48 protein-coding genes, 2 tRNA genes and 5 pseudogenes (1 of these 55 running past the window's edge) are annotated in these 57671 nt (G+C 41.7%); 26 read left to right on the top strand and 29 right to left on the bottom strand.

Annotation, left to right across the window (positions count from 1 at the left end; all coding sequences use genetic code 11):
- Positions 1 to 623, bottom strand: the 5' portion of a protein-coding gene (locus tag EHV08_RS04525; protein ID WP_126678274.1) for a hypothetical protein. 454 nt of this gene lie to the left of the window's left edge; 623 of the gene's 1077 nt are visible here — the first part of the coding sequence; the start codon lies at positions 621 to 623; the stop codon falls past the left edge of the window.
- A gap of 248 nt (positions 624 to 871) precedes the next feature.
- A pseudogene (locus EHV08_RS11645) lies at positions 872 to 1108 on the bottom strand (glycoside hydrolase family protein); the annotation flags it as partial.
- Positions 1109 to 1346: 238 nt separating this feature from the next.
- Between EHV08_RS11645 and EHV08_RS04515 the strand changes: the two are divergent.
- Positions 1347 to 1991 (top strand): DUF6796 family protein, encoded by a 645-nt coding sequence (locus EHV08_RS04515; RefSeq protein WP_126678273.1) that lies wholly within the window; start codon positions 1347 to 1349, stop codon positions 1989 to 1991.
- Here EHV08_RS04515 and EHV08_RS04510 read toward each other — a convergent pair.
- Positions 1992 to 2288: pseudogene (locus EHV08_RS04510) on the bottom strand (hypothetical protein); the annotation flags it as partial.
- A gap of 152 nt (positions 2289 to 2440) precedes the next feature.
- On the opposite strand from EHV08_RS04510, the gene EHV08_RS04505 reads away from it, so the two are divergent.
- Together EHV08_RS04505 and EHV08_RS11795 are read left to right on the top strand one after the other, a co-directional pair.
- A complete protein-coding gene (locus EHV08_RS04505; protein ID WP_126678272.1) occupies positions 2441 to 3154 on the top strand; it encodes a class I SAM-dependent methyltransferase in 714 nt (237 codons plus the stop codon).
- Between the two features lie 17 nt (positions 3155 to 3171).
- Positions 3172 to 3303 carry a hypothetical protein gene (locus EHV08_RS11795; protein WP_262707381.1) on the top strand — a complete coding sequence of 44 codons (132 nt, stop codon included), beginning with the start codon at positions 3172 to 3174 and terminating at the stop codon, positions 3301 to 3303.
- 101 nt (positions 3304 to 3404) lie between these two features.
- Here EHV08_RS11795 and EHV08_RS04500 read toward each other — a convergent pair.
- From EHV08_RS04500 to rplU, 11 genes and pseudogenes are all read right to left on the bottom strand, one after another.
- Positions 3405 to 3913 (bottom strand): annotated as a pseudogene (locus tag EHV08_RS04500) (glycoside hydrolase family protein).
- 11 nt (positions 3914 to 3924) lie between these two features.
- Positions 3925 to 3993 (bottom strand): annotated as a pseudogene (locus EHV08_RS04495) (DUF3872 domain-containing protein); the annotation flags it as partial.
- 420 nt (positions 3994 to 4413) lie between these two features.
- Complete coding sequence (locus EHV08_RS04490; protein WP_126678271.1) at positions 4414 to 5937, bottom strand: DUF3843 family protein; 1524 nt, start codon at positions 5935 to 5937, stop codon at positions 4414 to 4416.
- Between the two features lie 459 nt (positions 5938 to 6396).
- Positions 6397 to 7770 carry a tRNA uridine-5-carboxymethylaminomethyl(34) synthesis GTPase MnmE gene (gene mnmE, locus EHV08_RS04485; RefSeq protein ID WP_126678270.1) on the bottom strand — a complete coding sequence of 458 codons (1374 nt, stop codon included), beginning with the start codon at positions 7768 to 7770 and terminating at the stop codon, positions 6397 to 6399.
- A 6-nt stretch (positions 7771 to 7776) separates the two neighbouring features.
- Positions 7777 to 8808, bottom strand: coding sequence for a threonine aldolase family protein (locus tag EHV08_RS04480; RefSeq protein WP_126678269.1), 1032 nt, complete (start codon positions 8806 to 8808; stop codon positions 7777 to 7779).
- A 24-nt stretch (positions 8809 to 8832) separates the two neighbouring features.
- On the bottom strand, positions 8833 to 9708 hold the full coding sequence (locus EHV08_RS04475) for a nucleoside phosphorylase (protein WP_126678268.1): 876 nt from the start codon (positions 9706 to 9708) through the stop codon (positions 8833 to 8835).
- A gap of 10 nt (positions 9709 to 9718) precedes the next feature.
- The gene (locus tag EHV08_RS04470; protein ID WP_126678267.1) at positions 9719 to 10834 is read right to left on the bottom strand and encodes a TolB-like translocation protein; all 1116 of its coding nucleotides are present in this window, start codon (positions 10832 to 10834) and stop codon (positions 9719 to 9721) included.
- An 18-nt stretch (positions 10835 to 10852) separates the two neighbouring features.
- Positions 10853 to 13210 carry a bifunctional dihydroorotate dehydrogenase B NAD binding subunit/NADPH-dependent glutamate synthase gene (locus EHV08_RS04465; protein WP_126678266.1) on the bottom strand — a complete coding sequence of 786 codons (2358 nt, stop codon included), beginning with the start codon at positions 13208 to 13210 and terminating at the stop codon, positions 10853 to 10855.
- A gap of 63 nt (positions 13211 to 13273) precedes the next feature.
- Positions 13274 to 14590: a serine--tRNA ligase gene (serS, locus tag EHV08_RS04460; protein WP_126678265.1), complete on the bottom strand. Its 1317-nt coding sequence runs from the start codon at positions 14588 to 14590 to the stop codon at positions 13274 to 13276.
- Between the two features lie 173 nt (positions 14591 to 14763).
- The gene (rpmA, locus tag EHV08_RS04455) at positions 14764 to 15027 is read right to left on the bottom strand and encodes a 50S ribosomal protein L27 (protein WP_126678264.1); all 264 of its coding nucleotides are present in this window, start codon (positions 15025 to 15027) and stop codon (positions 14764 to 14766) included.
- A 19-nt stretch (positions 15028 to 15046) separates the two neighbouring features.
- The gene (gene rplU / locus EHV08_RS04450; RefSeq protein ID WP_126678263.1) at positions 15047 to 15364 is read right to left on the bottom strand and encodes a 50S ribosomal protein L21; all 318 of its coding nucleotides are present in this window, start codon (positions 15362 to 15364) and stop codon (positions 15047 to 15049) included.
- Between the two features lie 275 nt (positions 15365 to 15639).
- Here rplU and EHV08_RS04445 point away from each other — a divergent pair, with 275 nt between their 5' ends.
- Together EHV08_RS04445 and EHV08_RS04440 are read left to right on the top strand one after the other, a co-directional pair.
- On the top strand, positions 15640 to 16398 hold the full coding sequence (locus EHV08_RS04445) for an exodeoxyribonuclease III (RefSeq protein ID WP_126678262.1): 759 nt from the start codon (positions 15640 to 15642) through the stop codon (positions 16396 to 16398).
- Positions 16399 to 16610: 212 nt separating this feature from the next.
- The gene (locus EHV08_RS04440) at positions 16611 to 16994 is read left to right on the top strand and encodes a hypothetical protein (RefSeq protein WP_126678261.1); all 384 of its coding nucleotides are present in this window, start codon (positions 16611 to 16613) and stop codon (positions 16992 to 16994) included.
- Here the strand turns inward: EHV08_RS04440 and EHV08_RS04435 are convergent.
- Positions 16991 to 17575 (bottom strand): DUF4738 domain-containing protein, encoded by a 585-nt coding sequence (locus tag EHV08_RS04435; protein ID WP_126678260.1) that lies wholly within the window; start codon positions 17573 to 17575, stop codon positions 16991 to 16993. The genes EHV08_RS04440 and EHV08_RS04435 overlap by 4 nt on opposite strands.
- A 120-nt stretch (positions 17576 to 17695) precedes the next feature.
- On the opposite strand from EHV08_RS04435, the gene EHV08_RS04430 reads away from it, so the two are divergent.
- The 3 genes from EHV08_RS04430 (at position 17696) to EHV08_RS04420 (ending at position 20901) form a co-directional block, all read left to right on the top strand.
- The gene (locus tag EHV08_RS04430) at positions 17696 to 18373 is read left to right on the top strand and encodes a DUF4230 domain-containing protein (protein WP_126678259.1); all 678 of its coding nucleotides are present in this window, start codon (positions 17696 to 17698) and stop codon (positions 18371 to 18373) included.
- Between the two features lie 15 nt (positions 18374 to 18388).
- Entirely contained in the window at positions 18389 to 18994 is a 606-nt protein-coding gene (locus EHV08_RS04425) for a DUF4230 domain-containing protein (RefSeq protein WP_238988007.1), read from the top strand.
- A gap of 416 nt (positions 18995 to 19410) precedes the next feature.
- Complete coding sequence (locus EHV08_RS04420) at positions 19411 to 20901, top strand: phosphohexomutase domain-containing protein (protein ID WP_126678258.1); 1491 nt, start codon at positions 19411 to 19413, stop codon at positions 20899 to 20901.
- A gap of 505 nt (positions 20902 to 21406) precedes the next feature.
- Here the strand turns inward: EHV08_RS04420 and EHV08_RS11925 are convergent.
- The 3 genes from EHV08_RS11925 to EHV08_RS04405 form a co-directional block, all read right to left on the bottom strand.
- A complete protein-coding gene (locus EHV08_RS11925) occupies positions 21407 to 22033 on the bottom strand; it encodes an IS256 family transposase, variant Zn-binding type (protein ID WP_455430452.1) in 627 nt (208 codons plus the stop codon).
- Positions 22034 to 22324: 291 nt separating this feature from the next.
- The gene (locus tag EHV08_RS04410; RefSeq protein WP_126678257.1) at positions 22325 to 24361 is read right to left on the bottom strand and encodes a M13 family metallopeptidase; all 2037 of its coding nucleotides are present in this window, start codon (positions 24359 to 24361) and stop codon (positions 22325 to 22327) included.
- 13 nt (positions 24362 to 24374) lie between these two features.
- Positions 24375 to 26327, bottom strand: a complete 1953-nt coding sequence (locus EHV08_RS04405; protein WP_126678256.1) for an ABC-F family ATP-binding cassette domain-containing protein — start codon at positions 26325 to 26327, stop codon at positions 24375 to 24377.
- 76 nt (positions 26328 to 26403) lie between these two features.
- Here EHV08_RS04405 and EHV08_RS04400 point away from each other — a divergent pair, with 76 nt between their 5' ends.
- Positions 26404 to 28620, top strand: a complete 2217-nt coding sequence (locus EHV08_RS04400) for a Tex family protein (RefSeq protein WP_126678255.1) — start codon at positions 26404 to 26406, stop codon at positions 28618 to 28620.
- Between the two features lie 345 nt (positions 28621 to 28965).
- Here the strand turns inward: EHV08_RS04400 and EHV08_RS04395 are convergent, their stop codons facing one another.
- From EHV08_RS04395 to infC, 4 genes are all read right to left on the bottom strand, one after another.
- Positions 28966 to 30171 (bottom strand): ATP-binding protein, encoded by a 1206-nt coding sequence (locus tag EHV08_RS04395; RefSeq protein ID WP_126678254.1) that lies wholly within the window; start codon positions 30169 to 30171, stop codon positions 28966 to 28968.
- 259 nt (positions 30172 to 30430) lie between these two features.
- Entirely contained in the window at positions 30431 to 30775 is a 345-nt protein-coding gene (rplT, locus tag EHV08_RS04390) for a 50S ribosomal protein L20 (RefSeq protein WP_126678253.1), read from the bottom strand.
- 26 nt (positions 30776 to 30801) lie between these two features.
- A complete protein-coding gene (gene rpmI / locus EHV08_RS04385; RefSeq protein ID WP_126678252.1) occupies positions 30802 to 30999 on the bottom strand; it encodes a 50S ribosomal protein L35 in 198 nt (65 codons plus the stop codon).
- Positions 31000 to 31073: 74 nt separating this feature from the next.
- Positions 31074 to 31769, bottom strand: coding sequence for a translation initiation factor IF-3 (gene infC, locus EHV08_RS04380; protein ID WP_126678251.1), 696 nt, complete (start codon positions 31767 to 31769; stop codon positions 31074 to 31076).
- A gap of 194 nt (positions 31770 to 31963) precedes the next feature.
- Here infC and EHV08_RS04375 point away from each other — a divergent pair, with 194 nt between their 5' ends.
- From EHV08_RS04375 to EHV08_RS04360, 4 genes are all read left to right on the top strand, one after another.
- The gene (locus EHV08_RS04375) at positions 31964 to 32722 is read left to right on the top strand and encodes an amidohydrolase (protein ID WP_126678250.1); all 759 of its coding nucleotides are present in this window, start codon (positions 31964 to 31966) and stop codon (positions 32720 to 32722) included.
- A gap of 25 nt (positions 32723 to 32747) precedes the next feature.
- Complete coding sequence (locus EHV08_RS04370; protein ID WP_126678249.1) at positions 32748 to 34370, top strand: thiamine pyrophosphate-dependent enzyme; 1623 nt, start codon at positions 32748 to 32750, stop codon at positions 34368 to 34370.
- 30 nt (positions 34371 to 34400) lie between these two features.
- Positions 34401 to 34973, top strand: coding sequence for an indolepyruvate oxidoreductase subunit beta (locus EHV08_RS04365; protein WP_126678248.1), 573 nt, complete (start codon positions 34401 to 34403; stop codon positions 34971 to 34973).
- A 103-nt stretch (positions 34974 to 35076) separates the two neighbouring features.
- Positions 35077 to 36387 carry an aminotransferase class I/II-fold pyridoxal phosphate-dependent enzyme gene (locus tag EHV08_RS04360; RefSeq protein WP_126678247.1) on the top strand — a complete coding sequence of 437 codons (1311 nt, stop codon included), beginning with the start codon at positions 35077 to 35079 and terminating at the stop codon, positions 36385 to 36387.
- Positions 36388 to 36476: 89 nt separating this feature from the next.
- On the opposite strand, the gene EHV08_RS04355 is transcribed toward EHV08_RS04360, so the two are convergent.
- From EHV08_RS04355 to EHV08_RS04345, 3 genes are read right to left on the bottom strand one after another with little or no spacing between them, the layout of a single operon-like run.
- Positions 36477 to 37100: an AbgT family transporter gene (locus EHV08_RS04355; protein WP_158676044.1), complete on the bottom strand. Its 624-nt coding sequence runs from the start codon at positions 37098 to 37100 to the stop codon at positions 36477 to 36479.
- An 11-nt stretch (positions 37101 to 37111) separates the two neighbouring features.
- Positions 37112 to 37837 (bottom strand): DUF5932 domain-containing protein, encoded by a 726-nt coding sequence (locus tag EHV08_RS04350; RefSeq protein WP_126678245.1) that lies wholly within the window; start codon positions 37835 to 37837, stop codon positions 37112 to 37114.
- Between the two features lie 12 nt (positions 37838 to 37849).
- Positions 37850 to 41365 (bottom strand): sensor histidine kinase, encoded by a 3516-nt coding sequence (locus EHV08_RS04345; RefSeq protein WP_238988005.1) that lies wholly within the window; start codon positions 41363 to 41365, stop codon positions 37850 to 37852.
- Positions 41366 to 41629: 264 nt separating this feature from the next.
- Between EHV08_RS04345 and EHV08_RS04340 the strand changes: the two genes are divergently transcribed.
- The 7 genes from EHV08_RS04340 (at position 41630) to EHV08_RS04310 (ending at position 48498) form a co-directional block, all read left to right on the top strand.
- Positions 41630 to 42694 carry a LacI family DNA-binding transcriptional regulator gene (locus EHV08_RS04340; protein WP_126678244.1) on the top strand — a complete coding sequence of 355 codons (1065 nt, stop codon included), beginning with the start codon at positions 41630 to 41632 and terminating at the stop codon, positions 42692 to 42694.
- A 129-nt stretch (positions 42695 to 42823) separates the two neighbouring features.
- Positions 42824 to 43540, top strand: coding sequence for a glycoside hydrolase family 25 protein (locus EHV08_RS04335; protein WP_126678243.1), 717 nt, complete (start codon positions 42824 to 42826; stop codon positions 43538 to 43540).
- A 56-nt stretch (positions 43541 to 43596) separates the two neighbouring features.
- A complete protein-coding gene (locus EHV08_RS04330) occupies positions 43597 to 44808 on the top strand; it encodes a zinc ribbon domain-containing protein (RefSeq protein WP_126678242.1) in 1212 nt (403 codons plus the stop codon).
- A 249-nt stretch (positions 44809 to 45057) separates the two neighbouring features.
- Positions 45058 to 45261 (top strand): FeoB-associated Cys-rich membrane protein, encoded by a 204-nt coding sequence (locus EHV08_RS04325; protein WP_126678241.1) that lies wholly within the window; start codon positions 45058 to 45060, stop codon positions 45259 to 45261.
- A 36-nt stretch (positions 45262 to 45297) separates the two neighbouring features.
- A tRNA-Cys gene (locus EHV08_RS04320) sits at positions 45298 to 45371 on the top strand.
- Between the two features lie 87 nt (positions 45372 to 45458).
- Positions 45459 to 46247, top strand: coding sequence for an EFR1 family ferrodoxin (locus tag EHV08_RS04315; RefSeq protein ID WP_126678240.1), 789 nt, complete (start codon positions 45459 to 45461; stop codon positions 46245 to 46247).
- 13 nt (positions 46248 to 46260) lie between these two features.
- Positions 46261 to 48498, top strand: coding sequence for a M6 family metalloprotease domain-containing protein (locus tag EHV08_RS04310; protein ID WP_126678239.1), 2238 nt, complete (start codon positions 46261 to 46263; stop codon positions 48496 to 48498).
- A 128-nt stretch (positions 48499 to 48626) separates the two neighbouring features.
- On the opposite strand, the gene EHV08_RS04305 is transcribed toward EHV08_RS04310, so the two are convergent.
- Positions 48627 to 49355: an aromatic aminobenezylarsenical efflux permease ArsG family transporter gene (locus EHV08_RS04305; protein WP_126678238.1), complete on the bottom strand. Its 729-nt coding sequence runs from the start codon at positions 49353 to 49355 to the stop codon at positions 48627 to 48629.
- A 75-nt stretch (positions 49356 to 49430) separates the two neighbouring features.
- Here EHV08_RS04305 and EHV08_RS04300 point away from each other — a divergent pair, with 75 nt between their 5' ends.
- Positions 49431 to 50354: a DMT family transporter gene (locus EHV08_RS04300; RefSeq protein WP_126678237.1), complete on the top strand. Its 924-nt coding sequence runs from the start codon at positions 49431 to 49433 to the stop codon at positions 50352 to 50354.
- Positions 50355 to 50449: 95 nt separating this feature from the next.
- Here the strand turns inward: EHV08_RS04300 and EHV08_RS04295 are convergent, their stop codons facing one another.
- The gene (locus tag EHV08_RS04295) at positions 50450 to 51301 is read right to left on the bottom strand and encodes an ATPase (protein ID WP_126678236.1); all 852 of its coding nucleotides are present in this window, start codon (positions 51299 to 51301) and stop codon (positions 50450 to 50452) included.
- Positions 51302 to 51512: 211 nt separating this feature from the next.
- Positions 51513 to 51587 (bottom strand) — tRNA-Arg (locus tag EHV08_RS04290).
- A 102-nt stretch (positions 51588 to 51689) separates the two neighbouring features.
- Between EHV08_RS04290 and EHV08_RS04285 the strand changes: the two genes are divergently transcribed.
- From EHV08_RS04285 to EHV08_RS04270, 4 genes are all read left to right on the top strand, one after another.
- The gene (locus EHV08_RS04285) at positions 51690 to 52673 is read left to right on the top strand and encodes a Gfo/Idh/MocA family protein (protein ID WP_126678235.1); all 984 of its coding nucleotides are present in this window, start codon (positions 51690 to 51692) and stop codon (positions 52671 to 52673) included.
- 114 nt (positions 52674 to 52787) lie between these two features.
- On the top strand, positions 52788 to 53807 hold the full coding sequence (locus EHV08_RS04280) for a DUF4421 domain-containing protein (protein ID WP_238988004.1): 1020 nt from the start codon (positions 52788 to 52790) through the stop codon (positions 53805 to 53807).
- Between the two features lie 8 nt (positions 53808 to 53815).
- Entirely contained in the window at positions 53816 to 54670 is an 855-nt protein-coding gene (locus tag EHV08_RS04275) for an N-acetylmuramoyl-L-alanine amidase-like domain-containing protein (RefSeq protein ID WP_126678233.1), read from the top strand.
- A gap of 1029 nt (positions 54671 to 55699) precedes the next feature.
- A complete protein-coding gene (locus EHV08_RS04270) occupies positions 55700 to 56350 on the top strand; it encodes a DUF3256 family protein (RefSeq protein WP_126678232.1) in 651 nt (216 codons plus the stop codon).
- A 375-nt stretch (positions 56351 to 56725) separates the two neighbouring features.
- Here the strand turns inward: EHV08_RS04270 and EHV08_RS04265 are convergent, their stop codons facing one another.
- A complete protein-coding gene (locus EHV08_RS04265; RefSeq protein ID WP_126678231.1) occupies positions 56726 to 57160 on the bottom strand; it encodes a transposase in 435 nt (144 codons plus the stop codon).
- Between the two features lie 184 nt (positions 57161 to 57344).
- Between EHV08_RS04265 and EHV08_RS11630 the strand changes: the two are divergent.
- Positions 57345 to 57671, top strand: a pseudogene (locus tag EHV08_RS11630) (IS982 family transposase); the annotation flags it as partial.

Here is a 57671-nt window from a genome sequence, read left to right as displayed (position 1 = left end):
AATATGTCTATTGACAAATTCTCCAAGACCTTCGCCGATACAAATGCGCCCAAGAATGCCGTAATTAAGATATCATTGAGCAAATTGATGTCAGGATTCTTACCGTTAAGCGTTGCGAGTAGTTGTTTTAGCTTATTTACTACGTTCTTATAATGCTCTATAATGTCTTCATTGTCAGCCGTTCTCTTCCACCCCTCATGGCAGTCGCAAATCGTTTGTAAAGTTCTTTTAACCCCCTCCAAACATTGGTTGTGCGATAGAGCAAGAAAATGCTTTCTATCATCGAACACAAACGAGAAAATCAACACGTTTTCACTCTTCAAGTAAGACAGAAAGGTTTCATTCACCGTGTTCGTCTTTTTGATGTCTGATGGTTGCATGTCGTGAATCTTCTGCTGCATTTCAGAGTGCTTTGCTTCACTCTCGAATGGCATAAGCACAAAAGTCATCACATCATTAGATTTATTCTTGTCATCGAGACAATAGTCGCTGAACATCAACCGCTTGCTGATTTTTGAGTTCTTGTTCTGATATTCGGTTATCACATTGCGAATTTCTTCTTTTGCGAAGAATTCATCCAATAAAGTATGTATAGGATGCTTTGATACTGTACAATTTTTCATATTGACAAAATGAGTTTTTGCAAAAATACTATTATAAATCGAGAAATGTCTAATCCTTGAATACTTCTTCTAGTTTCAACTTCATTTTAAGGCATTAAAAGACTATACACCTTTGCGCTTGGGTTGGGTAATAATATTTCAGGACTAATAAAATAACTTAATCTAATACATTCAAGGGAAAGGAAAATAATCCAATAGGAAAAAGCCCTTTACGAAACATTAAATATAGCAAGAGGCGTATTTGATAATCAAGGTATATAGAACAAAGCAAACTCTACTCGCCTACGCTTAACCAATCCACGCAACATTTTGCCCTTGTACCTACAAAAGGAAACGTACTCCCGATAGATGTTCCTGTCTCCAGCCTCTATTTTTTGTAGCAGTCGACTCTTGGGTCGCTTGCCATAACCGAGCAATCGCCCTACACCCACATTGTAGGCAAACAAGGTCAGCAGGAGTGTATCCTTGCCATAACCTTTGAAGTTTTATACGAAACACATTCGCAGTATCTTCTATCTTATCCGCAATGATATTCTGTGATTCCCTATTCACATACATAGAGAATATCCGAAATAAAAATCATTATTATTGGCGATTGCAAACGATATTCTATTTGTGTATCTTTGTAAATCTCATTATTATATCATGATTTATGATTGCAGAAGTATTTTTCGGAATGAATATCTTAGAAAGATATCGTATTTCAAATAACAAGAAAAAGGTATGGATAAAAAACTCAGATTGACCGGATATGCAGGAATAACGGGTAGCCTGTTGATGTATATTGGCGACATGTTGCTGTATTTTACGACACAACCCATTCCCGATCGGGAAAAAGATCTGCTGCTTTCTATGGGCACGGTGCCCTTGGAGCGTCTCGTTGCCGGAGGGATAATAGGACCATTGGCGGCGGTTCTGTACATCATCGGATTCTATCATTTGTTTATCAGGGTTAAGAAAGAGCGACGAAAAACAGCCTGCTGCATGCTCGCTTCCCTATCCGTAAGTATAATAGTCGGAGGTGCTTATCATGCCTTCTTTCCGGCTTTCGGCATCGTATCGTCGCAGGGACATCCTGAAATCATAGACCATTTGCTCTCCTATACCGGCTGGTTGGGCGGCTTTTCTTTTTTCTTAATGGGAATCGGCTGGTTGCTCTTTTCTGTATTGGTGCTGCAAAAGCAGACTTCATTCCCTCACTGGACAGTGATAGTGACGCCGTTGATCACCCTCTGGCTCAATTTCCTTTGGAAAATGCTGCCGCAACCGTTTCTTCTGTTGATAGCGGGCGGATGGAACAATCTGGTGCATACCCTGATTTTTGCCGTATCGCTTCTGACATTGAACAAATGTATGAAAAGACAATAATCACGGAAACATTATGGAACATTCATTTTTTACCACATTGCAAGCCGGATGGTTGAACGCATGGATACCTTCGTTCGGCATGGTGCTGATACAGTTTAGCTTCACCAGTCCACGCAAAACCTTGCCCTTGTATCGGCATAATGAAACATACTCCCGATAGAAATTTCTCTCTCCGGCTTCTATCTTTTGCAGCAGTCGGCTCTTGGGTCGCTTTCCATAACCGAGCAAGCGACCTACACCCACATTATAGGCAAACAAGGTCAGCAGGAGTGTATCCTTGCCATCGCCTTTGAAGTTTTATACGAAACACATTCGCAGTATTTTCTACCTTATCCGCAATGATATTCTGTGATTCCCTATTCACATACATAGAGGATACCCGAAATAAAAATCATTATTATTGGCGATTGCAAGAACGAAGCAGATATCGTACTTTTGCAAAATAAGAAATGAACATTCTTGATAAGAAAATGATGGCAAACAGACAGAGCAATTCCTACCAAAGGATGATGGAACATTACGACGACCTATTGACCGGACGGAAGTGGTGGTCAAAGATATATATGCGATTTATTTGGAACGAAGACACTAATCTCTTGGCTCGGAAAGTGCTTGATCTCATACCGGACGATTTTCGGGGACGACTGCTTGACGTGCCTGTCGGCACTGCCATTTTCACCGCCGAGAAGTATCGCCGGATGAAAGATGCCGAGATCGTTGGTTTGGACTATTCGGAAGAAATGATAGCCATTGCGGCTTTGCGGAAAGAGACAGAGGAGATAGCCAACCTGTCTTTGGAGCAAGGAGATGTCGGAGAACTTCCCTATGCCAACGAGATCTTCGACTGCGTACTGTCGATGAACGGCTTTCAGGCTTTCCCTGAGAAAGAAAAAGCCTTTGCCGAGATTTTCCGCGTGCTGAAACCCGGCGGTTGCTTCTGCGGCTGCTTTTATGTCAAGGGCGAACGCCGATTGGCTGATTTATTTGTTAAGAAAGTAATGGAAAGAAAAGGATTTTTCCACCCTCCATACGACACCTTCGCTGAAGCCGAAAGCCGACTTCGGAGTATGTATGGCGATGACGTGCTGACAGAAAAAATGGCTTCCGTCTGCTTGTTCCGCTGCGTGAAACCACAAAGAGAAAGCACTGAAAACGAACAATAACCCCAAAACATAAGACTATGAGCGTAACAAAAATCATCGACGAAGAAAACATCACCATCGTACAAGGAGTCAACGGCATTCTTCTTTATAAGGAAGGGTGGATGAAAGAAAAGAAAGAACAAGAGGATAACCTATACAGCAACTCTTGATAAGGAATCTATCTTTGAAAGTATAGCGGTATTCTACAAAAAAAGCCTTCAAATTAGGGCTAAATTCTTACCAAGTCTGTTGCGTGGGACGGATTGATGTATCAAGGTACATAAAATAGGGCAAACTCCACGTGCCTCCGTTTGACTAATCCACGCAAAACCTTCCCCTTGTATCGGCAGAAAGAGATATACTCCCGATAAAAGTTCCTGTTTCCAGCCTCTACCTTTCGTAATAATTGGCTCTTGGGGTGCTTGCCATAACCGAGCAATCGTCCAACACCCACGTTATAGGCAAGCAAGGTTAGCAATAGTGCATCCTTACCATACCCCTTGAAGTGTTCAAAGCATTTCCAAAGGTCGGCACGGATAAGCGAGTCTGCCTGCCTTTCCGTCATATCTGCCGTGAAGTGCTCTCCTGGTTGCAGCTGATGCCTATACCCAACATACGGATAAAATCCTTCCAGCCGTTTAGTCCCTCAAAGTATTTTACGACAACTACCGCACGGTCATAAGGTGGCAAGTCTGCCAGCCACACCCTGCGCTGGGCAAAGGTCGGCTGACAGAACTGGCAGAATACACAAAGTAAAATGAAAGAATTTATCGTTCGCATCAATTACGGTCTTAGTGGCGAGAAGATGCTGGCTTGTCCTTACCCTCTTCCCGCTCGTTGTTGAAACTAAAAGTCATTTTTGACTATAATTCGCTTACATTGGGTAATATGGAATACCTTTCCCAATTATTTATGTACCATTTACGTATAATTTATGCTCATTCACGTTAAGTTATATCATTTCTTTAATAGTTTACGTGTCGTTCTGTTGCTCATACGCAGGATGTTCAGTCCTCGTTGCGGTTCAGGTATTTGGGATACTATTGTTTTTTATCCCGAACTCGCATAGACTATCAACGGACATGCGGCTTTTAATATCCGCATTGAGCAGGTATAAAATGTAAATTTTTACCTGCCTTGCCAACATCGACGGCAGTGAACGTAAGTTTGTCATTGGCAAGAATAAAGAAGGATTTGCATTTATAGAGAACACTGGTATTGCCAATCTGACAGATGAACGGGTCAGTGCAATTCGAAATCTACTTCAATGTGTGAACGTATCAATAATTCTCTCTTCTCATATATCTCAGTAGGAATCGTACATCTGCTTGTTTCTCTTCTGGAGAACTCTCCTGGCTGATTAGGGCATCATCATAAATATCTGGTATGTAGTTGTGTTCTAACAGATAGAGGATGGCTTCACTACTTATGCTCTTATCATTCCAAAGCATTTCTATGGAGTTCTTACGTTCAATCGTAGCGTCGTAGTAGGGATTGGTTGGGTCTGCTATGCATTGTGTAAAATCAAATGAGAAATGAAGCGCGTATTTCTTGGCGTTCTTGTCAATGAATAATAAGGGATGCTTTCCCGTCAGGTCTTGCTCTTTGAAGAAGTCGAAATGTTCTAACTGATAGGACATATTCTTCATCAGATAACTCTTCATATCATCGAGATCTTGAAAATAAATGATTTCCTTGCCACCAGACTGCTTCAATAGCATTTTACCTGTCACATCGCACGTTCCTTCTGCTTTATAATCGGGATCATTCTTTACAAAATCATTCCAGTGGCTAACCATATCTGTAATAGGAATCATGATGCCGTTCATGTGCCATTTTCCTAGATATTTCACGAAAATAGCACAGCATCCGTCATGTCGGCGCAAGTCGTAGTCATCAAGCGTTATCTCTTCACGGGCTACCCTTATTTTTTTACCATTGGTACGGAGCATCTGGAGCCATTGACCATTATCATCTATAGTGTACTGGTAGTAGCCCATGGGCAGTACCTCTATATCCATGATTTGCTGAGCCTCACGAAGCATCGACCTCGTGCGCATCAAGGCTGCTACATACTCTTTTGGTTCGAGAGCAAAAGGGGCAATTTTGTAAGTAAAGATGCTGTACATGATGGCATAGAACATACGCATGGACTCTGTTGGCATCAGGTTGTTTATGCCATCGGCCTCCTTTATGCGTGTCTCAATCAACTTTTCTGCTGTAAAACTTCTGGTCAGATAGCAGTCCTTGAATATCCAGATCAGTGCAGGTCTCATCTTCAGGAAATCCTCACCAGCCTGACGGAGCATATCGGTGATGTCGTTTGTCAGTTGGTCGTTGACGGGTGCTTGTTCGAATGTTCTGTCCAGCCTGTCGAAAGCCGCTATTGCCATTTTTCTAAGCGATTCGTCATCTGCATTCCACCAAATATCGTCCATCTCTGTTACAGCATGCCATACTATGAATCTTACAGCCTCGAAACTTGGCTCGTCAGGATAATATTCTGCCTCGACATCATGATACATAGGAATTGTCTGTCCAAACATCTGTTGGTTTAGGGCTGAAAATGACCTCCATTGGCCACTGTCGGCTACTATGTCTTCCATATAGTTTGCCAATAGGATTGATGTGTACCGCATGATAGGTGAAGTCTGCTTGCCAAAGTCCAAACGTAGTTGCCTGAAATCGTCAAGTAGTTGGTTTGCTAACTTCGCATAATATGTGTCTGTATTGTATGCTTTCTTATTAGGGTGCGATTGGCAGATATCCATCGTCACTATCCTGTGAATCTTTGTTATACTCATAAATTCGTTAATCAATTATTATTCATTTACTATCATAGCATTCTCTATCAACTCAATCTCGTTGATGTCAATACCAACAATAGGACGAAGAACTCATTTATCCATTCCATTCACACCTACTACGGTATACCATCCGCATGTATAGTAGTCTTCTATGTTAATTGGTGGTGCCATTCCATATCTATGTTTTAAATTATTTACGCGAGTTCGGTATAAAAACTCATCATAAAATTTGGTAATTTACGGAAAATGTTGTACCTTTTTTTAAATAAATAAAATACAAATAAAATCCGCTATGATTATCGAGGACAAAATTACAGGTTTTTTCTGTATTCTCGACGAATTTAACAATAATTTTAATGCCGGATTTGATAAAAAAAACTTGTTTTTTTACTATCCTTTGATGCTACCACTATAGGCTATTGTTACTGTGATGGTCAAATGTGTGAATTTATAGGTTTATTTACCGATGCAAAAGTTCTTGAAAATATTTCCTAAGACTTCATCGGGGGTTATTATACCATTGCCGGTTATTTCGGAGAGTTGAGAGATAACGAGACGTAGGTCTTCGCTGATAAGGTCGCCACTAATGCCATTTTCAAGTGACTCGATTACACGGGTCAGATTATCGTGGGCACGCAATAAGGCATCATAGTGACGTACAGAGGTAATAATAATGTCATTTTCTGTGAACTCTTGAATGTTTGCAGAGCGGAATATCGATTCTTCAAGTGAGGATATGCCGGTGCCATTCTTGGCAGAAACTTGAATCGTAGTGAAGTCTTTTTGAAAGTCCTCGATTTTTAATATGTTGTTAGGACATTTGTCAATTTTGTTCTGCAATATTAATAATGTCTTGTCTTGCGTTCGCTTCAAAATGTCACACAATTCTTCTTGGCTTGGAAGCGAATCTATAACCCATAGTATGATGCGCGCTTTATCAATAGTCTGATAAGTGCGATCAATACCTATCTGTTCCACTTCGTCTGATGTTTGGCGTATTCCTGCCGTATCAATAAATCTGAACTGCACACCATTGATGTCCATTATATCTTCTATGGTGTCACGTGTCGTGCCATGTATATCTGATACTATGGCACGTTCGTCTTTCAGAAGTCTGTTGAGCAGAGTGGATTTTCCCACATTTGTCTTTCCTATGATGGCTACCGGAATTCCTCGTTTCAAAGCATTACCTGTTTCAAAAGAGTGGGCGAGTGTTAAAATCCTTTTATCAATGATATTTGCCAGTGCAAGGAGTTCGGATCGATCGGCAAATTCAATATCTTCGTGGTCGGAGAAATCAAGTTCCAACTCAAGCAGTGAGGTGATTTTCAATAACTGTTCACGGAGCATTACGAGTTCTGATGACACATTACCACGCAGTTGTGATAATGCCATTTTGTGTGTCGCAGCATTTGTAGAGGCGATAAGGTCGGCCACCGCTTCCGCTTGTTCCAATGACAGTTTACCGTTAAGAAACGCTCTCTGTGTATATTCACCCGGCATCGCTTGCCTACATCCGCTAAGAATAAGCGATTCTATAATCTTTGTTGTGATATATCTCGAGCCATGACACGATATTTCCACAGAATCTTCCCCCGTATAACTATGTGGCCCATGAAAAACACTAACCATCACATCATCGATAATATTTCCTTTATCATCATAAATGTTGGTGTGATGAACTGTGTTTGCCGGAGTGTTAACTGAAATTCCTTTGCAAATAGTACTTGCAATAGAAATTGCATTTTCGCCACTGATGCGAACAATGTTCAATGCACCGCCTTGACCTGTTGCAAGTGCGCATATAGTATCGTTATCGGTCTTTATCATATCAATTTATATGGAAGAAATGGCATTTTTAAGTGTTTCAAGATCGCTCTCTTTAGTTGCCCAATTTGTTACAAAGCGACACAATGTGTTATTATCGTCTATTGGTTCCCACGTCTCAAATGCGACATATTGTGCAAGACGTTCCATCTGTATATTAGAAAGAACAATAAATTGTTGGTTAGTGGGAGAGTCCTTGAGTGAGAAACCTGCATTTGAGAATATTTTTCTCATACGCATCGCCATATCTATTGCATGGCGCGAAATATTGAAATACAGATTATCCGTGAAAAGAGCATCAAACTGCACACCCACAAGCCGACTCTTTGCAAGCAAGGCTCCATGTTGTTTCATAATCGAAAAGAAATGTTTCGGAACATTGTTATTGGCAAACACCACTGCTTCCCCACACAATGCACCTATTTTCGTACCTCCAATATAGAAAACATCGCAATGGCGTGCAAGCCAAGGAAGGTCGAAGTCACATTCATCAGACATCAATCCATATCCCAAACGAGCACCGTCAACAAACAATGGAATATTGTACTGTTTACATATATTTTGTATCTCTTCAATCTCAAAAGACTTATATATAGTACCGAGTTCTGTCGGGAAAGTGATATAAACCATTCCCGGCCAAACCATGTGATCACACGTCGGGTCGGCATGGAATTTTTTCAAGAGTGTCAACAAATCCTCAGCGTGCATCTTTCCTTCATGGGAGGGTAGGGTGATTACCTTATGCCCGCTCGCCTCTATCGCTCCCGATTCATGCACATTGATATGTCCTGTATCTACCGATACTACACCTTCGTATTGTGATAACAGGGAATCAATAACAGTTGCATTCGTCTGAGTGCCGCCAACAAGAAAATATATACCTGCATTTTCCAACCGGCACGCCTCACGAATTTTGATGCGCGCACTCTCACTCCATTCGTCATAGCCATACGATGCGCTTTGACTATCGTTAGTGTCTAAAAGATATTGGAGCACATGGGGATGTGCTCCATTATTATAATCACTTTCGAATGAAATCATATTATGATCCTTGTTGTCGTTATTTTAGATACGGTCAAGTACAACTTTAATAAGATCGTCTATACTATTCTTATATGTTGTATTTGCTTCTTTTACCAAGCGATTTGCAATAACCATGCAACAAGTCATAGCCTTATGTCCGAGCAGTAATGAAAGACCGGCAACGGCAGAACTCTCCATCTCGAAGTTTGTTATGTGAAGACCGTCATGCTCAAATGCTTCAACCTTCTCATTCTGTTTTGGATCAGCAAGCGGGATACGCAGTTCACGGCCCTGAGGTCCATAAAATCCGCCACATGCGATAGTCACACCACGCACCATGTCATTTTGTGCCAACCGTTCGATAAGTTCGGGATCGGCATCAACAACATACGGAGCACCAAGTTGAGGACGCCAGTTCATATACTCGGTGAAAACCTTCTCAAATTCCAGGTCACACACCTCATTGCGTCCTGCATAGAAATTCAACAACCCATCAAAACCGATACTCTTTACAGAGGCGATAAAAGTACCAACAGGTGTGTTCTGTTGCAAACCTCCACAGGTACCGATTCTAACGATAGTAAGTTGTCGATGCTCTGTTTTTTCCTCGCGAGTATTGAAATCAATATTCGCAAGTGCATCCAATTCGTTCACCACAATGTCAATATTGTCGCATCCAATACCGGTGCTCTGTACCGTGATGCGTTTGCCTTTATAAATTCCGGTTACAGATTTGAATTCTCTGTTCTCCACCTCACATTCTTTGGTTTCAAAATGTTCGGCAACAGTTGCCACACGTCCTGGGTCGCCAACAAGAATCACCTTGTCTGCCAGTTGTTCCGGTTTAAGATGAAGGTGGAATGCACTACCATCCGGATTGATTATAAGTTCCGATTCCGGGAAATATTTTTTTGCCATAACCTTTTAATTATTTAGTTAATAAATTCTCTGTGTTTCTTATTGATTTTTCGATACTGCGTCTTTCTTTTTCTTGTTCTCTAACTCTTCGTTCGAGTGCAATAATATCTTCCGACATTCGTCTTTGGACAGACATTCCGGCAGAAGAAAATTTGTCTCTCAAGTCTTCCAACGTCTTATAGTTGTTCTCAATTTCTTTCGTAAGAGACTGAAGTTTCCTGAACTCACGCATATTAGTGGAAGACTTGAATTGGGAAATGGAAGTATATGTCACTCTGTCGTTTACGACAAAATAAACAACATCTTCTTTATTATTTTTTTCTATTCCCTTATTCAACGCCTTAAGACGTTTTATCGCAGCATCTCTTTCCGACTTATTCTCCCACGTATCCTTGATACTCGAAATGGAAGCCAATCCGATAAGAGCATCCTTGGAATACTTTGAGGCATCATAAGTGTTATGAGTATTAGGCACAAGCGTATATATGCACACTTTTCCTTCACTCTGATTACGATCTGTCACGAGCCATGCAAGCGAATCAATTTCGTCTTCTGCATACAGATAGTCGTTGGCAAAAGAATTAAAAGGCAATCCGATATTCTGCGGTTCTAAGAGAGAGCCGTTATCAGCATCATATCGTGTGACAAAAATGTCATACCCTCCGAGCGACATCTCTCCTTTCGCTGCAAAATATAATGTAGTCCCATCAGCCATTAGGAAAGGGTAGTCGGCATTCCCTAAAGTTGAAAGTTCTTGCGGCTTTGTCCATTGTCCTGCCAAACAATCTGCTGTGTAAATTTTGGAAACTCCGGCAGTATCACGCTTTGAGAAATATTTCTTGTTGATGAAATCATTTTGAAACGATGCCCCATGTTCGTTGCCGGAGAGTGCTCCACACTCTGAAGGCAATGGTATTCTGCTCAGAAAGTCATTCTTATTGACAATTATACTGTCTATAATCATCAACTGACGAGTAGAAGTGAGCATATTCTCAAACATCAATTGTTCGGCAGTAGGTTTTTCTTTATCTACTGCTGCCTTTCGATTTTGCGAACGTTTCTTACCTTTCTGTGCCATTGTCGGTACGGAAAGTAGCAATGATAACACAACAATCAATATTCTCATAAGCACATTACGTATGTTTTAAGACAATAATTTCTCTGCCATTGCGGCCGCGGCGCGTCGTCCGTCACCCATAGCAAGGATAACAGTGGCACCACCACGAACTATGTCACCACCGGCAAAGATATTCGAGCGTGAACTCTCCATCTGTTCATTTACAACAATGGTGTTCTTTCTTCCGAGTTCAAGCCCTTTTATAGAGTTCGGAACAAGCGGATTGGGAGATACGCCAACAGCAACCACTACTTGGTCAACATCAAGCGTAATAGTCTTGCCTTCAACGGGAACCGGCGATCTGCGACCGCTCGCGTCAGGCTCTCCAAGTTCCATTACCTGCATAACGGCTTGTTTGACGGCTCCGTTTTCATCGGCAATATATTCTATCGGGTTATGCAATGTGAGGAAATTGATTCCCTCTTCCTTAGCATGCTTCACCTCTTCAAGACGTGCAGGCATCTCTGCTTCAGAGCGTCTATATACAAGTGTAACGTTTGCTCCGAGACGTTTTGCAGTGCGGCATGAGTCCATCGCCGTATTTCCGCCACCCACCACAAGCACATTCGTTGCCGGATTTATCGGTGTGTCGGCAATAGGATTGGCGGCATCCATAAGATTTACTCGTGTAAGATATTCGTTTGACGACATGATATTTATTGCATTCTCGCCCGGTATGTTCATGAAATTAGGAAGACCGGCTCCCGAAGCAATAAATATTCCCTTGAAATTTTGCTCTTCAAGTTCTTCCACCGAGATGGTTTTTCCTACAATGACATCAGTAAGGAAATGCACACCCATCTTAGCAAGATTCTCTATTTCAACATCTACGATACGGTTTGGAAGTCTGAATTCCGGAATACCATACTTCAACACACCACCAATTTCGTGCAGTGCCTCGAATACATAGACATCGAAACCTTTCTTAGCCATATCGCCGGCAAAACTCAATCCCGCAGGACCTGAACCAACGACAGCAACCTTTATTCCATTGTTAGGTGCAATTTCTGGCAGAGAGATATTTCCGCTTTCACGTTCATAGTCGGCAGCGAAACGCTCCAAGTAACCTATTGCGACCGGCTGACCACCACTCTTCAGGTGCACACATTTGCTTTCACACTGTTTTTCCTGTGGGCAAACGCGACCGCAAACGGCAGGGAGTGCCGATGTGTTCTTCAATACCTTTGCAGCAGCGAGGAATTGTCCACGCTCGATATTCTTTATAAACGAAGGAATATCAATATTAACAGGACATCCCTCAACACACGAAGGCTTCGGGCAATCGAGGCATCGCTTGGCCTCAGTAAGTGCCATTTCGTTTGTCAATCCGATGTTCACCTCCTCCGTTCGTGTCGTGGCACGATAAACAGGGTCAAGTTCAGGCATGATGACACGCTCTATACTCATACGCTCTTTCGGCTTCATGCTCTTCCTCAAAGTCATGCGCCATTCCGCTTTATTGTCAGTGAGCACCTCGATAGGGTCGTCTGTGGGCTTTGTGTCAATCAATATTCTGTCGCTGGTTGCGGAATCTTTCGCATCAGAATTGGCTTCATCATCCAAATGACTCTCGAAATGGGCAAGTTCTTCTTGTTCCTCACGCTTGAAAGTACCCATACGTTTGAACATTTCATCCCAGTCAACGAGTGCTCCGTCAAACTCCGGTCCGTCGATACACACAAACTTTGTCTTTCCGCCTATTGTCAATCGGCATGCTCCACACATACCTGTACCATCCACCATTATGGTGTTCAGTGACACATCTGTCGGTATGTTGTATTTATGAGTGAGCAAACATGAGAACTTCATCATGATAGGAGGACCTATTGCAAAAGCCTTGTCTATTTTCGGTTCCTGTTTAATGAATTTCTCTATACCCACTGTCACTACACCCTTTTCTCCATATGAACCGTCATCGGTCATGATGATAAGTTCGTCAGAGCATGCTCGTACTTCGTCTTCAAGTATAACAAGATCTTTGCTACGTCCTGCAATCACAGACAATACTCTGTTTCCTGCTGCTTTCAGTGCCTTTATGATAGGTAGCATTGGTGCAACGCCTACGCCACCGCCGGCACAAATAACGGTTCCGAAATTCTCTATATGGGTGGGATTTCCAAGAGGTCCTACTACATCAGTAACATAGTCTCCGACGTTAAGGTTACAGAGTTTAATGCTCGAAAGTCCTACTTTCTGCACAACAAGTGTAATAGTTCCTCGCTCTATATCTGCATCGGCGATTGTAAGCGGCATGCGTTCGCCTCTCTTACCAACTCTAACGATTACAAAGTTTCCGGCTTTCCGGCTTTTTGCAATGAGCGGTGCTTCTATCTCGAACAGAAATACTTTTTCCGAGAATTGTTTCTTGTTAATAATCTTGTTCATAAATTCATTATGTTTTTAATTACGTTATTAGGGTTTTAAGATTATTGTATTAAAAGGCTTGCATTAGTCGATAATTTCAAAACCTGTATATGGTACAATTGCTTTAGGTATGCGAATGCCTTCTTCTGTCTGATTGTTCTCAAGTAGTGCGGCCACAATGCGTGGAAGTGCAAGAGCCGAACCATTAAGTGTGTGGCACAATTCCGTCTTCTTCGTTTCTTGATTACGATAACGGCATTTCAGTCGGTTAGCCTGATAATTGTCAAAGTTGCTCACAGACGAAACCTCAAGCCATCTTTCCTGTGCCTCTGAATATACCTCGAAATCGTAGCATATAGAAGACGTGAACGATTGGTCGCCGCCGCAAAGCAACAATATACGATATGGCAATTCGAGTTTTTTCAACAATCCTTCCACGTGCTCCAACATCTCTTTGTGGCTCTCTTTAGAATGGTCGGGTTTGTCGATACGCACGATTTCTATCTTTGCAAATTCATGCAGACGGTTCAGACCGCGAACGTCTTTACCGTATGAACCGGCTTCACGACGGAAACACTCCGTATATGCACAATTCTTTATCGGAAGGTCTTTCTCGTCTATTATTACGTCACGATATATATTCGTTACCGGAACCTCTGCCGTTGGTATAAGGTAGAAATCGTCAGTCTCTGCATGATACATCTGTCCTTCCTTGTCAGGCAGTTGTCCTGTGCCATAACCGGAAGCGGCATTCACTACCGTGGGAGGTATGATTTCTGTATATCCCGACTTGCGTGCTTCGTCAAGAAAGAAGTTTATCAATGCTCTTTGCAGTCGTGCTCCCTTACCGATATAAACCGGGAATCCGGCACCGGTAATCTTAACTCCGAGGTCAAAATCAATGAGGTTATATTTCTTTGCCAGTTCCCAATGTGGCAAGCGAGCACCTTTAATTTCCGGGTTGGCATTCCAATTTGCCACGGTGTCTCCCTCTCGACATTCTCGCAGATTGCTTTTCACTACGCGGTTGTCATCGGCCGAAGAACCTTCGGGCACCTCATCGTATGGTATATTTGGTATCTGGCACAGCATCTCGTTAAGACATTTCTGCGCATTGTCCATCTCTGCCTCAAGTGCTTTGTTCGCCTCTTTCATATTTGAGACATTTTCTTTCACGGCATCGGCCTCTTCTCTTTTTCCTTCTTTCATCAGAGCGCCAATCTGTGCAGCCATTTTCTTTGCCTCCGAGAGGTTGGCATCCAGTTTCTGCTGTGCCTCACGACGACGCTTGTCCATATCGAGAATTTCACTTATGGCTTCTTCTGCATTATTAAAATTCTTTTTTTTCAATCCGCGAATAACGCGTTCCGTTTCCTCGCTTATGAGTTTTAGAGTAAGCATAATATGTTTTTTAATACGATTTCTGTATAACGATGCAAAAGTAAGAAAAATATTTGTAACCTCCAAAACTTGACACTGATTGTTTGGCGCATACATATAACAAAGCAGAAATCCCACATTTCGTTTGAAATGCGGGATTCTGTTGTTTGTTTGGAATAAGTTTGTTTTGTTTGTTATGCTTCAGTTTGTGGTATTACTGAGACGGTACTCTTGTTTCTGCGACCTTTCTTGAAGTTCACTACACCGTCAACCAGTGCAAACAGTGTGTCATCTTTACCGATGCCCACGTTTTCACCCGGGTTGTGATGTGTACCACGCTGGCGTACAATTATGTTGCCTGCTATAACCTTCTGTCCGCCCCAGATTTTTACGCCGAGTCGTTGTGATGCACTCTCGCGTCCGTTCTTAGAACTACCTACACCTTTTTTATGTGCCATTTCTTGTTCCTCCTCTGTTTTAAGCGTTAACTGATTTGATTACAACCTCGGTGAACTGCTGGCGGTGTCCGTTCTTCTTGCGATAGTCCTTGCGGCGCTTCATCTTGAAAACAATCACCTTTTCGCCCTTAACGAGCGGCTTTTTCACTTCGGCTACTACCTTCGCACCTTCTACGGTTGGTGCACCTACCGTGACAGAACCTCCATTTTCTACGAGGAGAACCTTGTCAAATTCAACAGTCTGACCCTCTTCTGAGTCTTTGATGTGGTTTACGAAGAGTTTCTTACCTTCTTCAACCTTGAACTGTTGACCGTTAATTTCTACAATTGCGTACATTTATTTATTTGTAAACGGTTTTTTCCGCAAGGCGGACACCATAGTGATGCCTCTTTACCGAGCCTCCACGGACTATATTATTATCAAAATTCAGCCATTAATTTGCAAATCGGCTGCAAAGTTACAAATTATTTTTTATTTGCCAAATTATTTTCCGTAGTTTTGATTGTTGCAATTGAACAAGTACTTTATTTTTAACATTTCAGTGCAAAAGTTTTGCCGCTTCGAGATTTATACGTAACTTTGCAAATAACTAAAATGATATAAATCTGCTTATGATGAAACTAATATCTTGGAATGTCAACGGCCTTAGAGCATGCGTAGGAAAGGGCTTTGAAGAGTCGTTCAAAATGATGGACGCAGACTTCTTTTGTCTTCAAGAAACGAAAATGCAGGAGGGACAACTCGATTTGAATTTTGATGGATACCGGTCTTATTGGAACTATGCTGATAAGAAAGGATATTCCGGGACAGCAATATACACAAAGCACGAGCCTATAAGCGTGGCTTACGGTATAGGTATTGACGAGCACGACCATGAAGGAAGAGTAATTACGCTTGAAATGGAGAACTTTTTCCTTGTCACGGCTTATGTTCCAAATTCTCAGGACGGACTGAAAAGGCTCGACTACAGAATGAGATGGGAAGATGATTTCCTTGCTTATCTGAAACGCTTGGATAAAAAGAAACCTGTGATAGTATGCGGAGACTTGAACGTGGCACACAAGGAAATAGACCTCAAAAACCCGAAGACAAACCGTAAGAATGCAGGATTCACCGACGAGGAACGCGAGAAATTCACACACTTGTTATCACAGGGCTTCATAGACACATTCCGATATTTCTATCCGGACACCACAGACGCCTATTCATGGTGGAGTTACCGTTTCCGTGCCCGCGAGAAGAATGCAGGCTGGCGCATCGACTATTTTGTGGTTTCAGAGCGCCTGGCAGAAAAAATCGAAGGTGCAACGATACACAACCAAGTATTCGGGTCTGACCATTGCCCTGTTGAACTTACATTAAGATATTGAAATAAAGTCGGTTATCAGGTATATTGCAACTTTGTTCAAATGCTCTTAATTACCAATTTGGGCGAAATTGAAAACCAAATTAGGCGAAATTGAAAACCAATCTCGCCCAAATTGCAAAGCAAATTCGCCCAAATAGCAAAATACAATATTATGTATTGAGACTTTTCTGAGTATCGATAAGAGTAAAAACATATAAAAAACAAAAGAAAAAGATGAAATTAAACGAATTGATACAAAGTTTCGAGTTCGATGAGGTTTTTCCTTCCATTGCACTGATGTATCCGAATGCGAAACGTCACAAGAAAGAATTCAAGAAAGCGTTCAACATAATGCTTGATACGAGATACACCTCAACGAACAAGAGTATAAGATATAAGATGCTCGAAGACACTGACAGTGGGGACTGCTATTACGGTGCAGAAGACAGCGATTTCAAGGCAACTTGGGATGTTCTTCTTGGAATGGAGGTGAAGAAAATAGGCAAGGTAGATCTCGTAGAAGAGGAAATCCTTGCCAACTGTCTGATAAATGCAATCTTCAACGGAATACACCCGAAAGAGTTCGACTCCGAATATAATGTCCTTATAAGGTCTTAAACGCCTTCTTCGTCTTCCGATACATTCTGCATTGTCTCGTTTTCCGTATTAGGAACTTCGTCTATTCTGTTGTCACGCTCAATGTGAACGTCGCCCATACGCGAAATAGTCAATACAAGCGGGATGTATTCGTCGCTCATGGCATCGGGAGAACCCACACTTGCAGCAAATACAAGACAGTCGCCTTTGACTTCCATGAATACCACGGCAATTAAGGCTCCGTCTTTTATTGTTGCCTCGTTGAGGTATTCACGGAACGATTGTTTGGTATATTCGCGACTGAAAAACTCTGTGCCGTCCGGTCGTAACACCTTTATTGATACGCGGTTGTCATAATATTCAACTCCCGACTCGTCACGTGTTATCGGAAGTTCCGTGTCAGCATGGCGATGTATTTCTATGGTGTATGTTTTCCCCAGCCATTGTACGGATTCTGTATAGTCGGTAGATTCCAATTTTTCCGGACCCGATTTCTTGACAATCACCGGCTTCTGTGTTATGATGTCGGTGCTTTTCTTTTCGTCCTTACATGCTGTAAGGAAGCATATTGAGGCTAATAGCGCGAATGTGAAATACTTCATATGTAGTAAATTTCATGCAAAATTAACCAAAATCCTTATAAAATCAAAATTTATGCCGCCATATTTTCCTTGCATTGGATTTTTCTTTTAACTTTGCACAATAATAATATTAAAAACAAGATGAAGAAATTATTTATAATAATCGCACTTCTGTCAACGATTGCATGCGGCAATAAAGAGAACGCATCTGCTGATGACAAAGCCCAATCCAATGGCATACAAGACATGACACCCGTTACGTTGATAACGCAAGTGAAGAAGTGTTCCAAGTTATATACGGCTGATTTCAAGGTACATAAGATAATAACACACGATGATGAGGTGAAGATAAAAGGAAGTTTGATGCAACAAGACTTCGACATTCCTCTGCCTCTTGGTTCGCGTAAGGTGGCAATTCCGATGGATGCTACAATCAAGGCATATATAGACTTTTCTGACTTTTCGGAGAAAAACGTGAGGCATGACGGGAAAAAGATTGAGATAACATTGCCCGACCCACAGGTTGAACTTACTGAAACGCGAATCAATCATGAGGAAATAAAAAAGCATGTGTCGCTGTTTCGATCGAACTTCAGCGACAAGGAACTTGCCGAATATACAATGCAGGGGAGAAAGGCAATCATCAACGACATACCGAAATTGGGCATTGTAAACATGGCACAGGAAAGTGCTACGCGTACGTTGGTGCCGATGCTGAGGCAAATGGGATATGAGGAAGAAGACATTACGATAACGTTTCGTAAGGATTTTCCTTCCGATGATATTTTGAGTGTCATAAAGGTAGATGTTAAGGGATAATGAATAGTATATGATATGAAAGAAAATAAAATATTTACATTCGGCAAGATGGCATGCCTGACATGGTCGTTCATTGTGCTTGTTGTGGTAATTGCAATCGCTATCTTCGTGTCAAAACTGAAGCGCGATCACATAGAAACCGCTGTCAGTCAGACAATATCACCCTCTCCGACATTTATAAAGTCTATGCAGGACATCGGAGAATGGGAGTTCCTTTCGATTACCGATGAGGAACTTGTTGACACAATGAGGAATGGGGTGTTCAGTAACGATGAACTTGTGCGCATTTACTACGGTACGCTACGTCTTGGAGTGAATATGCACAAGACCACCCCGGGATGGCTTACGGTGAGTAACGACACGCTAAATGCACGTTTGCCACGAATAGAATTGCTTGACAATAACTTCATAGACGAGGGACGCACACAGTCTTTCTATGAAAGTGGGTCATGGTCTGACAGTGACCGTGCCTCACTGTACAAGCGAGCTTACAACATGATGCGGAAACGATGTCTGACATCTGTTAATATAAAGTCTGCCGAACTTTCATGTACCGAGCAATTCACCAAGATATTCAAGGCGTTAGGATACGAAAATGTGATAATAACATACGAGGAGTAAGGATTGATAAATAGGGGCTCACGATTAATCGTAAGAATATTTAATATGGCTGGGAATAAATCCTGATTCATAATATATTAATGTGTAACTCTGCATCATGACAGAGGAATATGCCAAATGGATGAACTTGAAGAGTATATTGACAACCACTCGAATATATAGGTATATACAAACGAGAACTGAAGAAATATGGAATATAAAAAGTACGCAACATTGAATGAAAAGATGATGTGCGTGCAAAAAGAAGAATATTTTTATAATACTTTGATGTGTCATTTTTTATAAATCGTATATTTGGAATACAAGTAATATCTGATTTAAGACACTGATTTATACTAAAATATTCTTCTAACTCGTTTTATTTATTTAATTTTGCAACACTAATTTAATACTGAACATATCATAATCTTTTTTACATGAATTGGAAGAAACTTCAAAATGGCTCAGACATTCGCGGAATAGCGATTGAAGGAGTAATGGGGGAGGATGTTAACCTTACACCCGAAGTGGTTAGAATGTTGGCACAATCATTCGTGAAGTGGTTACAGGAAGAGACCGGAATTGAAAGACCGAGCATTGCAGTAGGAACCGACTCGAGAATATCGGGACCTGCATTGAAGGCATCTCTCGTGGAGGGATTCATCGAGAATGGTGCAAATGTGTTTGACTGTGGCATTGCGTCAACGCCGGCAATGTTTATGGCAACAGTAGATAAGAAACGGCCTACCACTGCGGGTATTATGATTACGGCAAGCCATTTGCCTTTCAACCGTAACGGACTGAAGTTTTTCACAAAGAACGGAGGACTTGATAAAAAGGATATTTCTGCAATATTGAGTATAGCGGAGAGCGGAAGATTTGAGTCTGCCGATATCAAAGGAAGCGTTGAGATATATGATTTCATGAATGTCTATGCTTCAATATTGGTAGATTATATTCGCAAGGGAGCAGGTTTGACGGAATATGAACAACCGCTTAAAGGGATGAAGATTATCGTCGATGCCGGCAATGGAGCAGGTGGTTTCTTTGCTGCTAAAGTGTTGACGCAGTTGGGTGCTGACATCTCAGGCAGTCAATTCCTCGAACCTGATGGAATGTTTCCGAACCATATCCCGAACCCTGAGGATAAAAATGCTATGCAGTCTATTTGCGAAGCGGTGATACGCAACAATGCTCAATTAGGTATAATATTCGATACCGATGTTGACCGCTCAGCCATAGTTGACCAAAACGGAGAGCCTATCAACCGTAACTCTTTGATTGCGCTTATCTCTGCCATAGTATTGAAAGAGCATCCGGGCAGCACTATTGTCACCGATTCAATCACTTCTGTGGGACTTGCCACATTCATAAAGGAGCATGGAGGTGTTCATCACAGATTCAAACGTGGATATAAGAATGTCATCAATGAGTCGTTGCGCCTGAATAAAGAGGGTACAGAGAGTTGGCTTGCTATCGAGACTTCCGGACATGCTGCCCTTAGGGAGAATTATTTCCTTGACGATGGAGCGTTCTTGATTGCCAAACTTCTGGTTGAGGCCGCCAAACTTAATGCAAAGGGAGAGTCTCTCTCATCGTTGATTTCAAACTTGCATCAGCCTGCCGAAAGCAAGGAGATACGCTTCACTATAGCCTGTGATGATTTCGCAGATTATGGAAAAATCGTATTGAGTGAACTTCCGGAACTCATCAAAGGAATAAATGACTGGGAAATAGTAAGTCCGAATCACGAAGGAATACGCATAAGTTGCAATGGTGAACAAGAAAAAGGCTGGTTCTTGCTACGAATGTCGTTGCATGACCCCGTGATGCCGCTAAACATTGAGTCTGATATTCTCGGCGGAGTTGCTGAAATTGAACGAAGACTGATGGATATATTGAGCCGTTATGACAGACTGAAAGCATAGGATAAAGATGTTGATCAAACACACATTTAACGTCTTATGGGATTATGTGTTGTTCTCTTGTTGACGACTGTAAATGCCTTTATGGCAACACATTACAATACTTGCGATGATCCGATAATACGAACTTTGGCTTATATGACAAAAATGTGCTTATTTTAGAGTCGTTCTCTCTTATGTGACAAAAATGTGCTTAAAAACTCCCATTCCCCTTTTATTTTTTAGGGGAATGGGACTTTATAAAGTCCTGAATGAAGATCTTTCTTCTTTCCGTACTGATTCCCTTGTGTAGGTTCAATTTTGTCTTTAAATCTGCATTAAGTGATTCAATAGCATTGTTGGTATTTGGTATCTCCAACTCAGGGTAATCATAGTATGTCCACAAACACGACATATTCCTTTTAAGGCTCAAAAAAGCACTACGTAGAGTTTTATGAGTATAATGTGATTTACCATCTTCTGTTGTTGTTCGTTCCTTAAGAAAATCCTCCCATTTAGTATACCATTCTTATAAAGCCCCAATAAAGGACTCTTTGTCCGTATGACATAACATCTTGGATATTGCAAGCAGTTCTTTAGAAGCCTCAAGTTTGGGTCTTGAGGTTAGTTTTGTCTTTATAGTCATTACTTGATGGAACTGGCATAATTGGAATTTATAATTGGGGAAAGCTTGTCTAAGTCCCTTAAAACCATCGCATACAAGACCTTGAATGGTATATCCAAGTAATTCCAAGTAGTTTATGCCCTCTTTGTAATCTTCAAGACGTTCATGCCTATTGATAAACTTAAACCAAAGTACATCACCAGACAATGAATCCTTCATAATAACTACACCAAAATTACGTCCCCAATAGGTGACATCCATTAAAACCACTACCGGACGAACAAGAAGGTTGGGCAGGTCTTCTTTATAAGATTTGGTGAGCTTCCTATAAATAGTCCTGGTTGAAACTCCGTACTCCTCTGATAGATCTTTGATTGTAAGATTACCCTTGGAATAACGATTGTTAACAATGGTATTTGTAAGACGCTTATGTCCGACAAAGCTCCTCTTACAGCACTTACAATACCAGCGTTGACAACCATTAAGATGACCACGTTTTATAGTCGATTTTGAGCCACAATAAAAGCAGATTTTTTGCCATAAAAATATAAATAGAACAAAGATAATGATTATTAGACAGTTGCAAGGATTTTAAGCACATTTTTGTCATATAAGCCCGAATTTTGTATTATCGGTTCATCGGAGATTGCAAGTTTTGGTATTTTGTCTGCAAACTATTCTGTACTTTAGAGAACCATTTTGGCAGTGCTTTTTTTCATATATATTGTTCCTGAACATAGGAACTACCACAAATAAAGTTTCGGCATCTTTTGCTGTGAAGCATAGAATGCCGAAACTGTATTAGATAAATTTAATAATGTATTACCAGAGATCGAGACGCTGGCTCTTCGGAATGAAGAGTTTGTCACCCTCTTTAATACCGAACGCCTCATACCATGCGTCAATGTGTGGCAGTGCTCCGTTTACGCGCCAGCGACCGAGTGAGTGTGGGTCACTCTTCGTGCGTGAACGTATTTCCTTCTCATTTATGTTTCCTGCCCATACTCCTGCGTATGCAAGGAAGAAACGCTGGTCGGCAGTTAGGCCGTCAACAACAGGTAGGTTTTGTCCTTTTGTGGCGTTTTTGTATGCTGCATAAGACACCTGCAGACCACCATGATCGGCAAGATTCTCGCCAAGTGTGAGTCTGCCGTTTGCATTAAGGTCAGGCAACACTTTGATGTTAGAGAAGAAAGTATCAAACATAGTTGATTTTTCCTCAAATCCCTTGCTGTCGGCTTCAGTCCACCAGTCAATCATGTTTCCTGACTTGTCGAAGTGACGACCCTGATCGTCAAAACCGTGAGTCATCTCATGACCAATCACAACACCAATTGCACCATAGTTGAAAGCGTCATCTGCTTCTGGATCGAAGAACGGGTATTGTAGAATACCTGCCGGGAAGCAAATCTCATTGGTAGAAGGATTATAGTAAGCATTAACCGTCTGTGGATTCATAAACCACTCCGTGTTATCAACAGGCTTACCTGCTTTTTTATTGATATCTTCCTTGTCCCAGAAAATTTTGCATGCCTGCACGTTCTCATAGTATGACTTTGAAAGGTCGATATTTAGTCCGCTCATGTCTTTCCACTTGTCGGGATAACCAATCTTCACGTAGAATGAACTGAGTTTTGCCAGAGCAGCCAGTTTGGTATCAGTCTCCATCCAAGTCTGTGCTAACAGTCTCTCGGCCAATGCGAGTTGCAAATTCTTCACGAGGCGTTCCATGCGAGCCTTTGATGTGGCAGGGAAGTAACGTTCGCAATAGATTTTTCCGAGTGCTTCTCCCATCTGATTCTCAACTTGTCTGGTAGCACGCTTCCAGCGTGGGTGATTCTCTTTCTGTCCGCGCATTGTCTTTCCGAAGAAATCGAAGTTAGCAGCAACTATGTCATCGCTCAGATAACCGGCTGCACCCATAATCACATCCCACTCTATGTAAGCACGCAGTGTTTCCACGTCGTGACTACCGATAAGCGTGTTGGCACCTGCCAAGAAATCCGGTTGTCCCACAATCATCTCCTGTATGAATTCGCTCTTCACTCCCTCGGCATTAAGGAACTTTTCAAGCGGAATGTTAGGATATTTGGCATTGAACTCCTTCAATGTCATTTTGTTGTAGTTTGCTTCCACGTCGCGCAGTTCGGTGCGGCTCTTGCTGACCTTAGCCAATGCTGTCTCGTAGTTGAGAATCAATTGCATCTTCTTGTTTGCATCACCTTTCTTGAATCCAAACAACTGGAACATACGTACTATGTGCTTCTTGTAAGCATCGCGTATTTCCTTGGTAGCCTTGTCGTTGTCAAGATAATATTCTTTCTGGCCGAGTATTAGTCCGCCTTGATGTATGTTGAGAATGTTCATTGAGGCATTCTTCTCATCGGCACCGAAGCCCATACCCATAGGAACTCCATATCCGAAAGCAGCATATTTATTTTGGAAAGCGCGTAGGTCGTCAATGGTTTTGGCTGATGCTATTTCTTTCAATGTCGGCATTACCGGCTTCACTCCTTCGCGGTTACGTTTTACAGAGTCCATTGCGAGTTTGTAAAAATCGCTCAGTTTCTGTTCAACAGTACCCTTAGCATACGAGTTTTTCTGCAGTTCTGTAAGGATAGTATTGATGCGTTGATTGTTGTCTTCGCCCAGTTTGTCGAACGAACCGAAGCGTGAGAACGCCGCAGGTAGCGGGTTGTTCTTCATCCAACCACCACAAGCGAACTCGTAAAAATCTTCACTTGGATTCACGTTCCTGTTTAGATTCTCGGGATGTATTCCCGATTTCTGTGCTTGTGCGTTGGCTCCTGTCGTTGCCGCGGCAATAAGCAATGTTGTCATTAATGTTTTGATTTTCATAATAAAGAGTTAGTTAAATATTTATTTCATTTTGTATTTCTTCCAATTCGATAGACAGTTGTTCCCAACGTTCTGTTTCATTGTCGAGCAATTTCTTTGTCGATGTGTATTCCGTTACTACTGTCATGTCGCTTGCTCCCTCCGGTGTGCATAGTATTTTGTCGAGTTCGTTCATCCGTCCCTCTATCTTTTCAATCTTAGCCTCTCTCTCCTTAATGCTCTTTTGCAGTCGTGAAATGCGCTTCATCATTTCTTTACGGTCTTGATAATACATTGATGCTGTAGAACCTTGCTTCTGATTTTCTTTTGCGGGACTGTCTTTCTTATTCTCTATGCTTGCCTCGCCAGTCATCCGTATTGCCTGAACGGGCGATTTTATCCAGTCGTAGATTCCTCCCAGATGTTCTTTGACTTTACCGCCTCCGAACTCATATACCTTGGATACAAGTCCGTCGAGGAACTCGCGGTCATGACTTACAATTATAGCAGTGCCGTCAAAAGTCTTTATTGCCTCTTTCAACACATCTTTCGAAGGCATGTCAAGATGGTTTGTTGGCTCATCGAGAATCAGCAGGTTTACAGGTTCGAGCAGCAACTTTATCATTGCCAGCCTGCTGCGTTCACCTCCGCTAAGCACTTTCACGCGTTTGTCTGACTCTTCACCTCCGAACATGAAAGCACCAAGAATATCATTTATGCGTAAACGAATATCACCACGTGCCACGCGGTCGATTGTTTCGAACACCGTCAGCGAGTCGTCGAGGAGTTGTGCTTGGTTCTGTGCGAAATAGCCTATCTGCACGTTATGCCCAATCTTTAGCATGCCATCGTATGGTATCTCGTTCATTATACATTTCACGAGCGTTGATTTTCCCTCGCCGTTCTTGCCTACGAAAGCCACTTTCTCACCACGTTTTATGGTTATGTTGACATTAGTGAATACCTGATGATCACCGTATGACTTGCCAACCTCATCGCAAATAATTGGATAGTCGCCACTCCTAAGACAGGGAGGAAACTTCAGATGCAAGGCCGAATTATCTTTCTCGTCAATCTCTATCGGGACAATCTTCTCCAACTGACGTATTTTCTGCTGCACCTGAACAGCCTTTGTAGCCTGATAGCGAAAACGCTCGATGAACGCTTTAGCCTCAGCGATTTCTTTCTGTTGGTTCTCGTATGCACGTAATTGCTGTTCACGGCGTTCGCTACGGAGCATCACATACTCATCGTATTTCACCTTATAGTCAATCACGTTGCCGCAACTTATCTCTAAAGTACGGTTGGTTACATTGTTGATGAAAGCACGGTCATGACTCACAAGTACAACGGCCTTAGCACTCTGTGCCAGAAACTGTTCAAGCCATTGTATCGATTCTATGTCGAGGTGGTTTGTCGGCTCGTCAAGCAACAGCACATCCGGTTTTTGCAGAAGAATTTTTGCAAGTTCTATACGCATGCGCCAGCCACCGCTGAACTCGCTCGTGGGGCGTTCAAGGTCGTTGCGTCCGAAACCCAATCCACCGAGAGTGCGTTCAATCTCGGCCTCATAATTCTCTGCACCAAGCATCATATATCGCTCATGTTCCTCGGTGTACCGTTGCACGAGTTCCATGTATTCCCGACTCTCATAGTCGCTGCGTTCTGCCAATTGACGGTTCATGTCGTCGAGTTTTGCCTTCATTTCTGTGTTGTAGGCAAATGCTTTGCGCGCCTCTTCGCGCACAGTGGTATCGTCTTGCAGTACCATAACCTGCGGCAAATATCCGATAGTGGTTTCAGACGGAATACTGACAACACCGCCGGTGGGGCGTTGCTGTCTGCAAAGTATCTTCAACATCGTACTCTTGCCGGCGCCGTTTTTTCCCACAAGTGCTATACGGTCGCGGTCGTTCACCACGAAACTTGCACCTGAGAATAGCGGTTTGACACCAAATTCGACTCTCAATCCTTCAACTGAAATCATAATGTGTGCAAATTTACTCCATTTTAACGGTAATACAAAATAAAATGATTAATTTTGCCCAAAATAACAATGAATAATGAATATATTCGCACAAATTATAGCAAAGGAATTGCAATTGCCGCAAGAAGGGGTTGAGAACACGTTGAAACTTCTCGATGATGGTTGCACAATACCATTCATTTCTCGTTACAGAAAGGAACGTACCGGAGGACTTGATGAAATTCAGATAGCCAAGATTTCCGATCTCGGAGAGCGTTTAAAAGAGATGCAGAAGCGGAAAGAGACAATCGTTAAGACAATAACCGAGCAGGGAAGAATGACAGACGAACTGCAACAACGTATCGATGCGACATGGAATCCCACCGAACTTGAAGATATATACCTGCCTTTCAAACCGAAACGCAGAACGCGTGCGCAAGTGGCGCGTGAGCAAGGACTTGAGCCTTTGGCTGAAATATTGCTGATGCAGAGGGAGCAGAACCCACAGAAAGTGGCAGAGAGATTTGTCAGAGGCGAAGTGAAGGACGTTGAGGGAGCACTGCAAGGAGCCAAGGACATCATTGCCGAGATGGTGAGTGAGGACGAAATCTCGAGACAGCAGGTGAGACAGCAGTTCCGCCGCGATGCCGTAATACGTTCTAAAGTGGTTGCAAAGAAGAAGGAAACAGACGAGGCGGCAAAGTATTACGACTATTTCGATTTCGAAGAACCTCTGCGCCGTTGCTCTTCACATCGTCTGCTTGCTATGCGTAGAGGCGAGACGGAAGGCATATTGAGAGTGAGTATAACAACCAATGACGAACAGTGCATCGAAAGACTTGAACGCCACTACCTGCGTGGCTACGGCTCTTGTCGGCAGATAGTGAGTGAGGCGGTGAAAGACGGATATAAACGACTTTTGTGCCCATCCATTGAGACAGAGTTTGCCACGTCAAGCAAGGAGCAGGCTGACGACGAGGCGATAAAGGTGTTCACAGAGAATCTACGACAACTGTTGTTGGCAGCACCACTCGGACAGAAACGTGTTATGGGAATCGATCCTGGTTTCCGCACAGGCTGTAAGGTGGTGTGCCTTGACGCACAGGGCAACCTGCTTCATCATGAAGCAATATTTCCGCATCCTCCGGTGAATCATAGAATGCAGGCAACTATGCATCTGCAACAGATGATTTCCGACTATAATATCGAGGCCATTGCCATAGGAAACGGTACGGCGAGCCGAGAAACAAAGCATTTTGTGGAAGATGTGTTGCAAAACTCAAGAGGCCTACTTGCAGAAAAAGGCTCAAAAAAGTCTTTTGGAGAAGGGCTTAGTGCTGCGTCTTCTTCTCAACGGAATGATGATTCCGGTGTGAGATTATATGTTGTCAGCGAAGATGGTGCAAGCATCTATTCTGCCTCAAAACTTGCCCGCGATGAATTTCCGGATAAGGACGTGACCGTGCGTGGGGCAGTTTCTATAGGTCGCAGACTGATGGATCCGTTGGCAGAACTGGTAAAGATTGACCCCAAGAGCATAGGTGTGGGGCAGTATCAGCACGATGTAGATCAAGCGAAACTAAAACATTCGCTCGACCAGACCGTTGAACTATGTGTGAACTCCGTAGGTATCGACCTCAATACAGCATCGCAACAACTGCTTACATATGTAAGTGGGGTGGGGGCAACATTGGCCAAAAACATCGTTGACTATCGTAGGGAGCATGGCGCGTTCACCGGTAGGGAACAGTTGAAGAAAGTGCCGCGTCTCGGCCCGGCGGCATTCGAACAGTGTGCCGGTTTCCTTCGCATACGTAATGCAAAGAATCCGCTTGACGATTCTGCCGTGCATCCGGAGAGTTATGCCGTCGTGGAGCGAATGGCAAATGATTGTGGATGTACCGTTGCCGAACTTATCAGCAACAAAGAGAAGCGCGAGAGCATAGATGTTAATCGTTATGTGGGAGACGGTATAGGACTGCCTACACTCAATGACATAATGAATGAATTGGAGAAACCGGGGCGCGACCCTCGTAAACAGATAGAAGAGTTCGATTTCGACCCTAACGTTAAAGAGATTGACGATCTTGTAGAAGGGATGGTGCTGCATGGATTTGTGACGAACATAACAAACTTCGGAGCGTTTGTTGATATCGGTGTTCACCATGACGGACTTGTGCATATCTCACAACTTGCCAACCGTTACGTTAAAGACCCTAACGATGTGGTACACATTCATCAGCATGTTATGGTGAAAGTAATCGGGGTGGATCGTCGTCGTAACCGTATATCGTTGTCAATGAAAGAGGTGTGAGGTAATGCCAAATGCTTTGTAATCATTTGTTTTATAAAAGTTTGTAAAGTATTGGAGTACTTTTGAAAAAGTAAAATCGCCCAATTTGTTCTGCAATTTCGCCCAATTTGCTCAGCAAATTGGGCGAAATTGGTCAGCAAAACAGCCCAAATTGAAAAACGTTTCATTCTAAGGTTTGTATGGGATGATGTTCGGCAAGTGGGTCAATAGATGTCTTTATGTATTTTTGAAATGTTAAATTCATAGGTATTTGCTTACTTTATATATAATCGAAAAATCCTGTTTGTAATTAATAATCACCGCTTTGAATATGCCGGTCGGTATATTCAAAGCGGTGGGGATTAATCAATATAATAGTCCGAACATCCAAAGAGGAATCCTGTTGCCTGTACCTGTTTCAATATCATCAACGGCAAGGAAACTATTTGGCTCGTCTTTGATTTGCTCAAAACTCTTTCCTGAGCCGCCAACTTCAAAAAGATATTTTCCATTGACGAGAAAATCGCCCTTCTGCGGCATTGTAATTCTTGCCACTGCATGAAGTTGATTGTTGAAAAATGTCTCACGCTTGTTGCCGATATTAGTATTCGTTCCTAAGGCTTTCATGAGGTTAGTGTTCCCAAGATATATCTTCTCCGGAGAGGATAAATGCTTGTAATTCTTCTCTGTTTTAGTCAACAGCGAAATGATTTGAGCCTTGTCAAGGGTATATAGCATCTTTAAACAACTGTCACGAGTACTTTCCAATGCCTGTCCCAGTTTGCTGATATTGGGCACAAGCGGAACATTTTGGGCGATGATTGCCAGCAATTTCTTCGTTTTCTCGACTGTTGCGTATGAAACTTTTTCAACCGCAGGCATGTCACTATCTATGACCAAAGATGCTATTGCTGCAAGTCGCATATAGTAGTCATCACCGGATTCTAAGAAAAATGGATAGCATCCATTGTCCAAGTATTCATTGAATGCCTTGAGCATCTTTACTTTTGGAGTCAAGTTCATGGATATGGTGACATGATTGTTCAATAACTCCTCCAATGTAATGGGTGAAATATCTATAATTCCGGCAAATGCGAGATATTCCCGGAATGACATTACAGGCAGAGTATATATTGACTGGCGACGCGAAAGGTCTGACTTTGAATTGTCTATTTCAAGCATTGACGAGCCGGTATAGACTATATTCAGGTCGGGGTAACTGTCGTAAATGTTCTTTATAACAATGCTCCAATCGGGATATTTGTGTACCTCGTCAACAAAGAGGTGTCTTAAACCATGACTATAAAGGTATTCAACAAGTTCGGGGAGGGAATTAGTCTTGAACCATATATTATCAAGTGAAATCCAGAGTGCGTCATCTATATTTCTGAAATTTCTTTTGATATGCTGCAAGAGCAAGGTAGTCTTCCCTGCACCACGAGAGCCACGGATTCCGATTAGTCTTGATTTCCAGTTTATTTTGTCGTGTAAGAATCGTATAAACCGTATATCTGTCATTGCCAATCTACGATGATAGACTGTCAGCAATTGGAAAATATCTTTTTGTTCCATGTTCTATTTATTTATAAATTATGGTGCAAATATACAAAATAACTTTTATAAAAGTGGTTTTTGTGTGGAAAATAACTTTTGAAAAAGTGATTTTGCGAATGAGGTCACTTTTAGAAAAGTGATTTGTTGGTATGTTTCGTTCTTAAAATCGACAATATCAACGTTGTGCTATGAGCAAATATGTGAGTTTTTTATAACGAAAAATACCGCCGAACAAAGTAAATGTCCGGCGGTATTTATTAATATTGCGTATGTGCGTTTACTTTACCTTGGCAACGATAGCCTTGAATGCTTCAGGGTTATTCATTGCGAGGTCGGCAAGAACCTTACGGTTGATCTCTATACCGGCCTTGTGAAGCGCACCCATGAGTTGTGAATAACTCATTCCCTCGATGCGTGCAGCAGCATTGATACGCTGAATCCAAAGAGCGCGGAAAGTGCGCTTTTTGTTCTTGCGGTCACGGTATGCGTATGTGAGACCTTTCTCCCAAGTGTTCTTTGCAACAGTCCAAACGTTCTTACGTGCGCCAAAGTAGCCGCGTGTAAGTTTCAGAATTCTTTTTCTTTTTGCTCTTGAAGCAACGTGATTTACTGATCTTGGCATAGTTTCTTTCCTTTACTAATTAATGATTAACGAAGGCAGAGCAAATCGCGTACCTGCTTCATGTTGCTGTTGTCGACTATTGCAGAATGAACAAGATTTCTCTTCTGCTTTTTTGTTTTCTTTGTAAGAATGTGGCTATGATAAGCGTGCTTGCGCTTTACCTTGCCTGTACCGGTGAAACGGAAACGTTTCTTTGCTCCGGAATTTGTCTTTACTTTTGGCATTTTTTTATATTTTATTTATTGTTTATTATATGAGGCGGTAACGTATATACCTGACGTTACGCGCACCCGTTGATTTATTTGTCTTCGCTATCTTCCTTCAATTTCCTTAGAATGTCTTCACCGCCTTTTACGTTTGCAAACAGACCTCCCTTTTCCGAAATCTGATTCTCTGCCTGAAGCGATGCATCTGTTTTGCTGTCTGCCTCATCGCGTTCGCGGTCGCGTTTCTGCTGACTTTTCTTTGCCACACCGGCTTTTTTAGGTGAGATGTAAAGGAACATCTTCTTTCCTTCAAGGCTTGGCATCTGCTCAACCTTTCCGTACTCCTCGAGATCGTTTGCGAAACGCAACAATAGCACCTCTCCCTGCTCTTTAAACAAGATTGAGCGTCCGCGGAAGAATACGTATGCACGTACTTTGTTGCCATCCTCAAGGAACTCTTTGGCATGCTTCAACTTGAAGTTGTAGTCGTGCTCATCGGTTTGCGGTCCGAAACGGATTTCTTTTATATCCTGCTTCACCTGCTTTTGTTTCATTTCCTTAGCACGCTTCTTCTGCTGATAGAGGAATTTCGAATAGTCGATGAGCCGGCATACAGGAGGGTTGGCGTTCGGAGAGATTTCCACAAGGTCAACATTTTGTTGACGTGCCATATCCAATGCTTGTCGTGTTGGCATGACGGTTGAACCATCGTCGCCTACAATTCTTACCTCGCGAGCACGTATTTGCTCGTTAATTCGGTATTGATTACCTTTCTTGTCGTTCTTCATCAAATGTTATTAAGTGACTATTTTCGAAAATCGGATGCAAAGTTAGTAATTAGAATGCAAACAGCAAAATAATTCTTAATTTATTTTTGTTTTACGATTTTTTTTTGCATCTTTGCACTCGTAAAGGTAATACTTTCGACTTTTCCGGGTTAAAAAGATCATAAGCGAACTGGATTTTCTATATCGGAAAGACTATGAAAACAACTATTCTGCAAATGGATATAGCGTGGGGAGACTGTCAGGGCAATGTCAGGAGGGCTGATGCCATGATTGATAATGCGCCCGAAGCCGACCTTTATATCCTTCCGGAGATGTTCTCAACGGGGTTTGCTGCCGACCCTGAAGGAATGGCAGAGAGTGAAAACGGAAAGACTGTCGAATGGATGCGACGAAAAGCGGTAGCGAAAGATGCTGCTATTGCTGGCAGTTTGGCAATAAAAAGTGGCGAAAGGTATTTCAATCGCTTATATTTTGTCAAACCTGACGGAGAAGTAACGACCTACGACAAGAGGCATCTCTTTTCATACGCGGGCGAAAACCTGCACTATACGAGAGGTGAAGAGCGTGTGATAGTGGAGTGGAGGAGTGTGAGAATAATGCTTCAAGTGTGTTATGACCTGCGATTTCCTGTTTTCAGTAGGAATCACGGTGACTACGACATGATAATTTATGTTGCCTCATGGCCCACAAGTAGAATAAAGGTTTGGGACACGTTGTTGCACGCAAGAGCATTGGAGAACCAATGTTATGTGGCAGGGGTGAATAGGGTAGGGCGTGACCCAAATTGTGAATATTGCGGCAACTCACTTATAATAAGTCCATACGGTGAGGATCTTGCCGTTTGCGGAAGCGGGGAGGAGAGCGCAAAGATGGCAGAGATTGACATGGAAATGCTTCGCTCTTTCCGTAAGAAATTCCCTGTAATTGATGATGCAGATATAATACACGGTTAACTTAACTAATACTAAATTTAAAAAAATGACAGAAAAGAAACTTTTGTTGGGCGATGAGGCTATTGCCTTGGGTGCGATACATGCAGGACTTTCCGGTGTGTATGCTTATCCTGGAACGCCCTCTACCGAAATCACCGAGTTTATACAAGGTGATGCTATTGCAAAGGAACGCGGAATACACAGCCGTTGGAGCACTAACGAGAAGACGGCAATGGAGGCGGCATTGGGTATGTCGTTCATGGGTAAGCGAGCAATGGTATGTATGAAACACGTAGGTTTGAATGTTTGTGCCGACCCATTTGTCAATTCCGGCATGACAGGAGTGAATGGCGGCGTTGTTGTGCTTGTTGCCGACGACCCCTCTATGCACTCATCACAGGACGAGCAAGACTCTCGCTTCTATGGTAAGTTTGCAATGATTCCTACATTCGAGCCGAGTTCACAGCAAGAGGCCTACGACATGATGTCGGTGGCTTTCGACTATTCGGAACGTCAGCATCTTCCGGTTCTTATGCGAGTTACTACACGCATGGCTCACTCTCGTGCGGTGGTGTCTGTTGCTAAGGAAGCGCGTAAGGAGAATGAGAAGAACTATAACGCAACGGCAAGCAGTTGGGTATTGCTGCCTGTAAACGCACGCAAACGCAATGACATCGTTACGGCACAGCAGGCGGAACTTGAAGCAGACGCAGTGGCTTCTCCTTATAATAAATATTTAGAAGGAAAGGGTGGTGCGGATAAATCTATGGGAATCATAGCAAGCGGCATAGGTGTTAACTATGTAAACGAGTGCTTCCCTGATGGTTGTCCTTATCCTATTCTTAAGATTTCGCAATATCCGCTGCCTAAGAAACTTGTCAGAAGAATGTGCGATGAGTGTGAGTCGGTGCTCGTTGTAGAGGAAGGTCAGCCTTTCATCGAAGAGATGTTGCGTGGCGTAATGGATGGTAATGCTGTGGTTAAAGGTCGTCTTACGGGCGAGTTGCCACGTACAGGCGAATTGAACCCGGATATAGTGAAAAAGGCTCTCGGTATGGAGGTGGACGATAACTATGCTCCTTGTGAAGATGTGGCACCACGTCCGCCTGCATTATGCAAAGGTTGTGGTCACAGAGATATGTATGCCGCTCTTAATGAGGTGCTTCGCGAATACGACAATGCACGTGTCTTCGGTGACATCGGTTGTTATACGCTCGGCTTCCTGCCACCATTCCGTGCAATACACGCCTGTGTTGACATGGGTGCCAGCATAACAATGGCAAAGGGTGCGGCTGATGCCGGACAATGGCCTTCGGTTGCCGTGATAGGTGACTCAACATTCACCCACTCCGGAATGACAGGACTGCTTGATGCTATAAACGAGAATTCAAATATAACGGTGATTATCAGCGATAACCTCACTACCGGTATGACCGGAGGTCAGGATTCTGCGGGAACGAATAAGTTTGAGGCAATATGCCGTGGCTTGGGCATAAGTGAAGAGCATCTGCATGTTGTTGTGCCTCTGCCTAAGAATATGCCGGAGATAACGCGCATCATTCGCGAGGAGATAAACTACAATGGTACTTCTGTAATTATCCCACGCCGTGAGTGCGTACAGACATTGCAGAGACATATGAAGCAGAAGAAGGCTGCGGACAAGAAATAACCGTATAATTCGTAAAACGTAAATCTAAAAATGAAGACAGACATAATATTATGCGGTGTGGGAGGACAAGGTATTCTCTCTATCGCAACCATAATAGGCGAGGCAGCCATGAACGAGAACCTATATATAAAGCAGGCCGAGGTGCATGGCATGAGCCAGCGCGGTGGTGACGTGCAATCGAACCTTCGTATCTCGTCAGACCCTATCAACAGTGACCTCATCGCAAAAGGAAGTGCTGATGTGATCATCTCAATGGAGCCTATGGAAGCATTGCGCTATCTCCCGTATCTCAACAAGAATGGCTGGATTATAACATCGAGCACACCGTTTGTTAATATTCCCAATTATCCAGACATGGAGATAATCAATGCCGATTTGGCAAAGATGAAGAATGTTATTGTGCTTGACATTGAAACAATGGCCAAAGAGAACAATATTCCACGTTCTGCAAATGTCATTCTGCTTGGTGCCGCACAGAAAGCTATTGGCATTGAATACTCAAAACTTGAGGATGCAATACGTAGAGTGTTTGGACGTAAAGGCGAAGCCATTGTCGATGCGAATATCAAGGCATTGGCATTGGGAAAGAATGAGCAGAAATAAATTAGGATTGACAGCGGGCAATGGAAATATCAACCTGTTGCCTGCTGTCAATTATCTATTGTCAATGGTCAATTATCAATTATCAATATCAATCGTAAGTTAAATGAATACACCTATAAAGAAAGAAATCGTTGACGGACTGATAAGCAATCTTGGGATTCAAGATTTTGCCAAAGCAACAATACGAGAAGTGAAACAGGTGGCTGCGATGGCAGAGAAAGAGTCGGGCGTAGAGTTTATAAAAATGGAAATGGGAATACCCGGATTGCCTGCTGCAAAGGTGGGTGTGGATGCACAGATAAAATCTTTGCAGGAAGGTATCGCTCGTAGTTACCCCGATATTCAAGGATTTCCGGAACTGAAACGTCAGGCTTCGCGTTTTGTGAAGGCTTTCATAGACGTTGACGTAAAGCCGGAGGGCTGCGTGCCGGTATGTGGAAGTATGCAGGGAACGTTCGCCTCATTCCTTACATGCTCGCAAGCAGACCGCAAGAAAGACACCGTACTGTTCATCGACCCGGGATTCCCTGTGCAGAAGATGCAACTGCAGGTGCAGGGAGTGAAATACGAAACATTCGATGTGTATGACTATCGTGGTGACAAACTCCGTGATAAACTTGAGAGTTACCTTTCAAAAGGCAATATCTGCGCCATTGTATATAGCAATCCTAACAATCCTTCGTGGGTATGCTTCAATGATGATGAATTGCGTATTATCGGTGAACTGGTAACACGTTATGATGTAATCGTGATGGAAGACCTTGCATATTTTGCAATGGATTTCCGCCAAGACCTCAGTCGTCCTTTCCAACCACCATACCAACCAAGCGTGGCTCATTATACCGATAACTATATTCTACTAATCAGTGGCTCAAAGGCTTTCAGTTATGCAGGCGAACGTATCGGCGTTACTTGTATCAGTGATAAACTCTTCCGTCGTCATTACGATGATTTGTCGGCACGATATGAAGGATTGCCTTTCGGTTTGGTATTCTCTACGCGTATGCTCTATGCCCTCTCATCGGGAACGAGTCATAGTGCACAGCACGCAATGGCAGCAATGCTCGGTGCCGCATGTGACGGTACTTACAACTTCCGCGATGAGATAAAGATTTATGGAGAGCGTGCACACAAACTGAAAGAAATATTCTGTAAGTATAATTTTCATATAGTATATGACCGCGATCTCGACCAACCAATTGCCGATGGTTTCTATTTCACTATCGGTTATCCGGGCATGACAAGCGGAACATTGGCGCGCGAGTTGATGTATTATGGTGTGAGTGCGATTTGCTTGATTACCACAGGCTCGCACCAAGAGGGTCTGCGAGTATGCACCTCGTTCATAGAAAACCACCAATACGCACAACTTGAGGAGCGCATGAAACTGTTTGCAGAAAATAATCCAGTATAACTTTTGGACTAATCCAAAACATATAATTTACTCTAAAAGGTATCGAACCCGACATTATGCCGAGTTTGATACCTTTTATATTATACTCTTTAATAGGTTAAAATCGAGAATACGAAGTTGAAACAAGCGAAGAGTTGGGCAGTGAAAATATATACTAAGAATATAGGTAAGAGGGTATGTATTTTACAATACAGGCATTTGAATGCAGAATGTCCGCTTCGTATCGTCCCGCTCACCAATCCGTAAATAATGGACATCAGCGTTATTGCTCCTGCTATCGTAGGTATTATACTGTGGCTGAATGATGAGGGGAAGATGTTTCCCACCGGACTTAGAAGTATGGCATGTGGCGTGAGTGTAAGCAATGCTATTATGATAGTTAAGATGAGCAGGGTAATCAATATTACACGTAAACCGAGCCGTTGACGCAGTAACAGTCTTTTACCTTTTATCCGATATATCATAACCTCATATAAACCGCTTCCATAGAAGGAACTGTATGAAACAGACAAAAGCAATAGCCATGCAAGCACCGGTGTGCCTATTATGTCAACATAATGTCCGAGAAACCAACGCACACCTTCACCACTGATTAGCGAACGCACCGATTCAACTCCTACGGCACTGAGAATCCATGAGAGGATAACAAGCAGTAGGTTGGCGGAAAGCATTGCCATGCATGTCAGAGCAGATATGGAGGATATTCTACGCATATACATTCTTCTTACTCTTCGTCTGCCTGTAGGTTGTCAAGGTCGATAATTCTTAATTCGAGTGCGCGTACAACAAGGCGCGTAGCATTAATACCTATGCCGTAGTTGCCGTTTGGAAATAGTTTTTGCACGAGTTCGTTCTGTCTCTTCTCAAGACTTTTCACCCCGAATGGCATTCCGCGCAGGTTGGTTATCTGTTCCTTTGTGTATCCCAAAGCCAGATGACGAAGGAAACGCTCATCGTATTCATCAATCTCATAATTGACAAGTGCTTCCTGTCGCATCAGTTGACTGCTTACCCCACGCTTGAATCTCTCGATAATCTTTTCGAGTATAGGCTGGTTGAACACCATCTTCTTGCCCGCCATAACGCTTACCACATCGCCTCGGGTGAGCAGTTCGCCACTTTTAAGGCATATACCGTCGCATCCGGCATCGAGAACGTCAACCCATAGTTTCTCGTTGAGAATCTCACCTGTGAATATCAGAATCTTTATCATCGGATACATTTCTTTCGTCTGGCGACATATCTCCACACCGACGGTTGTTGAGCCACCGAGTCCGAGGTCGAGCAGAACCATGTCGGGCTTCTGTTGCTTTATTAATCGCCAATATGTCGCTTCGCTTTCTGCCGTTCCTATTATTTCGGCTTCCGGAATATCGTTCCGGAAGATTCCCTCTGTACCTTTCAGTTCGAGCGGCACATCTTCGACTATTATTACTTTGAAATTTTCCATATTCTGTGATTTTTATTTATTCTTTATTGTATTTACGTTTGCAGATGCCAGTGTTACAGTTACCAATGTACCTTGTTTTGCTGAGGGTTGTGCTACGATTCCACAGCCACGTAGATTGGTACTTTCGCTATTTTCTCTTACTATCTGTCTGCAAATCATAAACGGAATGTTTTCCATTGATGGTGTAAAGAGTTCGCGGAAGGCCAACTTGTTCATCTCAAGTTCAACAACTACATACCTTTCTTCTTTTTTCGATACGCGAATGTCGGCAAAGTTTCCATTGTTTTGCTTTTGTAGAATGTCAAAGAGATATTTAAGCATCATTTCATCACCCATTACAAAGTATTCGGAGGCATCAGTTTTTAATATTTTCTGTATTCCTACTGATTGGCATTTATTTTTTACAACATTCACTTGCCTCATTGCCTGAGCACTCAGTATGGAGTAAAGTTCTTTGTAGTATGAAACAAGTTCATCAATGGCCTGAAGTTGTGCAGGCTCTTCCGCCGTATTGTCATTGTTTACCTCTTCCACAATCTGTCTGATACGGGAAGGATAATACATCGTTTCATGCTTTAGAGTACTGAGACAATTGTCAAGAACATTATTGCTGACATGAAGTTTATCGCCTTCAAATTCTGCACGTCGGCTCTCATCTTCTGCAAGTTCTATCTCGTAGTTCTTCTCTTTAGAACTTTCGACAGACGATACAAGTGCTTCCTTTACTTTGTCAACGATTACTTTAAGTGCTTCAGGATATTTATCTGTTGAAATCGGTCTGATGAGTGAAAGTTTCTCTTCGTCAGTTCGTTTGCTGAGCAGAATGTCGTTGATGTGTCCCACTTGTTCGATGCAATAATCGTAATTGATGCGATGTCGGTAGTAAAGGAAATAGTATGCAACTATTATAATAATGAACAATAATGTAAGTAATGCCACGGCAATCATCTTGTTAGACTCTGATGTCTGCATTGTTCGACAATATTCCGCAAGGTTCTTATCTGCCGATTTTTCTTTGAACAACAAGGTATATGCCCGATTGTTATATCTGTAAAGATCCCAGTCGTGGATTGCCAATGCCGCTACGGCACTTTCATTACGTATGTCAAGGATCACATCATAGTCGATATCCATGCCGTCATGAAACCAAGTAATCTCTGCCGGTTCGGCCTTTAGATTGCCCGATTTCACCATGATAACATTGCCATTCTTTTTTATTTGCCGGTATCTTATATTAAGATATTTCAGAACGCTGTCTGCAAACTGAAGTGTTCGTTCATACTTGCTGCCAACATTAGAGAAATATGCACTGTCTGCATAGTCGGCTGCAAGTTTCTGAGGTGAAACATTTGCAGCAGACATCGAAATAGAAGACAATGCCGATACCAATGAAATAATTATACGTACAACACCATGAGGCAGACGGAAAAAGAAACGACTGCCTGTGCCTTCTTTGCTTTCTGCAGACAATTTGCATACACTGAATATCTGACTTATCTTGCGGTATTTTTCAATTATTCCCTTGCAGTTCATTAATCCAAAGCCATGACCGTTATATACCTTATGGTCAAATATTCCGGACAGTTCATCGGCAGACATTCCCTTTCCCGTATCTGTGACCGAAATCTCTACGTAATCGTCTGTGGAATGTGAGGAAATTGTTACAGTACCTCCCTCCTGTGTAAACTTCCTAGCATTGTCGGCAAGAGTGTTCAGCATGAAGAGAGTGAGTACGCGGTCGGCTTTTACATTTGATGTCGTAGACTCTACGATTAAGTTTATACCTTTCAGTTGGAAAGACATCCTGCTCTTTTTTACTACACTGAAAGTCTCTTCCAAAGGGAAACTCTCAATGTGCATATTCAATTCGCCTTGGCGCAGTTGAATCCATTGTGATAGAACGTTGTTATAGTCATTTATCTTGTCTGTGAGTTCTGCTACATAACTATATCTTTCTGCCCTCACCTTATTGCTTTCGTTTGCATTTTTAAGTCTGCCAACCTCATGAATAATTCTGTCGATAAGCGGTATTATACTATTCACAAGAAATATCTTTGCACGATTTTCAAGATTGCGTTTCTTGTTGTTCGCTATATGTATGACATTGATTGCATACGTTTCATTTATTTCTTCATGCCGTTCATCCAATGCGTTGTTAAGCAGTATGTTGTCCTTTCGCCACTGCTCTAAAGGTTCGAGCAGGTCGTCAAGTGAATTATTCTTCTGTTTTTTTCTTCTCAGGTTATAAAAAAAGAACATAAGGGTAACAACAACTACAATCATTACTAACACTGCGGAAATCATGATATTTAGTTGTCGTGCTGAACGGTCAAGTTGTTCGGCACGAGCCTCAAGATGCCTGTCCTGTCGTGTCATGTCCTGAAGGTCAAGATAAATATTCCGGTTGTAATCGCTGGTAGGTTTCTCGTTCATTGCGGAATATACTATCGAAAGTTGCTCTCTTATACTTGCAACCAAGTCGGGTGCTTGTTCTATGCGCATGTCTTTGTTCAGTGCATCTTCCAGACAAATCATTGCCGAGCGATAATCTCCGACTCCCCAAAAACAAGAAGCAAGCGTTCGATACGCTCCGGCTATCTGATATACATCGCCAAGACTTTGGAACAAAGCCAGCGACCTTTGTGCGAGATTGCCTGCAAGCAGGCTGTCTGGCATGTTGTCAACGTTTATATATTTTATCGTTTGTTGGTTTGAGGCTATCAGTTTGTCGCGTGCATTCTTGTCGAGAAGATGCTCGCTCATGGCTTGAAGTGAGTTGGCTTCCCAATATATGCTTCTGCTCTGAATTGCAAGCATATAGCAACGCACAAGGTATTCCCACTCCTTTTGATTGATGTCAGTCTGTGTTCCTTCGCTTACTATTCCTCCTGCTCCTATTTGATAGAGATAGTTCATTAGTTGGGCGGAGTCTTTCTGTATCTCACCATTGGCATCAATCCCGAGCAAAGTGTCCATAGAACGGCTTTCAAGACCTACATAATAATAATATGTGGAGGTCACAATAGCCATTTCGCTTTCGGCGTATATCATACGGCTACGCTGTCTTTCGGTGAGCATGTCGCGAGATTCGTTTATCCTCTTGAGGCTTTTTATGGCTTTTTCTTGATAGTCATAGAAGTCCTTGTTGTGAGATTCTCGCTGACAAAGACGCATGTGTTGGATGTACGAAATAAGCAGTTCAACATGATTGTTTGTCAATCCCACGATGCTGTCAAGTTGTCTGCCGGCATCAGAGTAATTCATTTTCGCTATGCTTGCAAATGCTATATTATTTAATGCTTCAGCCTTGCCATCATCATATCCTTCAGACATGTTGAATGCGGCTTTGGCATAATGCAGTGTGGAGTCTATGTTCTTGTAGTGATAAGAATAAGAAATGCTGTTCAGTCTGTCTGCTTCCGCCTTATTCGGAATCTTCTTACAGGCTGAAAAACACAAAAGACCCAATATTGCAACTATCCATATCGAGTCTCTTTTGACTAATTTCTTGTTTACATATTTCTGCAATATGACCTAAAGTCTCCTTATCTTTATTTATTTTCTTACGAGTACAAAATTAAGATTTTATGTGCAATTCAGCAAATAATAGTAGGAAAAAAATAAGAAAATATCAAAAAAAACAATACACATTCGTACAATTAAGTTTTTATTATTAATTTTGCAAATGAATAATATGGTTTGTGCGCGCGAACATTAATAATTAAGAACAAGCATTCTAATAAAGTAAATTGTAACGTCCTTGAAACGAAATGCAATTAAGATAGAGAAAAGATGTCTCAGAAAATAAGAATTAAAGACATTGCTGAAAAAGCAGGTGTATCAGTAGGTACTGTTGACAGGATTATTCATAACCGTCCAAACGTTTCACCATCGGCCAGAGCAAAGGTAGAAAAGGTGCTGAAAGAAATAAACTATCGACCAAATATGTATGCAAGTGCACTTGCATACAATAAGTCATACACGTTCTATTTATTGATGCCGAAGCATGAAAGCGAGGCATATTGGCAGGAGATAGAGGAGGGAGCAAAGGACGCTTGTGAGGCAAGGAGAGACTTTCATATAGATATTAGGTTCATGTTCTATGAACGCTCTGACGAAGTTTCCTTTTCCTCTGCTTTTGAGGGAGTTATAGAAAGTAATCCGAATGGTGTTATAGTAATACCGAGTGACATGGATACTACAAAACGATACACTGATATTCTTCACGAACTTAACATCCCGTTTGTATTGCTCGACTCTTATATGCCAAGCCTACAGCCACTTAGTTTCTTCGGTCAAGACTCTTTCAATAGTGGATATTTCGCAGCACGCATGTTGATGCTCATTGCAAGAGATGAAAAGAAGATTATGCTGATGAAGTTGACAAAGAACGGTAAGGTGGCAAGTAAGCAACAGGAAAACCGTGAAGTTGGTTTCAGACATTACATGAACGAACATTTCCCTACTACGGAGATTGTTGATTTGGAGATGCCTATAGAATGTGAAAAGCATAAATATGACAGTATCTTGGATGACTTCTTTAGTGCTAATACTGACATACATCACTGTATAACAATGTGTTCTAAAGCACATATCGTAGGTGAGTATCTGCTTCGCAACGAGTTTGCTAACGTGCAAATAATGGGATATGATATGGTTGACAAAAACGCAGAATGTCTGAAAAAGGGTAGCATCTCATTCCTGATAGCCCAGCATGCCTACGTGCAAGGATATAGTAGTGTCAACACATTGTTCCGAGCAATAGTACTTAAGCAATCGGTGAAGCCAATCAACTACATGCCGATAGAATTATTGACAAAAGAGAACGTTGACTTCTACAACCGTGCGTTGATATAACATTCAAACTAATAGGCAGAACGTTGGTACAGAGCGCACAAATAGAATATCGATGCCGCGTATCGTAATAAAACTAAAAAAGAAGATGTTTATTTGGCTATTTCTTTAACTTGGTTTATCTTTGCACGTATGAAACAAAATTTATTGTCAAGATATTTACTTCCCATCATCGTGTTTCTTATATTTTTTACACTCGAAACACGCGCGCAATATGGTGATGTATTGTGTGAGGACACATGTTCTCATATACACGGTATAGACATAAGTCACTATCAGGGTACTGTGTTTTGGGAGTCGGTGGGTGAGAACAGCAAGATGGTATTTGTATATATAAAAGCCACAGAAGGAGAGACAAGAATAGACCCACGCTACAAAGAGAATATCGACCTTGCTCACAGGTACGGATTGAAAGTGGGTTCGTACCATTTCTATAGACCGCGAGCAGCACAAGAGGAACAACTTGCGAATTTCATTGCGCAGTGCAGACCGGCCGATCAAGACCTTACCCCAATGATAGACGTTGAGAGAAATGCCGGCATGGAATCCGAAGAACTATGCGACTCGCTGCTTAAATTTCTGCGACTCGTAGAGAAAGCGTATCACCAGAAACCCATAGTATATACTTATACCAATTTCTATAATAAGTATCTTGTTGGCGAACTGAACGACTATAAACTTTGGATAGCCCAATATTCAAGTCGTCCGCCGGTGCTTGCAGACGGGCGTGACTATCTTATGTGGCAATATACCGGAAAGGGACATATCAACGGTGTGAACGGATATGTTGACAAGAATCGTTTCATGGGTAGGCATACTATGAGAGAGATAAGATTCCGGCGAAGGTAGGCTTTTGACGCAAGAAGTAAACAACTAAATATAGAAAATATACACAAATATATAAAATGGCAATAATAAAATGTCCGGAATGTGGACATCAGGTGAGTGACAGAGCGCCTGTATGCCCCAGTTGCGGTGTAGAAATCGCAGGTAACGTAAACAAATGCACACGTTGTGGTGAAGTTTATTTCCGTTATGACCATTTCTGTCCAAATTGTCACCAGCCCTCCGGTGGCTATTCAGTGCCGGCAGAACAAAACCAAGAAATAACAGCACAGCCACCGACGGTAGTGCAAGAAGTTGTCACTCCGACTAATGTAAACAAGCAGGAATACAAACAATCTGCAATGGCCGTTGATGCGCAACAACCTATAAATGATGGGGAACAGGGCAAGAAGAAAAAGAAGAATTTCACTGCACTTATTGTTTCGTTCATACTTGCCTTGCTCGCTTGTGGTGTGTTGGTCTATTCATACAGCAATGCCAAGGCACATACAGAGATTGACGAATATGAGTTTGCAATGAAAAGCAACGACCCTACAGTGCTTCAACAATATCTCGATAATTTCATTGATGCACCGAAAGAGCATCGAGACAGCATTATGGCACATCTCGACAGACTAAAGAAAGTTGACGAAGCATGGAGTATAGTTGCAAGAAGCACTAATCGTGAAGAGATTATAAGATACCTTGAAGAGAACCCCAATTCGCCGCATAAGGAAGAACTTGTGCATCGTCTTGACTCAATAGACTGGGCTGCGGCAACAGGACAAAACACTGTTGAGGCTTATCAGCGTTATATTGATGAACACCCTACGGGCGAACACTACGATGAGGCACAGCAGGCTTTGAGCAAACAGAAAGCAAAGGAACTTAGTCCGGAGGATCGCCAGTTGATAAGTAAGGTTTTCCGTACCTTCTTTATCAGCATTAACTCAAGAAATGAGAGCGAACTTACATCTTCTGTTGCAGAGGTTATGTCATCATTCCTCGGTCGCACTAACGCATCTAAGGGTGATGTTATTGACTACATGAATCGTTCTTATAAAGATGGTGTCACCAGTATTGTATGGAGACTGAAAAACGACTATAAGATTACAAAGCGTGAAATAGGAGACGGTAATTTTGAATATGTAGTAAAATTCACCGCAGACCAAGACGTAATGCATGGTGAGTCGGCAAGCGACAAAAACGCATATAGTATAACAGCGAGGGTTAATCCCGATGGACTTATATCAGAAATGAATATGTCTAAACTCGCAAAGAGAGAAGAATAATAAAAGGAGGGTGTGTCAAATTGATATGAACCCCGAAAGTTAGACAAAAACTTTCGGGGTTTTTATTATGACAACAAAGAAAAGGAAAAAAGGTTTAATAGACATTTGGTAGGCAGGAATTGACTGCCTACCAAATGTCCATTAAGTCATGATACTCCCAAAAATAATATTAAATAATTAATAAAGTTAAAACCATTATAGTTTTAAAGCATTTTAAACTACCTTTGTATTATTAAAATACAACAGAATATGGATTGGCAGATTATTATAGTATTAATTGTTTTAGTTTTTGTTGTTTTCCGCGCTTTCTATCTGATATGGCGAAAAATAAAGAATGTCGATAACCCTTGCTGTGGTTGCGATGGCTGTAATACGAGAAGAGTAGGGCAACTTCAGGGCAAAGGAAAATGTCATAATGATGCAAGAAAAGGCATCAAATATTTGCGAGAATAAAAATAAAATGCTACCTTTGCACTCGGTTATGAAAATGGTACCTTGGCCGATCGGTTAGGTAACGGTCTGCAAAACCGTGTAGAGCAGTTCGACTCTGCTAGGTACCTCCAAAATAATAGCTCCTCCATTAATGCTAACGGGGGAGCTATTTAAGTAAGGATTGACTTCTAACAGGTTATCTTTTATCTTTTTACAATATGATTTTCTATTTCTCAGCAACAGGAAATACTCTTTGGGCAGCAAAACAGTTGGCAGTTTTTTTAAACGATACTCTTGTCAACATGGCCAATGCTGATACCAATATTGAATACGAACTAAAAGATAATGAAAGAATAGGTTTCTGTTTCCCTGTACATGGTTGGAGACCTCCTTTGTTGGTAAGGCATTTCATAAAAAGGCTCAGAATAAGGAATTACAACAAAAATTACTGCTGGGCATTGTGCACCGCAGGTGATGATATAGGTCTGACGATGGAATATCTATCAAAAGACCTTTCGTCTTTAGGCATTTGTCTTGACAGTATATTCTCTCTTATAATGCCGGAAAGTTATGTGGGGTTACCGTTCATGGATGTTGACAAGCCACAAAAAGAACTCGAAAAGAAAGAGAAGGCAAAGAATATGCTTGCCGAACAAATAAAAAGCATTGAAAAAAGAGAAATAGGAATAGTTGACACATATAAAGGACGCTGGCCGAGAACAAACAGTTATTTACTCGGCACATTATTCATAAAGTGCCTAATAACCGACAAACCTTTCCGAGTTGAAGAGGAGAAGTGCACCAAGTGCGGAATCTGTGCAAGCGTATGCCCCGTGAACGATATAAAGGGCGGCAAAGGAATGATGCCGGAATGGAAACACAACAACACTTGCCTTACATGTTTCAACTGCTACCACCACTGTCCTAAACATGCCATAGAATATGGTAAAAGGACAAAGAATAAAGGGCAATATTATTTTAAAAAGAACAGAATAGATAACAACTAAAAAATAAAAAGCAATGAATAGGATCGTATTTGTTTTCGCATCGCTATTGTTTAGCGTATCATTATGGGCCGTTAAAGTGCATCCGGAACCTGCTGTAATAACTCAAAGTGACGGTACAAAGATTACAGTTTATGCCTTTGGCGATGAACACAATCATTGGTATACCACATCCGATGGTGTGCTACTATACCATGAAGGGTTCGATTATTATGTTGCCGAAATTGATGCCAATGGAAATCTTATACCTACAAAGCAGTTGGCTCACGAAGTTTCGTCACGAAGTGAGATAGAAAAAAAAATGATAAAGAAACAGAATCGCCGTCTGTTCTATAACGTTATAGATAAAGAGATTTCGAAACATGCTGCTCGTAGGGAACCCATAGCCGACAACAGTACTCTATTTCCACACAAAGGAACTCCAAGGGCAATAGTAATACTTGCAGAGTTCACAGACAGTGTCTTCAAAGATGCAGACCCGAAAAGTGTTTTTGAACAATATCTCAATGCCGAGCAAATAGACAATACGGTAGGCAATTCTACCGTAGGAAAAAATTACGGTAGTGTAAAGAAATACTTCAAGGATATGAGTTATGGAAAATTCATGCCGCAGTTTGACATCTATGGACCTGTGAAACTATCAAAAGAACTAAAATATTACGGCGAAGGAAAACACGACCACATGAATAGGCTCTTGCCGGAGGTGTGTCAGTTGGCCGATAACGAGATTGACTTTTCACAATACGATGAGAACAATGATGGATATATAGACTTGGTATATGTCATCTGTGCCGGATATTCACAGTCTTATTCTCAAAACTCCACAGACTGTATTTGGCCGAAATCAGGCAGTTTCAATTTTGGCACTTACGATGGTAAAAAGGCATTTAGGTATGGTGTGCATACAGAATTAAATGCCTTTCCCGGAGCATTTAAAAAACAAGGACTTGACTATGCCATAAACGGAATAGGTCTTTTCTGCCATGAGTTTTCTCACTGTATGGGATTGCCTGATTTTTACCCTGTAAGTCCCGCGGCACAGAATGCATTTAATCCGGGTATGGAACTCTGGGACATTATGGACGGAGGAGAATATTTAAAGAACGGATATTCACCCACTGAGTACACTGCATGGGAACGAGAAGCAATGGGTTGGTTTGTCATTGACGAGTTGACCACGGACGACAAGGGAAACGTTGCTCTCGGGAATATAAACAACGGCGGTAAGGCTTATAGAATAAAGAACGATGCTGACCCTACGGGTAATGAATACCTCGTACTGCAATACATTGAGAAAGCAGGCTGGAATAAACCTCTTTACGGTCAGGGAATGCTTGTCACCCATGTTGATTACGATGCCACAGCATTTTCACTTTCTTCAAATTCCGTGAACAACACCATAGGTCATTCAAGATATACCATTATCCCGGCAGACGGAATTTATATAAGTTCTTATGATACAAGTAAGACCAGAGAAGAGTATAAGAAAAGCATGGAAGGAGATCCCTATCCTTTTTTCGGTATCACCGAACTATGTTCTATACCTTGGTACACCGGTAACGACACCAAAAAGCCGATTCTTAATATAAAAGAAGACATATCAGCACCTGTCGAGAAACTTACGTTCGATTATATAGTTCCACACGACACCATAATTCCAAGAGAAGGATTTGTTTTTGAAAACATTTTTGTAAATGGTGCTCCGGAAGGAAACATCACCATGACAAACGCGGCAATAACATCATATTCAAATGGTGACAAAGTGATTGAAGCAACCGATTTCAATAACGCAGAAATACAATTTGCTGATCAATTCAATGCAAACGGCAAAGATTCTCTGCATATAGACATCTTTGCATACGAGAATATGCAGGTAAAAATAGGTTTCACGGAAAAGAGTGGAAAAAACGGAATGAAGCCTGAAGGTGTCAAAAAAGAATCCGGAACACAAATGTTTGACTTGAAAGAAAAAACATGGACAAGAATAGATGTTTCTGTTGAAAAACTTGCCAATGGAGGAATTGCTATCGAAGACATCGGTGGTATAACCCTTTCCAATGGTAATGGGAAAACGATATACATTAATAACATTTATTTCTACACCCCAAAAGTCAATGCAATAGACGAGATTCAAAACAATGCAGACATTCATGACAAGATATATACTCCTGAAGGCATACGCATAAATACAGACAAGAAAAACCTTAAAAAGGGATTGTATATAATCAATGGGAAGAAATACATGATAAAATAACAAAACATCATTGCTAAAAAGTATATTTCAGCAAGGAGCACTTACCATTAAAGACCTTCCTGGAATATACTTTTTTTATTTGTGATAATTTATCTGCCGCCCACAAAAAGATGTTGCAAAAAAATGACTTAGAACAATAACACGAAAACTCCGGCAAGCACAAAAAGTACTGCAACAAGTCGGGTAAGCCATGCCTTTGCAAAGCGCATGCCATTGTTTAAACGCGAGAAACTGCTAACACTGTAAGCAAAGACCCACGACATGATAATTACAGGCAACCCGGTGCCTAATGCAAAACTCACCGGAAGTAAATATCCGATGGGCGACTCCACAGCCATCGGCATTATCATCCCGAAATATACGACACCACTTTCCGGACAGAATGCCAAAGCAAAGATAATACCGAGCACCACAGGAGCAACATTTCTGCCTCCGAAAGGCAACCGTGGCACGTGCTCATGATGATGAAGCAGGTCGTTATAAAGCAGATATGCACCGATGATTATCAGCATGGGGGCCAACACCCGCTCTCCCCATTCAGATATGATTTCACCGACATTCAACACCTCAACGCCGCTTTGCACAAGCAATATTATTATCCAGCCGAGCAATGTATAACTGATTGTACGTCCTAAAGTGTATAACAATCCGTTGATAAAAACCTTTGTACGGTCATCTATATCCTTCCCGATATAGCCCATTGCGGCTATATTCGTAGCCAACGGACATGGATGCAATGCCACAAGTGCTCCAAGTATGAAAGCAGTGAGCAACGGCCACTGCGAGTTATGCATTATATCTTGAATCAATTCCATTTCACCTTTCACTTCATAATATAAGATTGCAAAGTTACTCATTATTTATTAAAGATTATAAGAATAACAAAAAAAAGGGCACTAAAATCAATATTAATTAGTATTTTTGCATCTACTATGAGCAATTCTTTCAAAGGTTATATGTTAGGCGTATTGGCTGCCGCATCGTATGGCACCAATCCGTTGTTTGCGTTGCCACTGCTTAATGCCGGTATCGAAGCTTCGAGCGTCTTGTTTATACGTTATATGTTGGCTATACCGATGCTTGTCATAATAATGTTAGTACGCGGACGCAGTTTCGGACTGAAGAAAAACCAGTGGGTTCCACTCATTACGCTTGGTATGCTTATGGCTGCATCGTCCCTGTTGCTTTATGTCAGTTACACATACATAGGTTCAGCCATTGCCTCAACGTTGCTTTTTGTATATCCAATCATAGTCACTATAATTATGGCATTGTTCTATCATGAGAAAGTGTCTATAATCACCATTGCCAGTATTATGTTGGCAATAGCCGGCATATCCATGCTATATCGTGGTGGAGACGGTCAGGCTCTCTCATTGGTAGGTCTGCTGATGGTGGGCGGCTCGGCTCTTTCATACGCTATTTATTTGGTATTTGTCAACATGCCAAAACTAAAGACAGTATCTACCTTAAAAATTACACTCTACGTTATTATCTTCGGAACGTTACTGTACGCACTTAATTTCGACATCAATAGTTTAAGCGTGCTCAACAATTCGGCATGGCTTTGGGCTGATGCTTTGGCAATGGCGTTTTTCCCAACGGCTTTTTCTCTAATTTGTACGAGTGCTGCAATCCAGAAAATCGGCTCTACCCCTGTAGCGATATTAGGCGCATTCGAGCCTGTTTCTGCAGTTTTCTTTGCCGTAACGATATTCAGCGAGCCTATGACACTACGATTGGTCGTTGGTATCTTGCTCATCATCGTTTCCGTAACGCTCATCATCTCTGCCGGTTCCGTAGTAAACTTACTGATGCGTGTTCGTAAAATGTTCCCAAGAAAGAAACGTCTTTAAAACCAAATTCGCCCATTTTACTTTGCAATTTCGGCGAAATTGGTTAGCAAAATGGGCGAATTTGGTCAGCAAAACAGCATAAATTGAAAAACACTTTATTTTATGGTGTGCATGGAATGATATTCTGCAAGGGCATCGATAGGCTCTTTCAGTATTTTTGAAACGCTAAAACCATGAGCGTTTGCCACCTTTATATATATGTCACTGTAAGCGTCGGCAATGCTTCCTACGGCAGCCACAGGTATTTCCGAATGTGAATATCGACAAACATTCTTGACAAAGAACTGCTCAATGTTGTATTCAACAATATCTGCCAACGGCTTTATATCAAGATGATTGATAATAAATAATGACGTTGATGCAAGGTAACGATTAGCATTCGGTTCACGATAAACGCGGCGTATCACGTCATCGTATGTCTGACATGTTTCAGTAAGGTATTGGTCAGCCAACTCCGCAGGCAAATCTCCTTTGAAAAGTGCATTAAGAAACATCTTCCCGAGAGATGCACCACTACCCTCATCGCCGAGGATATAGCCAAGCGGTGGTACATTCTCTACTATTGAAGAGCCATCATAAAGGCAAGAATTGCTGCCAGTACCGAGAATACATGCTATGCCTTCAGAGTCGCCAAAAAGTGCTCTCGCCGCCCCATAAAGGTCGCTCTCCACCTCAATGTGTGGCAAGCATTTCGCATCTGCAAATGCTATTCGCATGGTGTCGGTTATTCGTTGTATTGCCTTCCCACGACAACCGGCACCGTAGAAATATATTTCACTCGGCATAATAGGTAAGGAACAGACTAACTCATTAAGCACTGTCAACACGATCTCTTCTGTTTGAACGACGGGATTAATACCAATCGTGGTAATCTTTTTCTCTACCTCTCCACCATTCATAAGAACCCATGAAGTTTTGGTACTTCCACTATCTGCTATCAGTTTCATGACCGCAAAAGTACAAAAATAAACGTTAACACCCACATGTTTGCATAAGTTTTAATGCAAATACAAGTAGTTATCAACAAAATACAGTATATCGGGAAGCATTATACGCACCAAATTTAGAGAAGGGGGCAACAAACACAAGTGGTTTATTAAAACAATGATAGTCAGAAAGTTAAGCGCAAAACCGCTTACATACATCTGACTATCGAAGTGATTCCGTTGGGGTTCGAACCCAAGACCCACAGCTTAGAAGGCTGTTGCTCTAATCCAACTGAGCTACGGAACCATTACTTAAATTCGAGTGCAAAGGTAGATATTTTTATGCGCATGACCAAATTTTTAAGGCAAAAAACTAAGTAATTAGGAAAAGAAACGGTAACTTTGCAGCATGAAACAAATCAGATGGGGATTTATCGGCTGTGGTGAAGTCACTGAAAAAAAGTCAGGGCCGGCATTCAGGGAGGTAGAAGGCTCTGATATTGTTGCTGTGATGGGACGTGATGCTCACAAAACCCGAATGTATGCAGAAAGGCACAGAATACCGAAATGGTACACCGATGCATCGGAGTTGATAGAAGACCATGACGTGAACGCCGTATATATAGCCACCCCCCCATCAAGCCATGCAACATTTGCAATTATGTCTATGAAGGCAGGCAAACCTGTTTATGTGGAGAAGCCATTGGCATCAAGTTACGATGACTGTGCAAGAATAAACAGGGTGAGCGAACAGACCGGCATTCCTTGTTTCGTGGCATATTACAGAAGATACCTTCCATACTTCATAAAAGTAAAGAGCCTCGTGGAATCAGGTGCCATTGGTAAGGTGATGAACGTACAACTGCGCTTCTCATGTCCCCCGCGAGAACTCGACTATTCCACCATTTCCAATCTGCCTTGGCGACTTCAACCGGACATTGCAGGAGGAGGATATTTCTATGACTTGGCTCCACACCAACTTGATTTGCTCCAAAATATGTTCGGAGTGATAATAAAGACTGAGGGTATCTGCACCAATCGTGGTGGACTTTATAAGGCAGAAGACACCATCAGCGCATGTTTTCAGTTTGAATCGGGACTTCCCGGCAGTGGTTCGTGGTGCTTCGCAGGTCATGAATCGTCGCGCGAAGACCGCATTGGGGTTATTGGTGATGCCGGTATGCTCACGTTTTCGGTTTTCGACTATGCCCCAATAGAAATCATTACGAGCGAGGGACTGACAACTTTAACAGTGCCCAATCCACCATACGTACAGTTACCTATAATAAAAAGCGTTACTGAACATCTGCAAGGATTGAACGTTTGTCTCAGTACAAGCGTTTCGGCAACTCCCGTGAATTGGGTCATGGACAGAATATTAGGAAAATTCTGATATATGTATATGTTTCAGGCATATAAAAATCTGCGGCTTTACGTCATATTCTCCGTTCTGCTCGTATCGGTATCGCTTTTTGCGAATAATGATATTGCACCAAGCGATAGTATTATGGAAAAAGCAGAAAAGGGCGTTAATAAAAAGAATGTGATATATAGTTTTTTAAAGTCTTTCAACGAGATAGACAGTACTTATATAGAACCTCAGCATTACAACTATACAGTTATGCTGCAAAATACCACGACATACGAAATTTATAACCTGACAAGCAAAAGTGGGCAGGCCGTGACATTTGCACCGAAGCCGATAATAAAGTTAGGGCCTTATTTCGGTTGGAGATGGGTTTTCCTCGGATATACTTTCGACATCAATCATCTATCCAAAACCAACAATAAAAAGGAGTTTGACATAAGCCTATATAGTTCGCAAATAGGTATAGATTTGTATTACCGTAAGTCGGGAAAAGACTATCTAATAAAGTCGATAAAGTTTAGCGATGGTCAGATAAGCCGCAAGGAGATGGCTTTCTCCGGTATTGAGGTAGGTATAAAGGGTTTTAATATATATTACATCTTCAACCATAAGAAATTCTCATACCCTGCCGCATTCAGTCAGAGTACAGTTCAGAAGAAAAGTTGCGGTTCGCCACTCATAGGCATAGGATATACGAGTCATAGTCTAAAACTCGACTATAACAAACTTCATGACATCATTGCTGACGTGGCAGATAGTCACCATAAAGAGAAAGTTGATTCCGGATTGATGTTCAACCATGTGAAATATGTGGACTATTCGGTATCGGGCGGTTACGCATATAACTATGTTTTTGCACGTAACTGTCTGTTTGCCGCTTCGCTATCGTTGGCAGTAGCCTATAAAAGGTCGATAGGAGAAAGACAAGACCATAATTTCCAGTTGCGCGATTTCAAGTTCTCCAATTTCAATATGGATGCCATTGGCCGTTTCGGATTGGTTTATAACAACATGAAATGGTATTGCGGTGCGAGTGCAATTATAAAAGCATACAATTACCGCAAGCCTCAATTCTCTACCAACAATGTTTTCGGTTCGTTGAATATTTACGCAGGTATAAACTTTGGAAAGAGAAAAGAATACAGGAATAAGAAATAATTATTGACATGGTAAGGATATTTGTTATTTGCGTCATGCTCTTCATGGCATCTTTTGCCGGTGCTTCAGGCAAAAGCACTTATTTACGAGAAGACAGTGTAATGGTTGTCAGATTGTTGTCCGAAGCAAAGACAATGCCGAAAGGAGAAAACCCGGTGCTATTCTTCGCACGCAAGTTTATAGGCAAACCATACGTTGCACACACATTAGAAGTGAACAAGAAGGAGCAACTTGTGGTAAACCTGCGCGAACTCGACTGCACTACATTCGTTGAGACGGTGCTTGCATTGACAATGACTGCCAAAGAGAATAACTATTCTTTCAAGGGCTACTGCGACAACCTTACCAAGATAAGGTATCAAAATGGCACGCTGAAAGACTATTCTTCGCGTCTGCATTATTTCACAGCCTGGATAAAAGACAATGTAAAAATGGGCATTGTGGATGAAGTTATGGGAGACACAGAGTTGTTCAGTGGCTTGCAGATCGTAGATGCCACTTATATGACAAAACATAGCGGCAGTTACAAAATGCTCGCAGGCGACACTGCAATGATACGAAAAATTGCACTGATGGAAAAAGATATATGTGGTCAAAAATACAGATACATCCCTAACGGAAATATCCAAGACACAAAAGAACTGAGAAACATTATACACGATGGCGATGTAATTGCAATAGTTACAAGCAAGAAAGGCCTCGAAATCTCACATCTTGGATTTGCAGTGTGGAGACGTGACGGACTGCATTTGCTCAATGCTTCATCATTAAAACATAAAGTTGTGGAAGAACGTGCAACACTAAAGAACTACCTTATAGGACGAAAAACAGCACTCGGAGTGCGAGTGCTGCGTTTGAAGTGACTTTTAGTAGAACAAAATGTCACTTTAGGAGGCAAAAAAGAAGTGATAATGAAGCACAAGATAAGAACAGAATGCGTGTATAATAAGACCACAGGATGGTATGAGACACGATAAGTTGAGTTAAAAGGTTACACATTCATAGATGATGACCGTATTTTAATTGACCGTGAATAACTTGAAAGCGGTGTTTTTGCAGATAAAATCATCATGAAGTATCACATAAGCAGTTGTTCGTTGTCGTTTTTCTGGATGGACAAAATCATGAATGAAAAAGACTTGTTACCTTTGCAGCAGAATTCTATTCTTGACGAGGAATGAAAAGACTAAGGACGAACTTTTAATAGAGAAAGACGCTGAGATAAAGTGTCTTCGAAAGGCGCAGGAACTAGAGAGGTTCAGTTCTCATGCATATTCCACCATGATTGATCTTGCAGATCAAACATTCAACATCCATGTAAGAAAAAACTGGTACCAAACATTAATTCTGTTTCTCTAAGAGGACTCATGGGTTGCCATGACTACTTTTTGCGAACTGTTTGGTTACAGCAGACAAGCAGATAACAAGCGTGATGAAAAGGACGGCTTTGCCGAGAAGATACCATAGAGCCCATTATTATTGAGAATCCACGTGAGTATCGCAAGGCCAATCCCGGAGTGGGTGCGCCTAAGTTGCATGCTATCTTGAAGAAATTGTTCTATGACACCGGTTGCTTTCCTGTCCGGGCGCGTTCAAGGAGATGCTTCGCAAGCATAGGCTTTACGTATCAGGTGTTGTTTTAGTTGAGGTTATAGTGGGGAAGGATACCGGAAAACAATAAGATACTTCTCAAAACAATGTTCCTCACTGAGAAGCATAAAGCAATCGAACCTCTATTCAAATCATATTCTTTGAAACTGGAATAGGTAAGGGTAACGCATTGACGAAGTCAGTAATTATTCTTTATATATGAGCAATTTTATTTGCTTATTGTTGTCAATGTCGTAAAAATGTAGTAATATTGCACTCTAAATAAATTTATATATTAAGTTATGAAGAAAGAGTTTTTCCTTATTACATTATTTATTTTTTTGTTCTCTGCCGTTACTTATGCACAGAAAACTATGCGCGATATATGGATAGCAATGCCTGACAGTATTGTTGCATATCTTGATAAGGGCAAACGAACCGAGATGGTTGACTTATACGCAACGCAAATGAAAGCAGAAGTAAAGAACAGGCTCGGTGGAATGTCTGTAATGGATAAATTGACAGACGACTATGTTTGTGTGACATTAAATTCATGTTCGATATTACAGTTGAAAAAGTTTTCAACCAATGAATCTTTTATAATATGTGTTGTCAAGTCGTTCAAGGCACCGGAACCGGAATGTGAGATATCCTTTTTCGATTCCCAATGGCAGTTAAAAACCGATAAGTTCGGTTTACCTGTTACGAATGATGAGAGTGTGCTTAAGCGAGATTTCATAAATAAACCGGATACGATGTCTCAAGAGGAGTTTGAAGAATTGTTATCTATTTTTGATCCACTTATGCTTTCGGCAGAACTCTCTGAAACAGAACCGATAGTCACCTTGATGCTCAGCAAACCATTGCTTAGAAGTGAAGAAATTGATAATGCTATTGCAATAATTAAGCAAAGGAAGTTTAAATGGAGTGGATATATTTTTACAGAATGTTAAAACTTATAATAATATCATCTAAAATACTTGCAATTTAAAATTAAATGATTAAATTTGCAACGTGTTTTTCATGGTATTAGATTATTAAGGTTATTAAAGGATTGATTGTCGTGAGACAATCAATTTCTTCTTTTAAGGCAACCTCTTTTTTATGGTTTTAGGCTCAGTAGTATAAAGGTGGGGATATTTTTATATTGATTTTTTCCTTTGCATTATGGAAGGAAATATCTATATCAGTTAGCCGAGTTTTTTTATCCGTAGATTAATTAAATTACTTTTCTATAACATGATTCTTCATTATTGCGTATTTATCTTGATGAGAAGATGGATGAAGAACTTTAGCTCCACGGATAATTCCGGTTGTTGAGTTGATATTCAAGAATAAAGAGTTGCCATCCTGTACATAAAGAACTTAATGTCTCTCACCCCCCTGAATTGTGCTCTTAATGCCTTTATTTTGGCATTAAAAGATTCTGCCGATGCGTTTGTGAGCCTTTCTTGAAAATAGTTTATGATGGTGTCGTTATGGTTTTCAAAAGTCTCGATTACTTTGTTAAAACCTTTGTTCGCCATTGCTTCCACTTTGTTGTACCACCTTGCCAGATTAAGTCTGGCCTGATCAGGCTTGGACTTTTTGTTGAATATGTCCACTAATTCCGGATAGATATGGTATGCTTTCTGCAATGCAGGAAAAGCCTTGAACAGAATATCCGCCCTTTGTTGTTGTTTCTCGCTCCACTTTGACTTGTGCATCAGTATGAGATGTCTGCTTCGCGCCATTATTTGCGGCATGGTTTCTCCGTTATCCATTCTCTTAGGTTTCCATGTACCTATACGTTGCTTTTCCTGTGCTGTCTTTGCCTGCCTGCGCTTTTTGCGGTATTCCCTTATTTACGCGAGTTCGGGTTAAGAAAGTCTCTATAAAAGTTGGTAATCTCGTTAGTTTTTTGTAACTTTATGGTTGTAAATCAATAACTTACAAAACAACCAAGCGATGATTACCAAAGACAAAGTTATAGAAATTTTCTGTATTATTGATGAGTTTGACAAGAATTTGAATGTTGAACTGAGTAAAAACCTATGTTTACCTTCCTATAATAGCAATGGAAAACGTTTTAGGAATCGTAAGGGAAGGCTTTCTGAAAGTGAAATTATGACCATCCTTGTATGCTATCATTTCGGTACATATCGTAATTTCAAGGAGTATTACCGGAACTGTATCCGTGGGTGGCTCAGGCATGAATTCCCTGCAGCCGTCTCCTATAATCGTTTTGTAGAACTCATGCCCCGTGTGTTCTTTAAGATGATGTTGTTCATGAAA

It is taken from the genome of Prevotella koreensis (genome assembly GCF_003977605.1).
Lineage (GTDB): Bacteria > Bacteroidota > Bacteroidia > Bacteroidales > Bacteroidaceae > Prevotella > Prevotella koreensis.
The sequence above is the reverse complement of the archived record's forward strand: the minus strand, read 5'-3'. Positions and strand labels throughout refer to the sequence as shown.

Bases quoted from the DNA above. Each gene is read 5' to 3' on its own strand.
- rplT (WP_126678253.1), bottom strand. From the start codon at position 30,775: ATGCCAAGATCAGTAAATCACGTTGCTTCAAGAGCAAAAAGAAAAAGA.
- EHV08_RS04305 (WP_126678238.1), bottom strand. From the start codon at position 49,355: ATGAGTAACTTTGCAATCTTATATTATGAAGTGAAAGGTGAAATGGAA.
- EHV08_RS04465 (WP_126678266.1), bottom strand. From the start codon at position 13,210: ATGAACAAGATTATTAACAAGAAACAATTCTCGGAAAAAGTATTTCTG.
- EHV08_RS04375 (WP_126678250.1), top strand. From the start codon at position 31,964: ATGAAAACAACTATTCTGCAAATGGATATAGCGTGGGGAGACTGTCAG.
- EHV08_RS04410 (WP_126678257.1), bottom strand. From the start codon at position 24,361: ATGAAAATCAAAACATTAATGACAACATTGCTTATTGCCGCGGCAACG.
- EHV08_RS04300 (WP_126678237.1), top strand. From the start codon at position 49,431: ATGAGCAATTCTTTCAAAGGTTATATGTTAGGCGTATTGGCTGCCGCA.
- serS (WP_126678265.1), bottom strand. From the start codon at position 14,590: ATGCTTACTCTAAAACTCATAAGCGAGGAAACGGAACGCGTTATTCGC.
- EHV08_RS04355 (WP_158676044.1), bottom strand. From the start codon at position 37,100: ATGCGTAGAATATCCTCCATATCTGCTCTGACATGCATGGCAATGCTT.
- EHV08_RS04515 (WP_126678273.1), top strand. From the start codon at position 1,347: ATGGATAAAAAACTCAGATTGACCGGATATGCAGGAATAACGGGTAGC.
- EHV08_RS04335 (WP_126678243.1), top strand. From the start codon at position 42,824: ATGAAACAAAATTTATTGTCAAGATATTTACTTCCCATCATCGTGTTT.
- EHV08_RS04490 (WP_126678271.1), bottom strand. From the start codon at position 5,937: ATGAGTATAACAAAGATTCACAGGATAGTGACGATGGATATCTGCCAA.
- EHV08_RS04330 (WP_126678242.1), top strand. From the start codon at position 43,597: ATGGCAATAATAAAATGTCCGGAATGTGGACATCAGGTGAGTGACAGA.
- EHV08_RS04325 (WP_126678241.1), top strand. From the start codon at position 45,058: ATGGATTGGCAGATTATTATAGTATTAATTGTTTTAGTTTTTGTTGTT.
- EHV08_RS04295 (WP_126678236.1), bottom strand. From the start codon at position 51,301: ATGAAACTGATAGCAGATAGTGGAAGTACCAAAACTTCATGGGTTCTT.
- EHV08_RS04480 (WP_126678269.1), bottom strand. From the start codon at position 8,808: ATGATTTCATTCGAAAGTGATTATAATAATGGAGCACATCCCCATGTG.
- EHV08_RS04365 (WP_126678248.1), top strand. From the start codon at position 34,401: ATGAAGACAGACATAATATTATGCGGTGTGGGAGGACAAGGTATTCTC.
- rpmI (WP_126678252.1), bottom strand. From the start codon at position 30,999: ATGCCAAAAGTAAAGACAAATTCCGGAGCAAAGAAACGTTTCCGTTTC.
- EHV08_RS04505 (WP_126678272.1), top strand. From the start codon at position 2,441: ATGAACATTCTTGATAAGAAAATGATGGCAAACAGACAGAGCAATTCC.
- EHV08_RS04435 (WP_126678260.1), bottom strand. From the start codon at position 17,575: ATGAAGTATTTCACATTCGCGCTATTAGCCTCAATATGCTTCCTTACA.
- mnmE (WP_126678270.1), bottom strand. From the start codon at position 7,770: ATGATAAAGACCGATAACGATACTATATGCGCACTTGCAACAGGTCAA.
- EHV08_RS04475 (WP_126678268.1), bottom strand. From the start codon at position 9,708: ATGGCAAAAAAATATTTCCCGGAATCGGAACTTATAATCAATCCGGAT.
- EHV08_RS04275 (WP_126678233.1), top strand. From the start codon at position 53,816: ATGGTAAGGATATTTGTTATTTGCGTCATGCTCTTCATGGCATCTTTT.
- rplU (WP_126678263.1), bottom strand. From the start codon at position 15,364: ATGTACGCAATTGTAGAAATTAACGGTCAACAGTTCAAGGTTGAAGAA.
- EHV08_RS04405 (WP_126678256.1), bottom strand. From the start codon at position 26,327: ATGATTTCAGTTGAAGGATTGAGAGTCGAATTTGGTGTCAAACCGCTA.
- EHV08_RS04270 (WP_126678232.1), top strand. From the start codon at position 55,700: ATGAAGAAAGAGTTTTTCCTTATTACATTATTTATTTTTTTGTTCTCT.
- rpmA (WP_126678264.1), bottom strand. From the start codon at position 15,027: ATGGCACATAAAAAAGGTGTAGGTAGTTCTAAGAACGGACGCGAGAGT.
- EHV08_RS04395 (WP_126678254.1), bottom strand. From the start codon at position 30,171: ATGGAACAAAAAGATATTTTCCAATTGCTGACAGTCTATCATCGTAGA.
- EHV08_RS04425 (WP_238988007.1), top strand. From the start codon at position 18,389: ATGAAAGAAAATAAAATATTTACATTCGGCAAGATGGCATGCCTGACA.
- EHV08_RS04285 (WP_126678235.1), top strand. From the start codon at position 51,690: ATGAAACAAATCAGATGGGGATTTATCGGCTGTGGTGAAGTCACTGAA.
- EHV08_RS04445 (WP_126678262.1), top strand. From the start codon at position 15,640: ATGATGAAACTAATATCTTGGAATGTCAACGGCCTTAGAGCATGCGTA.
- EHV08_RS04470 (WP_126678267.1), bottom strand. From the start codon at position 10,834: ATGAGAATATTGATTGTTGTGTTATCATTGCTACTTTCCGTACCGACA.
- EHV08_RS04265 (WP_126678231.1), bottom strand. From the start codon at position 57,160: ATGGATAACGGAGAAACCATGCCGCAAATAATGGCGCGAAGCAGACAT.
- EHV08_RS04370 (WP_126678249.1), top strand. From the start codon at position 32,748: ATGACAGAAAAGAAACTTTTGTTGGGCGATGAGGCTATTGCCTTGGGT.
- EHV08_RS04310 (WP_126678239.1), top strand. From the start codon at position 46,261: ATGAATAGGATCGTATTTGTTTTCGCATCGCTATTGTTTAGCGTATCA.
- EHV08_RS11795 (WP_262707381.1), top strand. From the start codon at position 3,172: ATGAGCGTAACAAAAATCATCGACGAAGAAAACATCACCATCGTACAA.
- infC (WP_126678251.1), bottom strand. From the start codon at position 31,769: ATGAAGAACGACAAGAAAGGTAATCAATACCGAATTAACGAGCAAATA.
- EHV08_RS04360 (WP_126678247.1), top strand. From the start codon at position 35,077: ATGAATACACCTATAAAGAAAGAAATCGTTGACGGACTGATAAGCAAT.
- EHV08_RS04400 (WP_126678255.1), top strand. From the start codon at position 26,404: ATGAATATATTCGCACAAATTATAGCAAAGGAATTGCAATTGCCGCAA.
- EHV08_RS04430 (WP_126678259.1), top strand. From the start codon at position 17,696: ATGAAGAAATTATTTATAATAATCGCACTTCTGTCAACGATTGCATGC.
- EHV08_RS04340 (WP_126678244.1), top strand. From the start codon at position 41,630: ATGTCTCAGAAAATAAGAATTAAAGACATTGCTGAAAAAGCAGGTGTA.
- EHV08_RS04315 (WP_126678240.1), top strand. From the start codon at position 45,459: ATGATTTTCTATTTCTCAGCAACAGGAAATACTCTTTGGGCAGCAAAA.
- EHV08_RS04350 (WP_126678245.1), bottom strand. From the start codon at position 37,837: ATGGAAAATTTCAAAGTAATAATAGTCGAAGATGTGCCGCTCGAACTG.
- EHV08_RS04280 (WP_238988004.1), top strand. From the start codon at position 52,788: ATGGAAAAAGCAGAAAAGGGCGTTAATAAAAAGAATGTGATATATAGT.
- EHV08_RS04440 (WP_126678261.1), top strand. From the start codon at position 16,611: ATGAAATTAAACGAATTGATACAAAGTTTCGAGTTCGATGAGGTTTTT.
- EHV08_RS04420 (WP_126678258.1), top strand. From the start codon at position 19,411: ATGAATTGGAAGAAACTTCAAAATGGCTCAGACATTCGCGGAATAGCG.